The 57,671-nt window shown below is 45.7% G+C and carries 58 protein-coding genes; 14 read left to right on the plus strand and 44 right to left on the minus strand.

Annotated features, from left to right (window positions below; all coding sequences use genetic code 11):
* Positions 1-128: 128 nt before the first annotated feature.
* Together zapE and FTU55_RS04070 are read right to left on the minus strand one after the other, a co-directional pair.
* A complete protein-coding gene (gene zapE, locus FTU55_RS04065; protein ID WP_005177549.1) occupies positions 129-1,283 on the minus strand; it encodes a cell division protein ZapE in 1,155 nt (384 codons plus the stop codon).
* Positions 1,284-1,366: 83 nt separating this feature from the next.
* Positions 1,367-2,374: an AraC family transcriptional regulator gene (locus tag FTU55_RS04070; protein ID WP_075166796.1), complete on the minus strand. Its 1,008-nt coding sequence runs from the start codon at positions 2,372-2,374 to the stop codon at positions 1,367-1,369.
* 157 nt (positions 2,375-2,531) lie between these two features.
* On the opposite strand from FTU55_RS04070, the gene FTU55_RS04075 reads away from it, so the two are divergent.
* Positions 2,532-4,061 (plus strand): NAD(P)/FAD-dependent oxidoreductase, encoded by a 1,530-nt coding sequence (locus tag FTU55_RS04075; protein ID WP_160241354.1) that lies wholly within the window; start codon positions 2,532-2,534, stop codon positions 4,059-4,061.
* Positions 4,062-4,102: 41 nt separating this feature from the next.
* Positions 4,103-5,011, plus strand: a complete 909-nt coding sequence (locus FTU55_RS04080; RefSeq protein ID WP_168398083.1) for a lysine exporter LysO family protein — start codon at positions 4,103-4,105, stop codon at positions 5,009-5,011.
* Positions 5,012-5,080: 69 nt separating this feature from the next.
* Here the strand turns inward: FTU55_RS04080 and pyrF are convergent, their stop codons facing one another.
* The 28 genes from pyrF to FTU55_RS04220 form a co-directional block, all read right to left on the minus strand.
* Complete coding sequence (gene pyrF, locus FTU55_RS04085) at positions 5,081-5,761, minus strand: orotidine-5'-phosphate decarboxylase (protein WP_168398082.1); 681 nt, start codon at positions 5,759-5,761, stop codon at positions 5,081-5,083.
* 245 nt (positions 5,762-6,006) lie between these two features.
* The gene (locus FTU55_RS04090) at positions 6,007-6,372 is read right to left on the minus strand and encodes a lipopolysaccharide assembly protein LapA domain-containing protein (RefSeq protein ID WP_005177535.1); all 366 of its coding nucleotides are present in this window, start codon (positions 6,370-6,372) and stop codon (positions 6,007-6,009) included.
* 25 nt (positions 6,373-6,397) lie between these two features.
* The gene (locus tag FTU55_RS04095) at positions 6,398-6,703 is read right to left on the minus strand and encodes an integration host factor subunit beta (protein WP_180046256.1); all 306 of its coding nucleotides are present in this window, start codon (positions 6,701-6,703) and stop codon (positions 6,398-6,400) included.
* 160 nt (positions 6,704-6,863) lie between these two features.
* Positions 6,864-8,540, minus strand: a complete 1,677-nt coding sequence (rpsA, locus tag FTU55_RS04100) for a 30S ribosomal protein S1 (RefSeq protein ID WP_005177527.1) — start codon at positions 8,538-8,540, stop codon at positions 6,864-6,866.
* 106 nt (positions 8,541-8,646) lie between these two features.
* Positions 8,647-9,330, minus strand: coding sequence for a (d)CMP kinase (gene cmk, locus FTU55_RS04105; RefSeq protein WP_180046258.1), 684 nt, complete (start codon positions 9,328-9,330; stop codon positions 8,647-8,649).
* A 27-nt stretch (positions 9,331-9,357) separates the two neighbouring features.
* A complete protein-coding gene (locus FTU55_RS04110) occupies positions 9,358-9,789 on the minus strand; it encodes an SRPBCC family protein (RefSeq protein WP_104473640.1) in 432 nt (143 codons plus the stop codon).
* Between the two features lie 57 nt (positions 9,790-9,846).
* A complete protein-coding gene (gene tadA, locus FTU55_RS04115; RefSeq protein ID WP_127799402.1) occupies positions 9,847-10,368 on the minus strand; it encodes a tRNA adenosine(34) deaminase TadA in 522 nt (173 codons plus the stop codon).
* Positions 10,369-10,371: 3 nt separating this feature from the next.
* On the minus strand, positions 10,372-11,496 hold the full coding sequence (locus tag FTU55_RS04120) for an enoyl-CoA hydratase/isomerase family protein (protein WP_005177517.1): 1,125 nt from the start codon (positions 11,494-11,496) through the stop codon (positions 10,372-10,374).
* On the minus strand, positions 11,493-12,206 hold the full coding sequence (gene ung, locus FTU55_RS04125; RefSeq protein WP_005177514.1) for a uracil-DNA glycosylase: 714 nt from the start codon (positions 12,204-12,206) through the stop codon (positions 11,493-11,495). The genes FTU55_RS04120 and ung overlap by 4 nt, the downstream gene beginning before the upstream one ends.
* A 41-nt stretch (positions 12,207-12,247) precedes the next feature.
* Positions 12,248-12,844, minus strand: coding sequence for a 6-carboxytetrahydropterin synthase (locus FTU55_RS04130; RefSeq protein WP_005177512.1), 597 nt, complete (start codon positions 12,842-12,844; stop codon positions 12,248-12,250).
* 147 nt (positions 12,845-12,991) lie between these two features.
* Positions 12,992-13,951 carry a type II secretion system minor pseudopilin GspK gene (gspK, locus tag FTU55_RS04135; RefSeq protein ID WP_171526201.1) on the minus strand — a complete coding sequence of 320 codons (960 nt, stop codon included), beginning with the start codon at positions 13,949-13,951 and terminating at the stop codon, positions 12,992-12,994.
* Positions 13,952-13,984: 33 nt separating this feature from the next.
* Entirely contained in the window at positions 13,985-14,620 is a 636-nt protein-coding gene (gene gspJ, locus FTU55_RS04140) for a type II secretion system minor pseudopilin GspJ (protein ID WP_152342358.1), read from the minus strand.
* Positions 14,617-14,988, minus strand: coding sequence for a type II secretion system minor pseudopilin GspI (gene gspI / locus FTU55_RS04145; protein WP_228288776.1), 372 nt, complete (start codon positions 14,986-14,988; stop codon positions 14,617-14,619). The genes gspJ and gspI overlap by 4 nt, the downstream gene beginning before the upstream one ends.
* A 115-nt stretch (positions 14,989-15,103) precedes the next feature.
* Entirely contained in the window at positions 15,104-15,676 is a 573-nt protein-coding gene (locus FTU55_RS04150) for a prepilin-type N-terminal cleavage/methylation domain-containing protein (protein ID WP_160241360.1), read from the minus strand.
* A 5-nt stretch (positions 15,677-15,681) separates the two neighbouring features.
* Positions 15,682-16,296, minus strand: coding sequence for a TetR/AcrR family transcriptional regulator (locus tag FTU55_RS04155; RefSeq protein WP_016658223.1), 615 nt, complete (start codon positions 16,294-16,296; stop codon positions 15,682-15,684).
* 60 nt (positions 16,297-16,356) lie between these two features.
* Entirely contained in the window at positions 16,357-17,130 is a 774-nt protein-coding gene (locus tag FTU55_RS04160; protein WP_168381360.1) for a TatD family hydrolase, read from the minus strand.
* A gap of 29 nt (positions 17,131-17,159) precedes the next feature.
* A complete protein-coding gene (locus FTU55_RS04165) occupies positions 17,160-17,501 on the minus strand; it encodes a PilZ domain-containing protein (RefSeq protein ID WP_005177501.1) in 342 nt (113 codons plus the stop codon).
* 11 nt (positions 17,502-17,512) lie between these two features.
* Positions 17,513-18,496: a DNA polymerase III, delta' subunit gene (locus FTU55_RS04170; protein WP_005177500.1), complete on the minus strand. Its 984-nt coding sequence runs from the start codon at positions 18,494-18,496 to the stop codon at positions 17,513-17,515.
* An 8-nt stretch (positions 18,497-18,504) separates the two neighbouring features.
* A complete protein-coding gene (gene kdsB / locus FTU55_RS04175) occupies positions 18,505-19,269 on the minus strand; it encodes a 3-deoxy-manno-octulosonate cytidylyltransferase (RefSeq protein ID WP_104488987.1) in 765 nt (254 codons plus the stop codon).
* Complete coding sequence (gene lpxK, locus FTU55_RS04180) at positions 19,266-20,282, minus strand: tetraacyldisaccharide 4'-kinase (protein ID WP_075174512.1); 1,017 nt, start codon at positions 20,280-20,282, stop codon at positions 19,266-19,268. Before lpxK ends, kdsB begins: the two co-directional genes overlap by 4 nt.
* Positions 20,283-20,288: 6 nt before the next feature.
* Entirely contained in the window at positions 20,289-22,013 is a 1,725-nt protein-coding gene (gene msbA / locus FTU55_RS04185; RefSeq protein ID WP_180046260.1) for a lipid A export permease/ATP-binding protein MsbA, read from the minus strand.
* Complete coding sequence (locus FTU55_RS04190) at positions 22,013-22,435, minus strand: biopolymer transporter ExbD (RefSeq protein WP_005177483.1); 423 nt, start codon at positions 22,433-22,435, stop codon at positions 22,013-22,015. The genes msbA and FTU55_RS04190 overlap by 1 nt, the downstream gene beginning before the upstream one ends.
* An 8-nt stretch (positions 22,436-22,443) precedes the next feature.
* Complete coding sequence (locus FTU55_RS04195; RefSeq protein ID WP_005177480.1) at positions 22,444-23,076, minus strand: MotA/TolQ/ExbB proton channel family protein; 633 nt, start codon at positions 23,074-23,076, stop codon at positions 22,444-22,446.
* Between the two features lie 31 nt (positions 23,077-23,107).
* A complete protein-coding gene (locus FTU55_RS04200; protein WP_180046262.1) occupies positions 23,108-23,995 on the minus strand; it encodes a ParB/RepB/Spo0J family partition protein in 888 nt (295 codons plus the stop codon).
* Complete coding sequence (locus FTU55_RS04205; RefSeq protein ID WP_005177476.1) at positions 23,992-24,774, minus strand: ParA family protein; 783 nt, start codon at positions 24,772-24,774, stop codon at positions 23,992-23,994. The genes FTU55_RS04200 and FTU55_RS04205 overlap by 4 nt, the downstream gene beginning before the upstream one ends.
* Positions 24,775-24,798: 24 nt before the next feature.
* Complete coding sequence (gene rsmG, locus FTU55_RS04210) at positions 24,799-25,431, minus strand: 16S rRNA (guanine(527)-N(7))-methyltransferase RsmG (RefSeq protein WP_016658229.1); 633 nt, start codon at positions 25,429-25,431, stop codon at positions 24,799-24,801.
* An 86-nt stretch (positions 25,432-25,517) separates the two neighbouring features.
* Positions 25,518-26,207, minus strand: a complete 690-nt coding sequence (murU, locus tag FTU55_RS04215; protein ID WP_168381355.1) for an N-acetylmuramate alpha-1-phosphate uridylyltransferase MurU — start codon at positions 26,205-26,207, stop codon at positions 25,518-25,520.
* Positions 26,207-27,220, minus strand: coding sequence for an aminoglycoside phosphotransferase family protein (locus FTU55_RS04220; RefSeq protein WP_005177470.1), 1,014 nt, complete (start codon positions 27,218-27,220; stop codon positions 26,207-26,209). The genes murU and FTU55_RS04220 overlap by 1 nt, the downstream gene beginning before the upstream one ends.
* A gap of 120 nt (positions 27,221-27,340) precedes the next feature.
* On the opposite strand from FTU55_RS04220, the gene FTU55_RS04225 reads away from it, so the two are divergent.
* Together FTU55_RS04225 and FTU55_RS04230 are read left to right on the plus strand one after the other, a co-directional pair.
* Positions 27,341-29,821 (plus strand): LPS-assembly protein LptD, encoded by a 2,481-nt coding sequence (locus FTU55_RS04225; protein ID WP_180046264.1) that lies wholly within the window; start codon positions 27,341-27,343, stop codon positions 29,819-29,821.
* Entirely contained in the window at positions 29,821-31,119 is a 1,299-nt protein-coding gene (locus tag FTU55_RS04230; protein WP_180046266.1) for a peptidylprolyl isomerase, read from the plus strand. Before FTU55_RS04225 ends, FTU55_RS04230 begins: the two co-directional genes overlap by 1 nt.
* A gap of 132 nt (positions 31,120-31,251) precedes the next feature.
* Here FTU55_RS04230 and hfq read toward each other — a convergent pair whose 3' ends face one another.
* From hfq to tsaE, 4 genes are all read right to left on the minus strand, one after another.
* Entirely contained in the window at positions 31,252-31,770 is a 519-nt protein-coding gene (gene hfq / locus FTU55_RS04235) for an RNA chaperone Hfq (RefSeq protein ID WP_180046268.1), read from the minus strand.
* A 92-nt stretch (positions 31,771-31,862) separates the two neighbouring features.
* Entirely contained in the window at positions 31,863-32,807 is a 945-nt protein-coding gene (miaA, locus tag FTU55_RS04240; RefSeq protein WP_163145865.1) for a tRNA (adenosine(37)-N6)-dimethylallyltransferase MiaA, read from the minus strand.
* A 6-nt stretch (positions 32,808-32,813) separates the two neighbouring features.
* A complete protein-coding gene (gene mutL / locus FTU55_RS04245) occupies positions 32,814-34,796 on the minus strand; it encodes a DNA mismatch repair endonuclease MutL (RefSeq protein ID WP_180046270.1) in 1,983 nt (660 codons plus the stop codon).
* Positions 34,786-35,265 carry a tRNA (adenosine(37)-N6)-threonylcarbamoyltransferase complex ATPase subunit type 1 TsaE gene (tsaE, locus tag FTU55_RS04250; RefSeq protein ID WP_075166770.1) on the minus strand — a complete coding sequence of 160 codons (480 nt, stop codon included), beginning with the start codon at positions 35,263-35,265 and terminating at the stop codon, positions 34,786-34,788. The genes mutL and tsaE overlap by 11 nt, the downstream gene beginning before the upstream one ends.
* 128 nt (positions 35,266-35,393) lie before the next feature.
* Between tsaE and FTU55_RS04255 the strand changes: the two genes are divergently transcribed.
* From FTU55_RS04255 to FTU55_RS04265, 3 genes are all read left to right on the plus strand, one after another.
* Positions 35,394-36,296, plus strand: a complete 903-nt coding sequence (locus FTU55_RS04255) for an RluA family pseudouridine synthase (protein WP_180046272.1) — start codon at positions 35,394-35,396, stop codon at positions 36,294-36,296.
* A gap of 112 nt (positions 36,297-36,408) precedes the next feature.
* On the plus strand, positions 36,409-36,744 hold the full coding sequence (locus FTU55_RS04260) for a type II toxin-antitoxin system RelB/DinJ family antitoxin (RefSeq protein ID WP_005177448.1): 336 nt from the start codon (positions 36,409-36,411) through the stop codon (positions 36,742-36,744).
* 92 nt (positions 36,745-36,836) lie between these two features.
* On the plus strand, positions 36,837-37,280 hold the full coding sequence (locus FTU55_RS04265; protein WP_163145868.1) for a GNAT family N-acetyltransferase: 444 nt from the start codon (positions 36,837-36,839) through the stop codon (positions 37,278-37,280).
* A 20-nt stretch (positions 37,281-37,300) separates the two neighbouring features.
* Here the strand turns inward: FTU55_RS04265 and FTU55_RS04270 are convergent, their stop codons facing one another.
* Positions 37,301-38,011, minus strand: a complete 711-nt coding sequence (locus FTU55_RS04270) for a pseudouridine synthase (RefSeq protein ID WP_005177444.1) — start codon at positions 38,009-38,011, stop codon at positions 37,301-37,303.
* Positions 38,012-38,162: 151 nt separating this feature from the next.
* On the opposite strand from FTU55_RS04270, the gene FTU55_RS04275 reads away from it, so the two are divergent.
* Positions 38,163-38,615: a DUF441 domain-containing protein gene (locus FTU55_RS04275; protein ID WP_034597660.1), complete on the plus strand. Its 453-nt coding sequence runs from the start codon at positions 38,163-38,165 to the stop codon at positions 38,613-38,615.
* Between the two features lie 43 nt (positions 38,616-38,658).
* Here the strand turns inward: FTU55_RS04275 and FTU55_RS04280 are convergent, their stop codons facing one another.
* From FTU55_RS04280 to FTU55_RS04295, 4 genes are all read right to left on the minus strand, one after another.
* Positions 38,659-39,840: a CynX/NimT family MFS transporter gene (locus FTU55_RS04280; protein ID WP_257222799.1), complete on the minus strand. Its 1,182-nt coding sequence runs from the start codon at positions 39,838-39,840 to the stop codon at positions 38,659-38,661.
* A gap of 173 nt (positions 39,841-40,013) precedes the next feature.
* A complete protein-coding gene (locus FTU55_RS04285) occupies positions 40,014-40,934 on the minus strand; it encodes a LysR family transcriptional regulator (RefSeq protein WP_104470102.1) in 921 nt (306 codons plus the stop codon).
* 253 nt (positions 40,935-41,187) lie between these two features.
* Entirely contained in the window at positions 41,188-42,903 is a 1,716-nt protein-coding gene (locus tag FTU55_RS04290) for an AAA family ATPase (RefSeq protein ID WP_127801731.1), read from the minus strand.
* 87 nt (positions 42,904-42,990) lie between these two features.
* Positions 42,991-45,009, minus strand: coding sequence for a hypothetical protein (locus FTU55_RS04295; RefSeq protein WP_180046274.1), 2,019 nt, complete (start codon positions 45,007-45,009; stop codon positions 42,991-42,993).
* Positions 45,010-45,463: 454 nt separating this feature from the next.
* Here FTU55_RS04295 and FTU55_RS04300 point away from each other — a divergent pair, with 454 nt between their 5' ends.
* Positions 45,464-46,636: an iron-containing alcohol dehydrogenase gene (locus FTU55_RS04300; protein WP_163142043.1), complete on the plus strand. Its 1,173-nt coding sequence runs from the start codon at positions 45,464-45,466 to the stop codon at positions 46,634-46,636.
* 247 nt (positions 46,637-46,883) lie between these two features.
* On the plus strand, positions 46,884-47,879 hold the full coding sequence (locus FTU55_RS04305; RefSeq protein ID WP_168391384.1) for an alpha/beta hydrolase: 996 nt from the start codon (positions 46,884-46,886) through the stop codon (positions 47,877-47,879).
* A gap of 57 nt (positions 47,880-47,936) precedes the next feature.
* On the opposite strand, the gene FTU55_RS04310 is transcribed toward FTU55_RS04305, so the two are convergent.
* Positions 47,937-49,118, minus strand: coding sequence for a transcriptional regulator (locus FTU55_RS04310; protein WP_180046276.1), 1,182 nt, complete (start codon positions 49,116-49,118; stop codon positions 47,937-47,939).
* A 243-nt stretch (positions 49,119-49,361) separates the two neighbouring features.
* Here FTU55_RS04310 and FTU55_RS04315 point away from each other — a divergent pair, with 243 nt between their 5' ends.
* Positions 49,362-50,873: an aldehyde dehydrogenase family protein gene (locus FTU55_RS04315; protein ID WP_180046278.1), complete on the plus strand. Its 1,512-nt coding sequence runs from the start codon at positions 49,362-49,364 to the stop codon at positions 50,871-50,873.
* 237 nt (positions 50,874-51,110) lie between these two features.
* Positions 51,111-51,821 carry a glutamine amidotransferase gene (locus tag FTU55_RS04320; RefSeq protein WP_180046279.1) on the plus strand — a complete coding sequence of 237 codons (711 nt, stop codon included), beginning with the start codon at positions 51,111-51,113 and terminating at the stop codon, positions 51,819-51,821.
* A gap of 85 nt (positions 51,822-51,906) precedes the next feature.
* On the opposite strand, the gene FTU55_RS04325 is transcribed toward FTU55_RS04320, so the two are convergent.
* From FTU55_RS04325 to tkt, 3 genes are all read right to left on the minus strand, one after another.
* On the minus strand, positions 51,907-52,491 hold the full coding sequence (locus FTU55_RS04325; RefSeq protein ID WP_005177424.1) for a YceI family protein: 585 nt from the start codon (positions 52,489-52,491) through the stop codon (positions 51,907-51,909).
* 112 nt (positions 52,492-52,603) lie between these two features.
* A complete protein-coding gene (locus FTU55_RS04330; RefSeq protein ID WP_180046281.1) occupies positions 52,604-53,053 on the minus strand; it encodes an N-acetyltransferase in 450 nt (149 codons plus the stop codon).
* Between the two features lie 86 nt (positions 53,054-53,139).
* A complete protein-coding gene (tkt, locus tag FTU55_RS04335; protein WP_180046283.1) occupies positions 53,140-55,128 on the minus strand; it encodes a transketolase in 1,989 nt (662 codons plus the stop codon).
* A gap of 642 nt (positions 55,129-55,770) precedes the next feature.
* Here tkt and metK point away from each other — a divergent pair.
* Positions 55,771-56,937 (plus strand): methionine adenosyltransferase, encoded by a 1,167-nt coding sequence (gene metK, locus FTU55_RS04340; protein ID WP_180046285.1) that lies wholly within the window; start codon positions 55,771-55,773, stop codon positions 56,935-56,937.
* 139 nt (positions 56,938-57,076) lie between these two features.
* Positions 57,077-57,394 (plus strand): monooxygenase, encoded by a 318-nt coding sequence (locus tag FTU55_RS04345; RefSeq protein WP_127799371.1) that lies wholly within the window; start codon positions 57,077-57,079, stop codon positions 57,392-57,394.
* A gap of 40 nt (positions 57,395-57,434) precedes the next feature.
* Here FTU55_RS04345 and FTU55_RS04350 read toward each other — a convergent pair whose 3' ends face one another.
* Positions 57,435-57,671 carry a hypothetical protein gene (locus FTU55_RS04350; protein ID WP_370459256.1) on the minus strand — a complete coding sequence of 79 codons (237 nt, stop codon included), beginning with the start codon at positions 57,669-57,671 and terminating at the stop codon, positions 57,435-57,437.

Consider the following 57,671-nt stretch of genomic DNA (forward strand, 5'->3'; position numbering starts at 1 on the left):
GTGAAGAAACCCCTTTCTCTGATGAGGTCCAGAAGCAATACAACCCATCCAATGAACGGATTCAACACGCCAATTACAAGATGGATTTAGAGATCGCTAAATTGAAACGATCTCTATGAATCACACAATTAAGACGCTTCAGTCGATGCACCCGCAGCTGAAATCTGACGATGCGCTGCATGTAAATAATCATCTGACTGCATTTCCAGCAAACGTGAACGCGTCCGTTCAATTTCAAAGGCCAGTTTTTCACCTTGGTAAAGTTCAATAATCGAATCTTCTGAGGTTAATAGCAGCTTTACGCCACGATCATAAAACTCATCGACCAGATAAATAAAACGGCGTGTACCATCGGCCAGATAATCGGTTAAATGCGGCACATTACTGACCAGCACGGTATTGTACAGGTTGGCAATTTCAATATAGTCAGCTGGGCTACGCGGTTTCAGGCACATTTCCGAGAATTCACACCACAACACATCTTCAGTATGCGCCACCGTTTCAATTAAACGGTTGTTGATGGTAATGGGCTCATCCGAATGGGTTTGGGTATGAGTCAGCGCATCAAAACGCTGCGCCATCCAGACATTATGATCATGTGTCAGCGGTGATTTAAACAGTTGCGCCTGTTTTAACACGCGTAAACGGTAATCCACTCCTGCATCGACATTTAAAATGGCACAGTTCTTTTTCACCATTTCAATGGTTGGAATAAAGCGGTCACGGTGAATACCATTTTTATACAAGCCATCTGGCGCGATGTTTGAGGTGGCCACCAAAGTAATACCGCGATTAAACAGCTTCTGGAACAGGTCGCTGAGAATCATGGCATCGGTCACGTTAGATACAAAGAATTCATCAAAACAGATGATCACCGCATCTTTATAAATCTGGTCAGCCACTGTATCGAGCGGGTTACGCTGCCCTGACAGTTTGTTCAGTTCACGATGCACATGCTGCATAAAGTGATGGAAGTGCATACGGATTTTGCGGCGAAACGGAATTGATTCATAGAACTGGTCCATCAGCCAGGTTTTACCGCGTCCAACCCCACCCCACATATACACACCGCGCGGAGATGTCTGACGACGAAAACGGCGAAAGGCCTTTTTCGAGGCTTTATAACGCTGAATTAACTCTTGCCACACCCGATCCAGCTCGTGTACCGCTTCGGCCTGTGCTTCATCTGGCATGAACTGCCCCGACGCCAACGCCTGTGCATAGCGTTCTGCCGGAGACAATGGAGTATATGCTGTGTTGTGGGATGAGTTGAAGTCAGACATATTATTCAGTACTTTTGGGGTTAATAAATGATAACGAAGATAACCGCCGCACAATATACCACTTTGGGTTTAAAATGCTTAGGCTATTTCCCATACTGGCGCGGACTTTGTCCAAACCAGCGTTTAAAGGCATGATTAAAAGCTGCAGGTTCTGAATAACCCAGTAACTCTGCAATCATTTCAATTGAATAAGCTTGATATTCAATTAATCTCAATGCCTTGTCTTTAATTAAATCTTCACGAATCTGTTTATAACTGGTGTTCAACTGCTGCAACTGATGCCGCAAGGTACGTTCTGGAATCTGTAAGGCCTGCGCGGTTTCTGCCATAGTCGGCATCACGCCCTGCTGCAATTCCAGATAATCTTTGACCCGCTGCACCAAGGTCGGTGCCTGATCTTCCAGTTTTAAGCGCTGCAGCTCTTCAATACACTTTTCTTCAAAGGTCTTGAAGGTAATTGAATCAGCGGATGGAATTTTCACTTCCAGCACCGACTGCTCGAACCAGAACGCTGCATGGTCATGGCCAAAACACAAGTCATGACCATAATAGTCATGATAAGCCGCCAGGGCCTGTGCCTGATCTGGCCGTGCAAATGGCAGTTCAATACGGATTTGCGGCACATTCAGGCTCATCATCTTGTAAAGATCCTGAATAAACTTGAAAGTCCCGGAAATTTCACATTGCGCCCGCAGCATACCCAAATCGCTATCCAGATCATTCGGCAGATATTGCAGCGCCACCCGATCTGCTTCATGTTTCAGCTTTAGCTGCCCCGTCAGATGAGTCAACCCCTGATACTGAATGCCTTTTTCAATCGCGGTCGCAATGGTGTCAGAGGTTACCAGTAACATCAGCAAGGGACCATAACCGGCCAGTGCATAATGCTGACCAATAAAAATACCCTGCTCAGGTCGCACCCCGGCGCCAATAATCTTCAGAATATCCAGTTCCAGTCGCGGATGAATCACCGAACTGGCATCTAACGCATCTGCATGCAGCCCGATACTTTGCAAACGCTCATCCACATCAATTCCGGCATTTCGCATACCTTGAATTAAGTACATGAGACCGAGAATGGATCGTTTCATAGGGGCGCTTGAGTCACGTCTGTGTATCTGTTTTACTATATCATTCACTATTTTTAAATTGCCGAAAATATCAATTTTTTTGTCAGTGCTATCATGGCATCTGCACTGACCCGCTTATATGCTAATCATAGAAATAAAAAGAAAAGGATATACAACTATGCATGATGCATTGTCAAATCATGATTTTTCTACAAATCATGCCGTTCAAAAAACTAAAATTGCCATTATTGGTGCCGGTTTTGGTGGCTTGGCGATGGCCATTCGCCTGCTGCAGCAACAGATCACCGATTTTATTATTCTGGAAAAAGCCAATGAGGTTGGTGGTACCTGGCGGGAAAACCAGTATCCGGGTGCGGCCTGTGATGTGCAATCGCATATGTATTCCCTGTCATTTGCGCCCAAAACCGACTGGTCAAAACGCTATGCCGAAGCGCCAGAGATTTTTGCCTATATTCAGGGCCTGACCGATCAGTTCCAGCTCAGAGATTATTGCCAGTTTCAGACTGAAGTCCTGTCTGCGCATTATCAGGAACAGGACTGCGAATGGCATTTACAGCTCAATCAGCAGCGCAAGCTAATTGCCCAATACGTGGTATTTGCCTCCGGACCCTTGCATGTGCCGCAAATTCCACATATTCCGGGGATCGAAAAATTTAAAGGCAAGGTCTTTCATTCATCGCAGTGGGATCATCAATACGACTTAAACGGTAAAAATGTCGCCTCAATTGGTACTGGCGGCAGTGCCATTCAATATATTCCGGAAATTGCCCCACAAACCAGACAGCTGTATGTATTTCAGCGTACCGCCGCCTGGGTGATTCCACGCGATGAACGACTCTATAGCCAGCTTGAAAAAAAGCTGTTTAAAAAGTTTGACTGGTTTAGAAAACTGCACCGCGCCCGCCTGTACTGGTCCAATGAATCCCGCGTGGTGCCGATTGTAAAACCAGGGGTAATGAAATATACCCAGAAACTGGCCGAAGCCTTTTTAAAATATCAGGTCAAGGACAAACGCATCGCCGCCAAGCTGATTCCTGACTATATTATGGGTTGTAAACGTATTCTGGTCTCCAATAAATATTATCCGACCTTTAATCGCACCAATGTCGAACTGGTGACTGATGCCATTCAGGAGCTGACTGAACACAGCATCATCACCAAAGATGGCAAAGAACGCCCAATTGATTGTCTGATTTATGGCACCGGTTTTATTACCGATCCGCGCATTTATCTGAAATCGTTTGATTGTGTCGGTGAACATGGCGTGGAGCTGAAACAGGCCTGGAAAGATGGCGCCGAAAGTTATTATGGCATTTGCACCAAAGGCTTTCCCAACCTGTTCCAGCTGCTAGGCCCCAATACCGTGCTGGCGCATAATTCCGTAGTGTTTATGATTGAGGCACAGGTTGACTATATTTTGCAGATGATCAAGCTGGTCGAACGTACCCAGACCGATGCCATAGTCATTAAAGATCAGGTTCATGATGACTATAACCGTTATGTTCAGGAGATGCTGGCCGGGACCATCTGGCAATCCGGTTGTGTCAGCTGGTATCAGCAAGATGGCGGTAAAAACTTTGCCCTCTGGCCGACCTATACCTGGAAATACTGGTTAAAAACCCAGAAAGTGAATCCGGCTGATTATCGCTTACTGAATAAACGTGCAAAACAACAGCTGGCCAGCTAATTCAGGCATAATAAGCAGGAATTGATTTTAGGCGAGTATAGATGCAATCCTTTTGGCTTATTTTCCAGCTACTATTTTGTCTCTATCTCGGCTATGCCTTTGCAGCCCGGTTTCCCCGCTGGCTGCAACAGCTTATGCTGAAACTGTTACCTTATTTCAGCTATATTCTACTGATCGCCATTTCACTTGAATTTGCCCAGACTTTAAACCAAATCCCTCAACCGGAACGTATTTTAACCAGCGCAATGCTGATTTCATTTAGCACCAGTCTCGGTGCTTTCGCCTGCTGTTATGGCCTGTTTAAATGGGCCGGCTTTCAGCCCAGCCAAGGACGCGTATCCTTTAGTCTGGTACTACAATCCTTACTCAATATCAGTTATGCCTTCATTGCTTTAGCCGCTGGTTATCTGCTTTATCTGGGCAGTGAATATTGGCAGCTCAATTTACATATTAGTACCTGGCATTTATTGCTGGTCTTTATGCTGATGATTGGCTTTGATCTCGCACGCGCACCGCTTGACCGTTCCTGGTTAAACTGGAACATCCTGCTGGTGCCAGTAGGCTGTATTGTTGGCTCGATATTAGGGGCGCTGTTCTGCTTATTCTGGCTATCACATATTTCCCTAAAAGATCTGATCATGCTATCGCAAGGCTATGGCTTTTATTCCATGAGCGGCATTGTAATTAGTGAACTGCGCACACCGGAACTGGGCAGTATTGCCCTGATGAATGATTTATTCCGGGAAATCTTTGCGATTGTGCTGATGTATCTGATTGGTTGGCGTTATCCGCGTGCGGCCATTTCTTCTGCCGGCGCTACAGCGATGGATGTGACCTTACCAATGGTGAAACAGGCCTGTGGCAATGACTTTATTCCTCATGCCATGGTCAGTGGTTTTGTGTTGTCAGTATTGGCACCTATCGTGGTCAGTATTCTGGCAGTGATTTAGATTTAACCCCTTCCAACCTCCCTTTACAAAGGGAGGAGTCCCCCTTTGGAAAAGGGGGATTTAGGGAGATTACAACGTCGCTAGAATATCTTTAAGCATTTGACGAGGATGTTCCACCTTGGTAATTGGGCGACCAATCACCAGATGCGTTGAACCATCCAGCATCGCCTGTTTAGGCGTGACGATACGCTTCTGGTCATCTGCAGCAGAACCTTCAGGGCGAATCCCCGGCGTTACCAGAGCAAACTCCTGACCCAAGCTTTCACGCAGCATCTTGGCTTCTTGCGCTGAACAGACCACACCATCCAAACCGCTGTCTTTGGTTAAGGCTGCCAAACGCTTCACCTGTTCAAATGGCTCAATGTCTAAACCGATATCACGTAAATCTTCACGCCCCATTGAGGTCAAAACAGTCACAGCAATAAGCTGGGTATTGTAATTCCCTGCTTTTAAGCGCTCTACACAGGTTTCCATCATTTTTCGGCCGCCAGAGGCATGCACATTCACCATCCATACGCCCAAGTCTGCTGCCGCACATACCGCCTGAGCTGTGGTATTAGGAATATCGTGGAATTTTAAATCCAGAAAAACTTCAAAGCCTTTATCTTGCAGTGCTTTGACCACTGCTGGCCCTTCATGGGTAAACAGCTCTTTACCGACCTTAACCCGACATAAGGCTGGGTCTAGCTGCTCGGCAATTGTCATTGCGTCGTAATGACTTTTTGCATCTAAAGCAACGATAATACTCATGAGAAGACCCTTAAAACTGACAAAATTAAAGCATTATACGAATTTCAAATCTGGCAACCAAGTGAATTTTATTGAATATAAGCAAAGCAGTTAAATTAAACTGCTTATTTATAAAACCTTATGGATTAAACTAAGCGTTTCAAAACATGGCTGCATAAAAAAACGCTTAGGAGATCAGCTCTTAAGCGTTAAATATTTCAAGTTGCAGACCTCAAAAAAGCCATTCAACTTTATTCAAGCGTCCACTATAAAGGTGTAGATGAACGATCATTCGGATGAATATCGACTACCGTTTTTTCATGGCGTGTATTTGCAGCCGCCTCAGCCGCTGCCAACTGTGCCGTATGAATTTGCTCTTTGCGCAGATGGTCAATATCTTTACGCAGTCGCTTGATTTCCCAGCTGGTCTGGAATACGCGGAAAATCTGCACACCCAGTAAAAGTCCAACAACAACACCCAGTGCCAGGGTCAGTAATAACAATAACCCCAAACGCATGGCTGGAACTTGAGTGAACAAAAGGTCAACTGACAGCTCGGTCCCGTTTTGTAAAACCAGAGCCAATGAATAGCCAAACAGTACAATCAATAATGCGACTAAGACGTAACGCATAAACACACCTCAGGATATAAATTAATTATTTCTCTGCAGATGCGTTCACTGCATCGCGCAATGCTTTACCTGGTTTAAAATGAGGTACCGCTTTTGCCGCCACTTTAACTGACTTGCCCGTTTTCGGGTTACGACCTACACGTGGCTCACGATGATGTAATGCAAAGCTACCAAATCCACGAATTTCAATTCGGTTATCTGCAGACAGTAATTCAATCATTTGATCAATCATAATCTTAACAGCTTCTTCAACTAAAGGTTCCGCTAAATGTGGATTTTTTAGGGAAATTCGCTCTATTAAGTCAGACTTATTAAGTGCTTCAGTAGTCATCTGCGACCTCTTTAATTATCAAGCTACTTTAACTTAAAACCGATAATAACCTGTTTAAATACAAAACGGTAGCGCAATAAGTTAATACTACGCTACCGTTTACAGTATTTGTGTAAAAAGTAAGAGTTAAATTACATTAATCATACTTTTCCACAGCTACTTAGTGGTTCATCTGAGCTTTGATCAGATCACCAATAGTCTTAGGACCATTGTCTTGAGAAGCTGTTGCTTGACGTAAGTTAGCTACTGCTTCTTTCTCTTCAGCTTCGTCTTTCGCTTTGATAGACAAGTTGATAGAGCGAGACTTACGGTCAACGTTGATGATTTTCGCTTCAACTTCTTGACCAACTTCTAAGAACTTAGTTGCATCTTCAACGCGATCACGGTTGATTTCAGATGCTTTCAGAGTTGCTTCAACTTCGTCAGCTAACTTAACAGTCGCGCCTTTCGCGTCAACTGCAGTTACAGTACCTTTAACCAGCGCACCGCGTTCGTTAGCAGCTAAGAAATCGTTGAATGGATCGCTGTTCAATTGCTTGATACCAAGGCTGATACGGTTGCCTTCAGCATCTACAGACAGGATAACCGCTTCAACAGTGTCACCTTTCTTGTAACGACGAATCGCTTCTTCGCCTTGTTCGTTCCAAGAGATGTCAGACAAGTGAACTAGACCATCGATACCGCCTGGTAAACCGATGAAGATACCGAAGTCAGTGATTGACTTGATTGTACCTGAAACTTTTTCACCTTTGTCGTGGTTCTTAGCAAACTCTTCCCATGGGTTAGCACGAGTTTGTTTGATACCAAGAGAAATACGACGACGCTCTTCATCAACTTCAAGAACCATAACGTCAACTTCGTCACCGATCTGAACAACTTTAGATGGGTGGATGTTTTTGTTTGTGTGGTCCATTTCTGAAACGTGTACTAAGCCTTCAACGCCTTCAGCGATTTCAGCGAAGCAACCGTAGTCAGTTAAGTTAGTTACGCGAGCTTTAACGATAGAACCTTTAGGATAACGGCTCATGATCGCTAACCATGGATCTTCGCCTAATTGTTTCAGGCCTAAAGATACGCGGTTACGTTCTTTGTCAAACTTAAGTACTTTAACAGTAACTTCTTGACCAACTTCAACAACTTCTGATGGGTGCTTGATACGTTTCCAAGCCATGTCAGTGATGTGAAGAAGACCGTCGATACCGCCAAGGTCAACGAACGCGCCGTAATCAGTAAGGTTCTTGATCGTACCTGTAACTGTTTGACCTTCTTCAAGCTGAGCAAGAAGCGCTTCACGGTCAGCTGAAGATTCAGCTTCCATAACAGCACGACGAGAAACAACAACGTTGTTACGTTTAGCGTCAAGCTTGATAACTTTGAATTCTAACTCTTTACCTTCAAGGTGAGTTGTGTCACGGATAGGACGAGTGTCTACCAAAGAACCTGGTAAGAACGCACGAACTGGACCGATGTCAACAGTGAAACCGCCTTTAACTTTACCAGAGATAACACCAGTAACGATTTCGCCGTCTTCAAAGATTTTTTCAAGTTTAGTCCAAGTTTCAGCACGTTTCGCTTTTTCACGTGATAAAACTGTTTGACCCATACCGTTGTCGAGAGCTTCAACAACAACATCAACAGTATCACCAACTTGAACTTCAAGTTCACGTTGTTCATTTAAGAATTCAGCACGGTCAACAATACCTTCAGATTTAAGGCCAGTGTCAACTGTTACCCAATCAGAGTCGATGCTTACTACAACGCCTTGGATGACAGCACCCTTTTCAACGTTGAGGTTTAATTCGCTTTCTTCAAAGAGGGCTGCAAAAGATTCGGTCATGATATTTCCGATAAAGTCAGCGGTCTTGGATCAGACAAGGCCGGTTTAGTTAAGCGTTTACATAGTCCGTATAAAACTGATCAAGCTATGCATTCGCTGAATAAATTTAGTTTGCTAACTGCTGATCGACATAACGTGTCATCAGTTGAAAGACTTCATCGATGTTCAAATCTGAACTGTCAATGATGTAAGCATCAACCGCTGGCTTGAGTGGAGCAACTTCGCGCTCCATATCTCGTTTGTCGCGAGCTTCGATATTAGCTAAAATGTCGTTTATTTTAGCATCCAGCCCCATACCCTGCAACTGTTTTACACGTCTTTGCGCGCGCGACTCTGCCGATGCAGTCAGATAAATTTTGGCTTGTGCCTCAGGAAAAATGGAGGTGGCCATGTCACGACCATCGGCTACCAGCCCCGGCACTTGGGCAAAAGCACGCTGACGGGCCAACAATGCCGTTCTAAGTTCCGGAATTGCTGCTACTTTTGAAGCATATTCTCCGACACGTTCGGTACGGATGGTCTGGCTGACATCTTCGCCATCCAGCATGACCTGAGTGCCGGTTGCTGTGCTCTGAAATTTGATGTCTAAATTTGTTGCAATTTCGATGCATTTGCCCAGTTCGCTACCCAGACTTTCCAGCAAATCTGCCTTATGCAATGACAGCCCGAGCAGACGATACAACGCGCCTGAGTCCAGCAAGTGAAATTGATAATGTGCAGCCAGTTTGGCGGCAAGCGTACCTTTACCCGAGCCACTTGGCCCATCAATGGTAATAATTTGAACTGTCATTGCGTTTCCAGACATATTTACAGATTTTTATACAGATTTAGCCAGTTTACTTAAACCGATTTTAATTGCAGTTTTCAACTGAGCAAGAATGAGTTTACTGACAAAAGGCGCGCGTGCCTGCAGCTCAATCCGGTAGGTCACCAGGGTTTTATCTTCTGCCACAGGCTCAAATTCAATCACGCCCAAATGATGTTTCACCAACGGATTTTTAATAATTTTATATTCAATCCTTTGATTTGGCTCAAGCACCGTAATCTGCTCCTGCAAAGGCTTAACCGGGCCAAAACCCATCCGGCGCACTGAACCCACACCATCCGGGCGTTCAGGATCAGCGGAATCCTTGACACGCTTAACCTGCAAAGGTGCAAAAGCGGTGTTATAGGTGGCATGTTTCGACATTAATTCAAATACCTGTGCTACAGGCGCATTAAATTCTTTTTTAATTTGAATAGCGTTCATTTTATTGTTCCTAAAGGGATTCAATCACGTACACGGCTTAGTGTAGAGGAAAATGCTTTAAAGATTCTGATCATTTAAGGACTTTTGTTGTAATTTTTGCTGTCTTTTCTGCTCACGACGCAGCTTGAAAAAATCTCTCAACTGGGCTGCACACTGGGTTTGCAAACAGCCCGATTCAAACTCAAACAGATGATTATAATAGCCACTGTCCAGCAATTGGCGTGCACTAACCAGAGAACCGGCTTTCGGCTCGGTGGTACCAAATACTACCCGTTTTACCCGGGCATGAATCAGCGCACCCACACACATGGTACACGGCTCTAGCGTGACATAGAGCGTGGTATCTTCCGGCAAACGGTAATTTGCAATGTGGCTACAGGCCTGACGAATCGCCAGAATTTCAGCATGCGCAGTAGGATCATTCAGGGAAATGGGCGCATTATAGCCTGACCCAATAATCTGGTTCCGACTGACTAAAATTGCCCCGACAGGAATTTCTCCCTGCGAGGCCGCTAATGCAGCCTGCTCAAAAGCATGCTGCATCCAGTATTCATCAGAATAAACTTCTACATCAGACATAAATCAGCTGATAACACCATGACGTTTCAGCAGGTCATTCCAGCTTTGAATTGACGTCACCGGTGGATCATCAGCCAGAATACCTTTCAGGCTGCGATCAGCGCCCTGCTTCCACTCTGGAGATAAATCCTTATCGACCAGACGGGCACGCACACCCTCGACAAAGTCAGGATGATTGATTTTCCAGGCCGAAATCTGGGTTTCCAGTTCAAACACTTCATTCCATGAATGCACCTGTTTGCCCCATTGCCATAATAACCAGCTGAGGGCTGCAGTTGTCAGTGAACCTTTTTGCAGGTTTTCACTGGCCTGACGCAACCAGTCACTACGCGCATCACTTAGACCGACAATTGCTTCATAGTCATGTTCAAAGTTGACACCACGACACACGCTATGAATCACATCTAACGAGTTCTGCAATGGCCCTGGTCCAACCGGACGGTGCATACTGTTTAAGGTGTCATCAATAGCACGGAAATCACCGGCCGGATAATGATCCCAGTCAATATTAATCATCCGGTCCAACACCACATCACGTGCGACATCACAGATATGTGTGGCCCAGCCAATTCCGTAAGCGCCGGCGGCAGTCATAATCGAACCGGTTAAACCAGTGAACAGACCAATAGCACCCCGATCTGCCAGAAAGCGCGATGCACCTACATCTGGATAAAGACCGATATTAATTTCCGGCATTGCCAGACGTGAATGCGGGGTTACCAGACGGAACGGCGCTGCCATAAACAGACCCAAACCACCGCCCATCACATAACCTTCACCCCAGACCAGCACCGGCTTGGCATAGTTATGCAGCAACAAATCCAGCGCATATTCCTGTTCAAAGAATTTATTGGCTGCCTCAACTTCGTCATTAATCACCAGTTGACGCAGTTTGCGCACATCGCCACCGGCACAGAAAGCTTTTGGTGTAGTGGAATCGAGCCAAATGGCTTTCACCTGCTCATCCGTATGAAAGTCCTGAAAGACTTCCAGTAAAGCAGTCACGATAGATTCATCCAGTGCATGCAACGACTTTGGACGGTTCAAACGAACAATACGCCAGCCATTTTGTGCTTCTTCAACAATTAAATCGGGATGATACTGTTTCAATACGGGAGTTTGTGTCATGCGTCCAGCTGCCAGTCTATAGGCTCAATGCCATGTTGTTTCAGGTAATTATTTGTTTTTGAAAACACTTTACATCCAAAAAAACCACCACGGTTTGCCGCCAGCGGCGACGGATGTGCGGCTTTCAAGATTAAGTGTTTATTCGGATCAATGCGTTGTCCCTTACGCTGTGCATAGGCACCCCATAAAATGAACACAATATGCTCACGCTGTTCATTTAGGACATCAATCACATGATCTGTAAATTCTTCCCAGCCCCGCTTCTGATGCGATGTTGGCTGTGCAGCCTCAACAGTCAGGACACTGTTTAACAGCAGCACACCCTGTTCCGCCCAACGGGTTAAATCGCCATGCTTGGGAATATCTAGCCCCAAGTCGGTATGTAACTCATGGAAAATATTACGTAAAGATGGCGGTAATGCAACCCCTCTCTGCACAGAAAAGCTCAGGCCATGTGCCTGATTCGGACCATGATAAGGATCTTGGCCCAGAATAACGACTTTGACCTGCTCTAGCGGCGTGGTATTTAGTGCATTAAAAATTAAGCCACTTGGTGGATAAATCACTTTATTGGCTTGTTTTTCTTCGAGTAGGAATGCTTTTAAGGCATCCATTTTCTCACCCAGCAAAAAATCGCTCAGGGCATATTTCCAGCTCGCATCTAACTGAACCTTCTCCAGTTTCGCGTGTTGCTGTTCAGTTAAAGACATACCTGTATTAAATCCTTTATATCCATGTCAGGATGTGTGTATTAGAGTTTAACCTGTAAATCTACGCTTGGGTTTTGGAATTTAATACCCTGTTTCAATTTTTCATACATCTCGGGATCTGACCATTCCGCGCGCACCTGCGCTGAAAACTCGATCTGATCCAGGGCAAGCCGTCCCATTTGTTCGTTTTCAATATCTTCTAAAAAGCTTTGCGCATAACCGGTATCGGTTTCATGCACAATTACCGAATAGACTTCAACATCACCTTCACCATTCTGGGTGATGGTTGAGGCCAGCACCTGCTGCGCCAGAAAGAAGAAAATACGGGAAAACTGCTCGGCAGATGGCGATACTGGTAAAGAGACCCAGCGTGCACTGAAGTTTTGGCAGGCCTGAATATAATCCGGATTGTCCTGTTGCCAGAAACAGATCGCATGATCGAAAGAATCAAAAATTTCTTTAATCACACCTTTTAGCAAGCCAAAATCATAGACCATTTGACCATGATCTAATTTCGTTGCCTTAAGTAACAGCTCAACTTTATAGCTATGGCCGTGTATTGAACGTTTACAGCGGTCTGAAGTGCAGTTACGCACAATATGAGCATTTTCAAACTTAAATAACTTACGAATTAACATGTGTCCCGATCAGGCCAGATTATTTGTGAATCGACTATTAATTATAAAGCAAAATTAAAGGAATAAGCATTAAATTTGCTGTTTAACTTGATAGCTAAAACCTATCTCGCTTTATGCACAGTGAAAATTGCGCTGAAAGGCTGTGTTTTAAAATGGTGCCATGCTGCGATAGGCCACATAAACCGTTTTTTTATCGCGCACCAGATCACTACTAAACTGGCGTTTGCGTTCACTCAGCATCACTTCAATTTTTGCCTTAAAGTAATTGGACTGTACCCCCAGTAAAGCACCGACCTGAGCTTTCAGGGCGGCATCCACCTGTTTAAAGGCATCCAGCTCCCACAGTTCCTGCGTATTGGCAAAATGCTCCAGATTGGCCTGACGCTGTTCCAGCACCTGCTGAATCTGGTTCACATCCAGCTTGTCATCAATACTGGCCAGCACCAAAGCCGGTGCCGTATTGATGTTGATACTGGTACTGCGGTTCGGCAAAGCACTGACATAAGGCAGTAACAGCTGATATTGACCTTCTTCAAAGCCGCGTACCTGTTTCAGTTCTTCGACACTATAAAACAAGGAATTTGAAGGTAAATAACCATTAGGTAGGCCCTGATAATAGCTACTCTCGGCACCCATCGGCCCGATGGGTAAATCATCGGCATCTTGCCAGTCAATTACCGCTTCACTGATTTGGGCAGGCAAGCCAACACGCACCAGCAGCCGTTCAAAATACAGTTTGGCATTTTCATTAACATTGCCATTGTCATTCAGCAAGGCATTTAAATTGAACTTCCCCGATTCATCACTCAACACACCCGCCACAAAACCATCTTCGACAGGAAAGGCTGGCATCGGCTGGGCCCAGTTTTCTTGCAGATGATCGACCTCGGCAGCATTTTCAGCATCATCTTTGAGCAATTCAGCGAAGAAGGCTTCGGCACTTTTGGCATAGAGCAAGGACTGGTTCTGCCGCATTAAATAAGCAGTACTTTCTGCTGTATAGGCCTGACGTTTGGCAATGGTCGCCGCCAAAATGGTGGCCAATGCCACCATCATTAAAATGGTGATTAGCGCAATACCCTGTTGCTGTTTTATGTTCTGTCTCATTGCCCCATTCACTGCCTGTCTTTAGTGCCTGTTTTATGATGTGGTTTTATTGTCTGATTTCAGGAAGTCAGTATTTAACAGGCTAAAAATCCATTCATATTGTACATCTTGTACGGTTAAATTTATTTTAATGCCTTTTGGCAGTTTGCGTTTTTGTTGATTATCATTTAAGTCAATACTGCTGTCTGGCCAGTTACTCAGCTCCTGCGGATTCAGCACACTGACCTGAAACTGGCTAACATTGTCCAATAATACGCTGGAAACCGGCTGATCCTGCCCGGATTGATGCAAATTGGCATATTTCAGACGATACAGTTTTTGTTCGTCGGCCCGGTACTGATATTCAATCCGTTCAGTGGGGGCAATGCCCTGCTGCAAAGGATCGGTCACACCGGTCTTGCTAAAATTAAAACGGCCGTTTTGTAATACCAAAGCTGGCTGAATATCATTATTGATGTTGGCCGTCAGCGGTACAATCTGAATGCTGTCACGCAAGATTTGCTGATAGGCACCCTGCAATCCTTCTAACTGCTGTTCATGCCACTGGTTACGGTCTTTGACCTTGACCAGATAATCAAATACTTTCCAACCCAAGGCAGACAGCACCGCAAAGATGGCAATGGCCACCAGCAGCTCGACCAGAGTAAATCCGCGTTTAGCCTTAATCATTGCGCCACCCGATGATTAAAAAACACCAAATGGGTGATGCCGGCTTCAACCTGACCGGTATCGGGGTTAAATAAGCTGACCTGCACTTCTACCCGCTGCACATTCGGGCTAATGGTCGGCTGTGCGCTTTTATCAATTTGCCAGCTTTCACCTTGCAGGGTGACCTGTTTTGATTGCGTACCCGTCAGCCAGTCCTGCTGGATTTCCATTAGAGCCTGTTCGTTTAAGGCCACAAACTGCGCTTTGGTTCTTAAAATGGCATGAGAGGTCGACTGGGTATATTGCATGGCCACTTGAGTCAGCGCCATGGCAGCTGTAGCGAAAATCGCCAGTGCCACCATCACTTCTAATAAGGTAAAACCGGCAATACGCTTGAATCGGGTCTGATGCGGATATGCTCGTAATCGGTACGCGGATGTTGAACAGCTGGAAAAAAGCCGGCTCAGTTTTTGCAGATCAGGCGATAAGAAGGCTGAAAATAATCTATTCTTCATTCACGATCTTACCCAGATGATCAATTTCGATTTCAGCCCCAACCGGACGCTGCTCGAAATAAAACTGAATCCGTACCGGTTTAATTTCGCCATTACCGAGCCAGATCAGTTTCGGCGCATCGCCTTGCAGCAAGGCGGCATTCTGCGCATTCTCAAAGCCGTGTTGTAAAGGCTGGATCTGAAAGCTCACTCCATCGGGCAAACTTTGCATCTCAAATTCGGCATATTTTTGCCAGCGGGTCGCGGTTTGACTGAGCATGACGCTTGAACTGTCGGTAGCGGTGGTTGCTGGCAAATATTCCAGAACTTCATAACGAAATGGTGACACATCGGTGGCATTTTGAACATTTAGAGCCAGCACACGCGATTGATCGTCCGCTTCGCGTTGCAGCTTCTTCACATCCATCAAAAACACTTCACGTGCCTGCATGGCGCTGCGCTGGTCCACCCCGCCAATATTCATCAGCACCAGTGAGGCGGCAATGGCCATGACCACAATCACCACCATCAATTCAATGAGTGTAAAACCACGAACAGATGAGAAGTGATGCGATCTAGTCATGAGATTTAGACGATCTGTTCGAGATGTTGAACTTGTTTCGGCAAGGCCAGTGCCTGATCGATATAGGCCACGCGCAAGGTGTCACGTGAACCCAGATAACGCTGGTAAAAACTGGAATTTAGAATGGCCGCCGCACCGTGCGTCAATGACCAGATCGAGGCCAGATAATCACGCACTGACATTTTGCTCTGAATTGATTCCAGATAATGCTCGGTCATGCGAATAATCAGACGCAGGCGCTGTTTACGCACCTGATACAGTTCGTTAAACAGATGGTTGATGCCCATACCGGTAGTCGACAGGCGCTCTTCAATCTGATGGAACAGTACCGTGCGCTCTGGATGATGCAAGTGATGCAGCATAAAGAAGGCCAAATGTTCAGGAAACTTTTTCTCAGCATCCTTGATCATTTCGAGCAGCATGTTCTCATTACGAATAATCAGCAACATGTACAGCTCGTCTTTACTCTGGAAATGTTTATAAAGCGTGCCTTTGGCCAGGTCTAATTCTGCGGCCAAGGCATCAAGCGTCATCCCTGCTTCGCCATTTTCTAATAGCAACTGCTCTGCCACTTGAAAAATTAAGGTTTCTCTTGCTCGAAATTGAGCCTGACGATCCATCTTCACCCTATAAACTCTCTCTTATGCACTTATCGGTCAGTTTTAAAAATTTCTAGATTTTTACTTTTGGTTCAAGAGGTTTTCAAAATTCTGCATGGTTATGAAAGCCATCTCTTCCAGTGACTTATCATATACATCACTCAGGGCTTTGGCTACATATGGGACATATTTTGGTTCATTTGATTTACCACGATATGGCATTGGTGCCAGATACGGTGAATCGGTTTCAATCAGAACGCGATCTAGTGGCACCTGCTTGGCCACATCCCGTAAATCCTGGGCATTTTTAAAAGACACAATACCCGAGAAAGAGACATAGTAACCGCAGTCCAGTACCGCTTTGGCGGTTTCCCAATCTTCGGTAAAACAGTGCAAAATCCCATGGGTTGATTTTTCTGCGCGGATAATATCAACCGTATCCTGCTTGGCTGAACGGGTATGCACCACCACCGGTTTTTTTACGATTTGCGAGGCATGGATATGGCGGGCAAAACAGTCTTTCTGCTCGGCAATAAAATCGGTACTGTGATAATAATCCAGCCCGGTTTCCCCCAGCGCCCAGACTTTTTCCGGTTGTGCCAGCTCGACCAGATAGTCAGTGGTGGCACGCGCCATGGTGGCCGCATCTTCACAAGGATGCACACCCACGGTATAACCGACATCTGCATGACGTGCGGCAATTTTTGCCAGTTCGATATGGTCATCCAGATCGACCGAAATACTCATAAATTTAGATACGCCGGCTTCTCGCGCCTGCGCCAATGCCAGATCCAGATTTCCATCATACGGAGTTAAATCGAGCATGGTTAAATGACAATGCGTATCTACAAACACAGGCGTTTCCTACAACAACTTAGAACAGACTACATAGTGTAACTGTTTCGATTTGAAGACTTAAGTCCTGCCAGTAGTCTTTCTGCTTCTGCTTTGTAATACAGACCCTTTTCACCACTGAGTTGAATACCAAAGCCCTGTAATTTCACCCCATTCTGTTTTTGTGAAATCCAGATTACTTTACCGGTCAGTGGAATTTTTTGTGATTGTTCCGGCAAGGTCGCCAGTACAAAGATTTCTTCGCCCATCTGCACCGGTTGCTTGGAAGGAATAAACAGTCCGCCATCGACCACATAGGGCATATAACTTAAATAGAGCGTTTCTAGATCTGGAATATTGGCCTGGATAATTCCGCCCATACGTGGCTGCATACTGTTTCCCCTTAAAGATTCATCAATTTTATACACAGCTGATCAAGAATCAGATTGCTTTGAACATTCTGCTCTGTCATCTGTTTTGATTGTTGTATATCACTATAAATATCAAATAATGCTTCCAGCGAATACTGCTCGGCCAGCGCGCTTAGTGTCAGGTCGATGTTTTTCACCGGTTGATTTAGCTTGACACAAATCAAATCTGACAACAAGTATTCAAACATCTGACCAAATTCACTAAAACTCAGCTCTTTATTCCACTTGGTCGCAATTGCCATCGGCATATTTTTTTGACTGACCAATTTTTGCCAGTCTTGCACAAAGTCAGCGCGCTTAAAGAACCAGTCCTGCTCGGCCACCTGAATGGCTTGCAGCGGCATCTGATTGGACAGGTTCATCAGCAGCTGTTTTTGCTGCTCGCTGCTTTCCGGCAAGTGCTGGCTTAAAAAATCATGGGCCAGTTCCGGAGCAATCCGGTCAAGGGCAAAATGCTGTAAACGACTGCGAATAGTCGCGGGCAGCTTTAGGTAATGATCGGCCAGCAGGATAATCACCACCCGCTCGCCCGGCTCTTCCAGTGTTTTTAGCAAGGCATTGGCAGAAGCAATATTCAAGGCTTCTGCCGGCTCAATCACAATAACCCGCCAGCCATCTACGGTTTGTTGCACAAATGGTAATAAATCACGGATCTTCTCGATCTTAATTTTCGCGTTTTGTTTTTTATTCTCTTCATCGATCGTGACATAAACATAATTCGGATGCGTATCTGATTTTAACCATTGACAACTGCCGCACTCGCCACAGGGCAGATTGCGCTCATGACGATGCTGGCACAAAATCCAGGCCAGAAACTGCTGCGCAAAAGCTTCTTTGCCACAGCCTTTTTTACCATAAAACAGCAGTCCATGGCCCAACTGGGGAAATCTGCCCGTTAGTGTATCCCAAACTGTTTGCTGCCAGGGATAAATCTGCGCAGTCACTTCATTCTGCATGGCCAGCTCTACGATTCAAAATGTGCAAGATCAAGCGCATTCAAACGATCCAGATCTTCCTGGGTATCGACACCCGGCGGTAAATTGGCTTCAGCCACGGCAATCGCAATCCGATGTCCATTTTCCAGCACCCGCAGCTGCTCCAGACTTTCCAGACGCTCCAGCAGACCCATCTCCCAAGTCACATATTCCTGTAACAGTTTTACCCGATAGGCATACAGGCCCAAATGACGATAAGCCTGATCATGCAATTGCGGCACGGCATTTTTCGCCCCGTCACGATCATAAGGAATGGTCGCACGGCTAAAATACAAAGCCTGATTGTGCTTGGACATCACCACTTTGACAATGCTATCACGCTGAAACTCATCCAGCGCATGAATCGGTTCACACAGTGTCGACATCGAACAGCCAGGCTGATCGACCAAGAGCTGCGCCACCTGTTTCACCAGCTGCGCGGGCAACAAAGGTTCATCACCTTGCACATTGACAATAATGTCATCACTGGCCCAGCCTTTAATCCGCGCTACTTCACTTAAACGGTCAGTCCCAGAAGGATGATCCGCTGAAGTCAAGACCACATCCACCCCTTCAGCGCGGCAGACATCGGCAATACGCACATCATCTGTCGCCACACATAAGTCATCAAAACCTTCAACTTTTTTGGCCTGATCCACCACCCGTAAAATCATGGGACGGCCATGAATTTCAAGTAAGGGCTTACCCGGTAAGCGTGAACTGGCAAAACGTGCAGGAATAACGATGTGTTTCATAACTGTCCTTCATTCAGGGTCAAACCCAGCTGCGCTAACTGTTGATGCAAAACCTGATAACAGGCGGGTGACAATACCGCTTCAACCGGCACCACCCAGATTTCCCGGTTAAAATCAGGATACTGTTTCAGCAAGGGCAAAATTTTCACCGCATCTTTTTCGGTGGTAATAATCGGTTGATGATCTTCAAACTGCAAGTCATCAATTTCATAATCATGATGATCTGGAAATTCGTGGCACTGGAATTGCTGGATGCCCATCGACTCTAAGGTGCGATAAAAACGCTGCGGAAAACCAATCCCAACCACGGCATAAAAAGCATCTTGCGGATTAAACACCTTACCCTCTATGGCATTAAGTAAATAAGGCTCAGCCACTTCCAGATGCATATTCAGCGCTGAACTTGGCTGTGCCGCATGTTCAATCACGGTTGCTGTATTCAGGCGGCTTTTCGGCTCTCGCAAATAACCTTCAGGCAGAATTTTTTCATTGCCCAGACCGCGATTATTATCCAGCACAATCCATTCCAATTGGCGATTGAGCGCCAGATGTTGCAAACCATCATCACTGATAATCAGGTCCAGTTCATGTCTGGACAGCAGCAATTCAATACTCTGCTGACGATTGGCACCGACCGCCATTGGCGCACCGGTAGATTGTACAATCAGACAGGGTTCATCGCCGACCATATCTGGCGTCGATTCAAAATCAACATAGGCCGGGAATGGGCCTTTGCCGCCATAGCCGCGGCTAATTACGCCAACACGCACATTCAGGCTATGCAGATAATTAACCAGATGAATCAGCAGCGGCGTTTTGCCGCTACCGCCTACGGTAATGTTGCCAATCACCATCACCGGCACTGGTGCGGTATAGGCTGCTTTCATCCCCGAAGCATACAGCTTCTGATTCAGCACACTGCCACCACGATATAACAGCGCCAACGGCCGTAGCACAACCAACCATTTGGCTTGCTTGTTCCAAGCGTCCTGAATGAATTGTGCAAATGACATGGCTGATTATTCCTCGAAATTGCGCTGATGCAACTGATAATAAGCACCCTGCTGGTTTAACAGTTCCTGATGGGTACCCTGCTCAATAATACGCCCCTGATCCATCACCACAATACGGTCGGCATTTTCAATGGTAGATAAACGGTGTGCAATGACAATGGTGGTACGATTCTGCATCGCTGCATCAAAGGCACGTTGAATAAAGTATTCAGATTCATTGTCTAATGCACTGGTCGCCTCATCCAAAATCAGGATCGGCGCATTTTTCAAAATGGCACGGGCAATCGCGATACGCTGACGCTGACCACCGGACAGGTTTAAACCCTGCGCACCGAGTGGTGTGTCATAACCTTGTGGTAAGGCCATAATAAAATCATGCGCATACGCCGCTTTGGCCGCCGCGATGATCTCTTCATCCGACGCACCTTCCAGCTGACCATACGCAATATTTTCACGCACGGTACGGTTAAACAGCACCACCTGCTGATTGACCATGGCAATTTGGGTACGCAGGCTATTCAGTTCAATCTGATGAATATCCAGCCCATCCAGCTTGATCTGGCCTGAAGATAATTCCTGAAAACGCACCAGCAAATTAACCAGTGAGCTTTTGCCCGCCCCTGAACGTCCGACCAGTGCCACGGTTTCACCGGCTTTAACATTCAGGCTAAAGTCATGAATGGCATGATGGCCATCGGCATAGACCAGATTGGCCTGATCAAATTCAATATTGCCTTTTAAGGCTGGAGTTAAGGTACCAGTATTTTTTTCTTCCGGCATATCCAGCAGTTCAAATACTGAATGCGCCGCCGCCATACCGCGTTGCAGTTTTTCGTTGATATCGGTTAGCGCTTTAATTGGTTTGCTCAGCATCCCGGCAGCAGTAATATAAGCCACAAATTCACCAGCTGAGGTATCGCGTAAAATTTCCGGGCGCAGTGCAATCCAGATCACAATGGAAAGTGCAATCGACATGATCAGCTGTACCACCGGACTGTTGAGCTGCTGCACAGCTACCATTTTCAGGCCGCGGCGCAAGTTTTCCAGTGAGTTCTGTTTAAAGCGTTCCTGCTCGTATTGATGACCGGCAAAACCTTTCACCACCAGATTGCCGTTTACAGTTTCCTGCACCACGTGGTTCACATCACCCATGGTATCCTGCACCTGAATTGACAGCTTACGCATACGCTTGGCGGCTTTCCGGATTAACAGGCCAATCAGCGGCGCGAAAATCAGAATACAAATGGTCAAACGCCAGTTGCTATAAAACAGGTAACCAAGTAAGGCGATAGTAATTAAACCCTGTTGCAGCAAGGTACGCAAAGATTCGGTGGAAGCCGCTGTCAGCTGCTCCACGTTATACATGATTTTGGCAGTAATGTGGCCACTGGTATTGTCCAGATAATACTGCGACGGTAAGCGCAGCAATTTGGCAAATACTTCCTGGCGCACATTAAACACCAGATTACGTGAAATGACCGCGGTATAGTAGCCGCCCAGAAACAGGCCGACACCACGGAAAAACATCAGCAACACCACCAGAAAAGGAAACAGGTGGGTGAAGGTGTAGTCTTTTTCCTGAATTGCCGTAATAATTTTTTCCAGCAACTTGGCCACTGAAACTTCAGTCGCCGCATTGATGGCAAAACCCAACACAACCAGAATTGCGATTCCCCAGAAAGGTTTTAAATAACCGAGTAGACGCAGGTAGACTTTATAATCCGGATTCACTAATAGCCTCGAGTTGGTACTTTCGTACTGATGTTAATGTTGACGAAACCCAGTTGTCCCGCAACATCCATGACACGAATCACATCCTGATGAGAAGCTTTCGCGTCTGCCGCAATGATAAACATTAAATCACGTCGATCATTGGAAATTTGTTTAATTGCTGTATTTAAATCAGCAACTTCCTTGCTGGAAAGCGCCTGCCCGTTGACCGAATAATGCCCGGAGGCATCGACCACCACCTCGACTTTCTGGTCATAGGCTTTCGGTGGCACCCCTTGCGCTTCCGGCAAGGTCAGGTTCATCCGGCTAAACTGGTTAAAACTGGTAGACAGCAACAGGAACACCAGAATAAATAGCAAACAGTCAATCATTGGCGTCAGGTTAATATGAATATCTTCCACTTGCGAGCGTTTGAATTTCATAGGTCACCTTAGCCTGCTTTTTTAATGTCTTCATCAACAATCTGGGTTTGATGAAACAGCGCAGCATGAAACAATGTCGCCTGCTGTTCCAGCTCGGCCACATATTCCTGTACCAGACGCTGGAAATAACGGTAAGCAAATAAGGCCGGCACCGCAATCAGCATACCCGCTGCGGTGGTAATCAGCGCCTTGGAAATCCCCGGAATCATTAAAGTCGGGTTGCTTGAACTGATATCAATCATCAGGAAAGATTCAATAATCCCCAGAACGGTCCCCAATAAGCCGAGCAGCGGTGCTACAGCACTTAAAGTCCCGAGGAAATTAATATTTTTTTCCAGATACCCAATTTCCTGAGAGGCTGTCGCTTCCATCTGCGCACGCGCAAACTGTTCAGACTGGTGTTTATTTTGCGCACCAGCCATAAAGATTCGGCCCAAAGTACTGTGCTGTAAATTTTCCGATTGCTGCAACTGCTGTAACACGCCTTGCACCGGCTGTCCGGTTTGTAATTGCAAGGCTTTCGGCACCACACCGGCACGCTTAAGACGTAAAAAACGCTCAATACTGATGGCCAGCGTAAACACAGAGCACAACAGTAACGGCAGCATCAGCCAGCCGCCTGCTTTTACCAATTCCCACATTCGATTTTCCCCAATAAATCTACAATAAAAATTAATCAGCCAAGCAGATATTTAAAATACCATCTAGTTCTTCTAAGGAGTGATAGCTGATCACCAGCTTCCCCTTACCCTGCTTGTTATGATCAATTTTGACATTGGCACTGAAACGCTCTGACAGACGTTGTGTCAGTTGCTGAATATCCGGTGCCGGTTCTGCTTTTGGTTTTTCTGTTTTTGGTGCGCTCCAGTCACGCACCAGCTGTTCGGTCTGACGGACCGACAAACTCTTTTCAATCACCAGTTCAGCCACTTTCAGCTGATCTTTGGCTTTTAAGGTCAAAATGGCGCGCGCATGGCCCATATCCAGCAGCCCTTGCTGCATCAGGTCTTTAACTTCTTCAGTTAAAGTCAACAAACGCAACAGGTTACTGACCGTAGTTCGTGCCTTACCGACGGTGTCGGCAATTTCCTGATGGCTCAGACCAAACTCGTCATGGAAGCGCTGCAAGGCCATGGCCTGATCAATCGGATTCAGATCCTGACGCTGAATATTTTCAATTAAAGCCAGTGCAATCGCCACCTGATCGGTCAGGTCACGGACAATTGCCGGAACTTCGGTGAGTCCCGCCAGCTGTGCGGCACGCCAGCGACGTTCACCAGCAATAATTTCATACGGATGCTGTTCGTCATCAATCGGACGAATCACAATAGGTTGCATGACCCCGTGTTTTTCAATCGAGGCGGCAAGCTCCTGTAAGTCCTGTTCATGGATAAAACGGCGTGGCTGATATTCACCCCGTTTTAATAAATGCACATCAATCTGTTTTAGCTGACCATGATCCAAAGACTGGGCTTCAAGTTGTAATTTTTCTTTCTGGATCGACCCAAGTAAGGCATCCAAACCACGACCTTTGGCGAGTCCGCGTTTTTTTGTGGTCATGCTTTACTTCCTTTTTTCACTTTGCTTTTCTTTAACATTTCAGCTGCCAGATTCAGGTAAGCAACTGCACCCTTTGAACTTTTCTCAAAATAAATTACAGGCAAACCATGCGCCGGTGCTTCGGCCAGACGCACATTACGTGGAATCACGGTGTCATACAGTTTTTTGCCAAAATACTGCTGCAGCTCTTCAGACACATCACGGGTTAATGCATTACGCGCATCGTACATGGTCCGCAGCACGCCAATAATTTCCAGCTCTGGGTTCAACGCCTGCTGAATCCGGTCGATGGTCTGGGTTAAATCGGCCAGACCTTCCAGCGCATAGTATTCACATTGCATTGGAATCATCACGCCCTGTACCGCAGCCAGCGCATTCACGGTAATTAAGCTTAAGCTTGGCGCACAATCGACAATAATGTAGTCAAAACTTTTTTCAATTTCGCCCAGTGCATCACGCAGAATAAACTCGCGCCCTTCCTGCTCGGCAATAGCCAGTTCCACACCGGACAAATCACGGTTTGCACCTAAAACCTTATAACCCACTTCCGATTTGGTAATGGCCGTTTCAATTGGCACTTCGCCCAGCAACACATCGGTAATGGAATATAGAAGGTCGTTTTTTTGGATACCAGAACCCATCGTGGCATTTCCCTGTGAATCCATATCCACAAGTAAAACGCGCTTTTTCAAAACAGCTAACGATGCTGCCAAATTTACTGCGGTTGTAGTTTTACCGACACCACCTTTCTGGTTCGCAATCGCAATAATTTGTGCCATGGTAACCCCAATCCTTAGAATGAATTAAATATGTTTTAATAAAAGTAGATGACGCTGTTCGTCCAGACGTGGAACTTTTAGCTCGATAATTTCACAGCTGAACTCATCTTTCAATGCTTCAACCTCATCGGCCGGAATCAGACCTTTCATGGAAGCAATAATACTCTGTCCATGCATAAACGGTTTTGATGCCGCCACAAAATCGGTCAGAGATGCAAAGGCACGGCTGGTGATGACATCAAACTGGCCTAACTCACGGATACTGTCTTCATTTTCGACTCGGGTTTGGACCGCCACCACGTTTTGCAGTTTCAGATCGGCAATAAACTGCTTCAAGAAACGGATTTTTTTGCCATTCGAGTCCAGCAACACGCACTGACGTTCCGGCTGACATAAGGCAATGATCATGCCCGGCATACCGCCACCGGTACCAATGTCCAGCAAACGGCCGGCAGGTAAATCGTTGAGAATACTCAGGCTGTCGAGCAAATGCTTGACCAGCATTTCTTTCGGATCACGAATTGCGGTCAAGTTATACGCTTTGTTCCATAGCACCAAAGCATCTTGATATTGGAGTAATAAATTTAAAGTCTCATCGCTGAGCTCTAAACCCAAGGCCTGACTACCCTGCTTGAGTTCCTGAAAAAACGTATGCATAAACAATGAACGTCTCGAAAAAGTTAGCTGAAAGTATACCGATTTATCTGCCAAGTCACAGCAGCGAGTGCTTAGTGAATATGCACTTAAGCGTACACACCTTGCTGAATTTGTTGATCCAGTGCATTTAATCGCTCAGGAGTGCCAACATCTACCCAGACACCCTGCAATTTGCTGGCGGCAATTTTTTCATCCTGCATGGCCTGTTTCAATAACGGTGCCAGTGGACGCTTGCCACCTTCCAGGCCCTGGAACATCTGCGGATCAATCACGGCAATACCGCTATAGGTCAGATTTTCACCCGATTTACCCTGATCAAAGGTATAGGCTTTTTGTTCCGATAAGGTGAAATCGCCTTGCGGATGCTGTGCCGGATTCTCTACCAGCACCAGATGCGCCAGCTGACTCTCTAGCTGTACCGACAATAATGGCGCAAAATCCATGGTGGTCCAGACATCGCCATTGACCAGAATAAAGGGCTCATTGCCGAGCAGCGGCAGCGCGTTAATAATCCCGCCTGCGGTTTCCAGACCTTCGCCTTCATGCGACCAGAGAATATTAACGTCAAACTGGCTACCATCCCCCAAAGCCTGAGCCAGTTTTTCACCCAGCCAGGCGGTATTGATCACAATTTCGGTTACGCCAATGCGCTGCAGTTTTTCGATATGCCAAACAATCAGCGGCTTACCGCCCACTTCCAGCAAGGGTTTAGGCGTATGCAAGGTTAAAGGACGCATCCGGTTACCTAAACCGGCAGCAAGAATCATGGCTTTCATCAGGCAGCTACCTCATAACGGCCATATTTGGCTTCAAATGCCGGCATAACTTTTTCACGAATAAACTGCATAAAAGGCTGCAATTCGGCATAAGGCTGCGATTCTTCCAGTAGATACCACATCACGCGCGGCAAATCTTTTAAGTAACCCGATTTGCCATCACGCTCGAACAGGCGCACAAAAATACCCAGAATCTTGATATGACGCTGAATCGCCATCAGGTCGGCGTCTTTCTTGAACTGCTCAAAATCACGCTCCTGCTTGGCGCTTTCTGGCAACAAATCATAAAAGGTTTTAAACCAGCGATAGACACGATCTGCATTCCACTGCACATAGGCATCGCGGGTAATTGAAATCAGATCATAGGTATCGGCGCCAATTACCGCATCCTGAAAATCAATCACCCCAAGTTCGGTTTCACCTGCAATTTTCATCAGGTTCCGGCTGTGAAAATCACGATGTACAATCACTTGTGGCTGGGCCAAAGCCGCATTGGCCAGAATAGCAAAGGTACGCTTGATTAACGCGCTCTCTTCTGCGGTTGGCTGAATCTGTAATGAGGGCAACATCCAGTCGGTGAGCAGCTCCATTTCACTGATCAGTTTTTCATAGGAATAGTCCGGGAAATGGCCTTCGCCAGCAATGGACTGCAATTGGATCAGCTGCTTAAAGCTTTGTGCATAGTAGTCATCGACAGTCTGTTCATTTAACAGGGTCGAGAGCAATACATCACCAAAATCTTCCAGTAGCAAAAAGCCCTGCTGCAGATCTTTGGCGATGATATGCGGCACGCGTACACCATGCGCATCAAAAAATTCATCAATCGTCACAAAAGGACCACAATCTTCTTTTTCTGGTGGTGCATCCATCAGCATAAATGTTTTATTATTCAATTTGATTCGTGCATAACGACGGAAGCTTGCATCGCCTGCTAAAAAATGAGTTTCAAATTGATCTGAACCGAGTACAGATGTAATCCATGTTTGTATCAATTGTTCACGTTGTGTATTCATTTGCAATAAATTCTAATACAGGCTGAGTTTTTAAAGTGCTAAGTGTAGCTACTTCTGCGCTTTTTCTCTATGATGCGACAATAATTAATTGCGATTAAGCACTCTTGGTTAATGAGACAAATGAAGCATCAGTTTAAATTTAATCCTTTAGCGACTGCGATCTTGACCCTGTTATGTGGACACGCGATGAGCAGTCATGCAGAGACCACAGAGCCCGCTTCATCCATCACCAATCAACAACTCAAACAGAGCATTCAGGATGCTTATCCGGGCCAGTCGTTTTTTGAACAGTATTATGTCGATAAAACCGCGCCGGAAGCCCAGCAGCGTTTTGGACAAGAGCTGAGTTCAGCCTATTGTCAAGGCGCCTGGGTCACGCCAATTAGCCCGGACACCGTGGCCGTTGCTGCTGAAGAAGCCACCTCGACCGTTACCGCTGATTATGGTCACTATAATCCTAATGGGGATTCGGTTTTAGAAGGCAATGTGGTAATTGACCAGCAAGGCCGCCAGATTCGTGCCGATAAAATTACCATTGACCAGACCCAGACCTATGCCAGTGCCGAAGGCCGGGTACAAATGGCGCAAGCCGGTTTACTGGCGCAAAGCGACCAGATCAATTACAACCTGAAAACCCAGCAAGGCGATTTACACAACAGCTTCTATATTGCAGAAGAACAGCACGCACATGGCATGGCGGAAAAGATTGCCCGCACTTCAACCAATACCTTGGTATTGAACAATGCCACCTATAGCACCTGCCCGCCTGAACAGGCACCGACTTGGAAAATTCAGGCCGATGAAATCAAGCTAAATCAGGAAACCGGTCGCGGTGAAACCCGTAGCACCAAGCTGTATGTAAAAGATGTACCGGTGCTGGCGGTGCCATATTTTAACTTTCCGATTGATGACCGTCGTACTACCGGTATTTTGACCCCAAGCTTTGGCTTTACCAATGATGGTGGGGTTGAACTGGCGGTACCGGTCTACCTGAACCTGGCTCCAAACTATGATGCCACCGTGACACCACGCTATATTGGTGACCGCGGCCCGATGCTGGAAGGTGAATTCCGCTATCTGACCGAGAATTTTGGTCAGGGTCAGATCTGGGGCGGCTACCTGGCCTCTGACAATAAATACAATGATGAAGATCGTAAGGATTTTCACTTTCTGCATAACTGGCAGATTAACGAGCAGTTCAATACCAATCTGGAATATAACTACGCTTCAGATAAAGACTATTTTGCTGACTTAAACAACAACCCGAACTCCAGAACCGACCTGAACTTACGCCGCGCCTGGGAACTAAATTATCGCAATGGCATTCCGGGTTTAAGAGCGCAGCTAAAAGTTGAAGATTTCCAGACGCTGGACCCAACTATTCCAGATGAAGACCGTCCGTATGCGCGTTTACCACAGTTCTTATTGAACTATAAAACCGGGAATCCTCAAGGTTTCCAGCTTGAATTCAATCACGATACTGCTTATTTCAAAAAAGATATCAACCATCTTGAAGGTCATACCAATGATCTAAATACGTATGAGCCAAGCGGTACCCGTATCTATAACGATTTTAAAGTACGTTATAATTACCGCAACCCGTGGTCTTTTGTAATTCCAGAAGTGTCACTTCGCAACGTCAATACTTTCTTTGATAAAGACACCATCGCGTTTTATGACAATAACAGCGGTACTCTGACCAATAGCTCAAGTGAAAATAAATCGGTAACAGTACCGCAGTTTACCCTGGACGCCGGCCTGACCTTTGAAAAAGAAGGCCGCTTCCTGCAAACCATTACCCCGCGTGCCTTCTATGCCTATGCACCGTATCAGAATCAGGATGGCCATCCAAACTTTGATTCAGCCACCGCTTCCATTAACTATGACCAGCTGTTTAGTCCGTACCGTTTCTATGGTCATGACCGCCTGGAAGACAACAACTTCCTGTCACTCGGTTTAAGCTACAGCCTGTTTGATGAAGTAGGTTTAGAGCGGATTCGTGCCAGCCTGGGTCAAAGCTTCTTCTTTGAAGATCGCCGTGTGACCTTGGAAAATACTGCAGACAGCTTTGATACCGAAAGCCGCACCGGCCCGGTAGTGAGTCTGGCCAGCCAGTTAACCGAAAACCTGAATATTGGTGCCAATGCCGCCTGGATGTCAAACGGTGACAATGCCCAGCGCGATCTGCACCTGTTCTATACCGGTGAACAAGGCAATTTATACAATGTCGGCTATATTAACCGTCGTCATATTCCAAACCGTCAGGATCATTATGATCAGGTGGTGGCCTCGTTCATTCAACCGGTCTACAACAACTGGCGTATTCTGGGTCATGCCCAATACGATTTGGACAATAGCGTCGCCCGTGAATATTTACTCGGTGTGAACTATGAATCCTGCTGCTGGGGCATCTCGGTCTACGGCCGCTCTTATTATAATGATCTGGATGATGTCTCCGATCACAACGTCAAGCCGAAACGCGCCATCATGGCCGAATTAAACCTGAAAGGCCTCGGCAGTTTCAACAATAAACTTGCATCTTTACTTGAAAACCGTATTTTAGGGTTTAATAGAACTAATCAAACTTGGACACAACGTTAATGAAGACACCACAGTTAAAACAATTTTTTAAAGCCACTGCCTTAGCTTTATGTATTTCTTCAGCTGCACCTGCTTTTGCACAAACTGTAGATCAGGTCGTGGCCGTGGTGGATAACAGTGTCATCCTACAAAGTGATTTAGCGCAAACCGCTGCCGAAATGCAGCAACAATTACAGGCACAAAACAAAACCGTGCCACCGGCCCAATATTTACAACAACAAGCCTTAGAACAACTGATCGTGCGTCAGGCACAGCTGGAACAGGTCAAACGTTACAACATCAAACCTGATGAAAAAGCATTAAATGAAGCGGTGATGCGTGTGGCCCAGCAAAATGGCAGCAAAAGTCTGGAAGATTTCCAGCAGAAAGTCGACCGTATTGCACCGGGGACCTATGCCTCTTTACGCAACCGTATTGCTGAAGATTTGGCAATTAACCGTCTGCGTCAGCAAGTCGTGATGTCGCGAATTAAAATTAGCGATCAGGATGTCGATAACTTCCTGAAAACCCCGCAAGGTCAGGCCGCTTTAGGCAGTCAGGCGCATGTGTTGCATGTGCGCGTATCCGGTGAAAATGCACAGGCCACCGCGGAACAGGTTAAAACTGCACTGAATAACAGCAATGACCTCAATGCCATTAACAAGCAGTTCAGCACAGCTGCCACCAAAGTTGAATCGGCTGATATGGGTTTCCGCAGCCTTTCTGAAATTCCGGCTGAACTGGCTGCACGTGTAAGTGCACTTGACGTCGGTCAGACCACTGAGCTGATTGCAGTCAATGATGGTATTCATGTGCTGAAACTGGTCGATCGTAAAGCCGGTGAACAGCGCGCGCTGGTCCCACAATATCAAACCCGTCATATTCTGATTCAGCCAACAGAAGTGGTGAGCCCAGAAAATGCCAAGCACATGATTGACAGTTTGCATAACCGCCTCAAAGCCGGTGAAGATTTTGCAGTGTTGGCCGGTACTTTCTCAACCGATACTGGCTCTGCCCGTGATGGCGGTAGCTTGGGCTGGGTTAGCCCAGGGGTGATGGTGCCTGAATTTGAACAGCAAATGAAAAGCACCCCGGTAGGTGAAATCAGCCAGCCGTTTCAAACCCAGTTTGGCTGGCATATTCTACAGGTGACAGATACACGTCAGCAGGATATGACCCGCGAATATCAGGAACGTATGGCACGCCAGATTTTAGGTGAACGTCAGTTTGATACCGAACTGGACAGCTGGTTACGTGAAATTCGCAGCAATGCCTTTGTCGATATTAAAGATCCAAACCTGGACCGTAAAAACAACTAGGTCTTAAAAATGAAAAACCAGTGCCTGCACTGGTTTTTTTAATTCTGGCTTTTCATCTTGCCATCAATAGCAATAAAAAAACCGCTGAATTCAGCGGTTTTTTTATAAGAGAACTTAAGCCCTTAATATTGATTAACGGTTGTTGTCATCTTCTTGAGAATCTTCAAATTTAGAGTCGTTGTCAAAACCAGCAGCTTGACTACCGAAGCCAGCGCCTTGACCGCCAAAGCCGCCTTGACCACCGAAGCCAGCACCTTGACCACCGAAACCACCTTGACCGCCGAAGCCGCCTTGACCACCGAAGCCACCTTGACCACCGAAGCCGCCGCCTTGACCACCGAAGCCGCCTTGACCGCCAAAGCCACCACCTTGACCGCCGCCGAAGCCACCGCCTTGACCACCGAAGCCACCAGCGCCTTGAGCACCAGCAGGTGCACCAGCAGGACGTGGATTACGTGCAGGTACAACTGTAGAAATCGCGTGTTTGTAAACCATTTGGCTTACTGTATTTTTTAATAGCACCACATACTGGTCAAAAGATTCGATATGACCCTGTAATTTAATACCGTTTACAAGGAAAATAGAAACTGGAATACGTTCTTTACGGAGAGAATTCAAGAACGGATCTTGTAAAGTTTGACCTTTAGACATGTTATAACTCCAAAAATAATTAAAAATCAGCGCAAAAACTATCTTTATTTTTCAATTAAAATTTATAAAAAAGACAGTTCATAAATTTTGCTTTATCCGTAACAGTTTCGCAAGTCTTCTTGAGCCTGCTTTATCGTAAAATATGTTTGAATTTTATGCGACTCCTGCAACGATCTGAGCCAAGTATATTGACGTTTTGCAAGTTGTCGTGTTGCAAATAGGGCCTTATCCTCCATTTCGTGCTTTTTATTGAGACTTTTATCACTTTTCTTTAGAAATTCTAAAACTTGTCGGTATCCAACAGAGCGCATAGAGGGTAAATTTTCATCCAAATCGTATTTTTCAATAAGTTTTTCTACTTCATTCAAAAAACCCATTGACCACATTATTTCTAATCGTTTTTCTATACGTTGATGTAATTCTACCCGATCTGGCAGCAAGGCGTGATTATGAAAAGTGTAACGATATGGTACATTTTTGGGTTGTTCTGCTTGTAGTTTGGTAATGGGCTGGCCGGTTAACTTGAACACTTCCAAGGCCCGGATAATCCGCTGCTTATCGCTGACTTTAAATTTCTGTCCGGCTAAAGCATCTACTGCGCACAATTCGGCATACACGGCTTCCCAGCCCTCACGTGCTGCCTTATCTTCAATTTCAGCACGCACCGCATAATCTGCACTTGGCAAATTACTGGACAACCCTTCCAGCAAGGCCTTGAAATACAGCATAGTTCCGCCCACCAGAATCGGGGTTTTGCCACGCGCATGCATATCATCAATTAAAGCACAGGCATCTTCTACAAACTGCGCAGCAGAATACACCTCTAAAGGGGTAATAATATCAATCAGATGATGCGGATAACGCGCCTGCTCGGCTTTGCTTGGTTTGGCGGTGCCAATATCCATATCCTGATACACCAAAGCGGAATCGACTGAAATCAGCTCAAAATGCCCCAGTTCATAGAGTTCACACGCCAAAGCAGTTTTACCGCTTGCAGTAGGTCCCATTAAATTGATGACCGGCAATTGATTTGACATGTACCACTACTCTCCTCGAGCAAAAAGTTTATCTAATTGAGCCAATGGAAAGGCACGCCAGGTCGGGCGGCCATGATTACATTGGCTGGCAAATTCGGTTTGTTCCATCTGGCGCAGCAAGGCGTTCATTTCAGACAGGCTGAGCATACGATGCGCACGCACGGCACCATGACAGGCCATGCCGGCCAGAATCTGATCACGTTTTTGTAGCAGCGCTTGTGCTTCATCGGCCGGGTCCAGATCATTCAACAATTCAGGAATCAGCGCATCAAAATTGGCCTTATGCAAAATCGCCGGCACCCCACGCACAATCACCTGCTCATCACCATATTGATCCAGATCCAGCCCTAAACGTGCCAGCTGCGGTTTTAGCTCTTCAATCCGCATCGCCTGCATCCGGCTAATGCTAATCACTTTAGGAATTAGCAGCTGCTGTGAGGTCCAGAATTCCGGCTTATCCCAAGCCGATTTCATTTGCTGTAATAAAATCCGCTCATGCGCCGCGTGCATATCGACAATAATCAAGCCTTCGGTATTTTGCGCCAGAATATAAATTCCGTGTAACTGGGCAATGGCAATCCCAAGCGGATGTTCATCTACCGGAGCTGGCTGCGTATCACCTGCGGCCGACTGTGGGCTGGACAATGCAGATTCATCCAGCTCACGTAACGGTGCCAGATAGCTTTTTAGCGCATTGTTCAGCTGCTGTGAGCCGGTATAGCCATTGCTATAACCGGTATTCTGACCACTGGCCATTTTCTGGCCTTGTGGCAATGCATAATCCACACTTTGCGGGCGGGCATCGCTAAAATCTGTCAGTAATTCTGGTGCCGCCTGATTAGATCCTGGCACGATGGCTTCGGCTGCTTTATGCAGCTGGAACTGTTCCTGATAACGTGGCTGCGCCGCAAACACCGGCTCCGAGGTTTCAGTTTTCATGGCCGTGGCCAAGTCGGCACTGGCGGTTTGGAACTGTGCCAGGGTTTCTTTGCCATAATGACGCACAAACTCATGCACTTCACGCTGGTTTAAAAAGCGGATTTCATGCTTGGTTGGATGCACATTGACATCAATATTTTCAGGTTCAACTTCCAGAAACAGCAAATACGCCGCATGCTGATGACCATGCAAAATACCATCATAGGCCATGCGCAGCGCATGTGAGATGGTCTTGTCTTTAACAATCCGGCCATTTACATAGACATATTGTAAATCGGCCTGTGCCCGCGCATCGGAAGGATGGCCCAACCAGCCCGACAGACGCATGCTGATACTATCGGCATCAATCCAGTAAGCATTTTCGGTAAACTGTCGTCCCAGCAATTGCTGTACACGCTGAAAACGCAGCTCGCCGCTGTCAGCAACCGGCAGGTTCAGCTTGATGCTGTTATTATGTTCCAGCACAAAACGGATATCAAAATGCGTCAGTGCCAGACGGCGCACAATTTCTTCAATATGGCCAAATTCGGTACCCGGCTTTTTTAAAAATTTACGGCGTGCCGGCACATTAAAAAACAGATCCTGCACCCGAATATGGGTTCCTTTCGACGCAGCCACCGGCACAATCTCCTGATGATCAAAAGCCGTGCCATTCACTTCAACCTGATAGCCCACCCCTTCATCTGTCTGGCTGCTGATCAGGCTTAAACGCGATACTGCGGCAATGGACGCCAGCGCTTCACCGCGAAAACCGAGGCTGACAATGGCATGCAAGTCATCGGCAGTTTGAATTTTACTGGTGGCATGACGCATCACTGCCAAGGGCAGATCTTCAGGATGAATGCCGCGCCCATTGTCAATAATTTCAATCAGGGTACTGCCGCCCTGTTCCACCCGGATAATCAGTTCGGTCGCACCGGCATCAATCGCATTTTCTAATAATTCTTTGACCACAGAAGCCGGACGCTCAATAACTTCTCCGGCGGCAATCTGGTTGGCCAGTGCCGGATCAAGCGCGCGGATACGACGTGTACTTAAATCAGCCGACATGGGTAAAATTCTGCTCCAGAGCGTGTTGCAAAGCGGCAGAAGACGAGTTGAGAGTTGCGGTGCGGCTCAGTTCATCTTCAGACTTTAGAATATTAATAATCAGGTCCGGTGCTGGAATTTCATCCCCACCTTTTGATGGCCATTCAAATAAAAATAAGGCGTTTGCTGTATCCAGATAATCGCGGATGCCCATCAGCTCCAGTTCATACGGGTCATTCAGGCGATACAGGTCAAAGTGGAAAATATCCTGACCATTGACCTGATACGGCTCCACCAGGGTATAGGTGGGACTTTTTACCGATCCCTGATGACCTAAGCTTTGTAACAGATAACGGGTCAGCGTGGTTTTCCCTGCGCCCAAATCCCCAATCAGATAAATCACCCCACGCGGGAAATGCGCCGCCAAAACCTGAGCCAGATTTTGGGTCTCTTGTTCATTGTTCAGGTTCAGACAAAATGAATACTGCATAATACTCGCGACATGATTCAAAACAGCAATTATGATAGCATCGCAGCCGTTTAAAAGCCTATTCGACTGCGTCAGAATCTGTATTTTTTCACAGCATTTGTTACCTAATTTGAGATGTGCACCCGTTCATGAGCTCCACTGCCGATTTTATTCCCCCGATGATTAATGGCGTTAGCGCCAGCAAAGTTTACTTGCAGCCATCATCGGCACGTACAGTGTATGCCTACCTGTGCCAGCAGTTTCCGCATATTTCTGCAGCTGAATGGCTGTCGCGCTTTCAGGATGGGCTGGTCTATGATGCGCACGGTCAGCGTCTACACATCGACAGTCCTTTTCAGGCGCATACGCACTGTTTTTACTATCGTTTTTTGGCCCATGAAGTAACGGTGCCGTTTCAGCATCAGATTTTATTTGAAAATGAAGATTTGCTGGTGGTAGATAAACCACATTTTCTGACCATGAGCCCAACCGGACAATATGTGCAGCAAACCTTACTGGTGCGTTTGAAACAGCAAACTGGCAATGAACAGCTGACCCCGATTCACCGTTTAGACCGGGAAACTGCCGGCGTGGTGCTATTTTCCAAACAGCCGGCCAGTCGTGGTCTTTATCAGCAAATGTTTGCCGAACGTCAGGTCCGCAAGACCTATCATGCGATTGCACCTTTTCGTGCCGATTTAAGTTTTCCTTGCACCACCCGTTACCGCATGGAAAAAGGTCAGCCGTTTTATACCATGCAGGTGGTGGATGGAGTACCCAACAGCGAAACCGATATTGAGCTGTTAGCGCATAACGGTCATTTGGCAAAGTATTTGCTTAAACCTGTCACCGGTAAGCAGCATCAATTGCGGGTGCATTTAAATCAGCTTGGAATTGCTATTTTAAACGATCCATTTTATCCGCAGGTGCAGCATAAAACGGAAGATGATTTTTCTGCGCCTTTACAGCTTCTGGCCAAAGATATTTGCTTTCAGGACCCAATCAGCAAAGCAGCAATGGCGTTTAGCTCCCAATTTGACCTGACACTGTAATCTAATTGTCATTACATTTATTTCAATTTTTCCTGTGTATGAATATTGAAATTACAAATGGTTAGATTAAAATGTGTCTACACAGTTAAGTGCACTTAAATTAATTAAAATCATGAGAAAAACTGAAGTTTATCAAATTCGCCTGGATTCTCAGGAAAAGAAACAGGCTTTTGCCGTGTTTAAACAGTTAGGGATTACACCGGCACAAGCGGTTCGTCTGTTCTTTAAACAGGTCGTTCTGACCAAATCTATTCCTTTTTCTATCGAAAATCAGAACATTAATCTGGAGCAGCTGATCAAGTTAAGAAAGCTCAAGCAGGAACAGCAAAATACTCAGGCCACACCAACACCTGCGCCCGTCAGCACCGACACTTCCCCACTGGACGATGAAGATCTGGACCTGTTTGCCGAATTAAATGCCCTGCTGGGTGAAACTGACAAAAGTTAACAGTGTTGTATTTATAAACAATATTTTAATTTAATCTGCTGAAAACTTGGTTATGCTGCATAGACAACAATAAGATATGCAGGGAGTCATGGATGATTGTCAGACGCGCAACCATAGCAGATCTCGAGCAGCTGGCCGTATTATTTGATGAATATCGTCAATTTTATGGTGCATCTTCTAACCTGAAGCTTTCACACCAGTTTTTACAACAGCGTTTTGAAAATCATGAAAGCGTGATTTTTATTCATGTGAAAGATGAGGTGATTACCGGTTTTATCCTGCTGTATTTAGGCTTTTCTTCGGTGGCCTGTACCACCTATTATATTCTGGATGATGTCTATGTGACGCCGGTCTATCGTCGTCAAGGCTCGGCCAAACAGCTGATTGATACCGCAATTCATTTTGCCCGTCATAACAATGCACTACGGATTAGTCTGCAAACCCAGAACAACAACTATCAATCGCATCAACTGTATGAACAGATGGGCTTTATTAAAGACAATGAGTTTCAGACCTACCACTGTTTCTTAAAATAGCCCAATCTATTAAATCCGGTTTAATCCTGCATCCGGGTACGCGCCTGCTGTACCTGGGCGTCATCTAAATAGATCCACTGCCCCAACTCGAGTTCTGGCAGGTTTAAAGCGCCAATTTGCTGACGATGCAGCTTTTCCACCTTATTGCCAACTGCTGCTAGCATCCGCTTTACCTGATGATAGACACCCTGATGAATGGTCATTTCCAGCTCGTGCTCGGCCAGACGGCAAATATCGGTGGCAGCAAAAATGCCGCTTTCATTGCGCAGTTCGACTCCATCTGCCAGTTGCTGGATTTGCGCATCTGTGACCGGATCTGCGGTGTACATGCGATAGACTTTGGCCACATGCTTTTTCGGATGGGTCAGCGCCTGTAAAAACTGGCCATCATCAGTTAGCAATAACAAACCGGTGGTGTCCTGATCTAAACGTCCCACACATTGCAGGCCACGATTCAGCAAAATATCGTCAAACAGATCAAACACACTAAAATGATGGGTGGCCTGATGTGAACACTCATAACCTTGCGGTTTGTTTAACGCGATATAGACCTTCTCCCGATAGGTATAGTCCTGCCCATAGACCGAAAATTTTAAACCCTGCAACTGCAGTTTCTGTTTGGGTTGGGTGATGACTTCACCCTCAATGGCAATCGCACCATTTTGAATCAGCTGCTGGCAGTGTTTGCGTGAACCAAAGCCTTGCGATTGCAACATTTTTTCTAAAGTCATCGAATTACCTGTGGAGTGAAAGCTGTATCAATATGGAAGATGGCGTATTTTATACTGAAACCGCGCTGGAGTTGGAATCTATCAGCAGGCCCCGCTGAAAAAGGCTACAATAATGGCCTCTTTTTCTCCCATGCCACCGTGTTCAGCCTGTATGTCACACCTCGATTTAAACCTGATTGTTCTGCTTATTTTATTGGCCTGCGGTATTTTTAGTCACAATACTGCCGTCACCATTGCCGCCGCGGTGTTAATCGTGTTTCGCATCACACCACTGGAAGTATATTTTCCGCTCTTGCAACAGCATGGTTTAAATATTGGCATTATCATTTTGACCATTGGCGTACTAACGCCCATTGCCAGCGGTAAAATCCCCGGTGATGAAATCCTGAAATCATTTATGCACTGGAAATCCATACTCGCGATTGGCATAGGCCTGTTTGTGGCCTGGCTCGGTGCACGTGGGGTACAGCTGATGAGCCATCAACCGAATATTGTCGCTGGCCTGCTGATTGGTACGGTTGCCGGTGTGGCCTTGCTGCGCGGTGTGCCGGTCGGACCATTAATTGCCGCCGGCATTTTATCGTTATTGATTGGTTCTAAATAGCCGCTTCATACAGACACGGCTTTAAAGAGATACGGATACACGATTAGGCACGTACATCGGCCTGAAACAGCTTTTGGCATAATAGCCAGCCCATTGCCGAGAACGCAGCCATCACAATACCGACCCAGAACCAGTCTCCGGTGGCAGAAACAATCGCAGCAATTGCTGGTGGCAACAGAAACTGCGATGTCGCTGAGCACTGTAAAATCATGCCAATGGTCGCACTAATGGCCACCGGACTAGGCGCAAAACGCAAGGCTTGAGCAAAGACCACCGCGGCGACCAGACCACCAAATAACGAAAAGCTAAACACGCAGGCAAACTGCAGTAAAAATGGTAACTGGGCCTGAAAGATATAGAAACTTAAGGCACACAGCATCAAGATGATAAAACCGGTTTGGACTAAAGTTTTAGGCAACAAACCGCGCTGCAACATGATGCCGCAGGCAAAGGTCCCGACTGCATTGGCAATCGCCACCGACGCAGTTAATGCACCTGCCAGCGTCAAGGAAATCTCGTTTTGCTGATAGATGGTTGGCAAGAAACCGACCAGACTAAACCATTGTCCGGCATAGGTGCCGAACATCAATGCCAGCATCCACGCTGGTGGATGTTTGAGCGTGGTTTTGATCAGCTGATACACTTCAATTTTCTGGGTTGATTGTTGCGGTTTCGGCACTCGGGTGGCGACCAGCGCAAACAGGCTTAAGGTCAGTAGTGTTAGCATCAGCCATACCCCTTGCCAGCCCATCATGGTGATTAGCCACGGCGTCAGTAATAAGGAAATCCCCATGCCGCCGCCCATATAGGCACTCCACAAGCCCATTTTGGCGGAAATTTCTTCTGCCGGCACCAGCTGGCGAATATAGGCCGGACCACTTAAGGTCACCAGTAAAAAGCCAAATCCTTCCACTACCCGCAGCAGCAGCAAACTGCTGACGCTTTGGCTAAACCCACCGAGCAAACTGGCTGCGCTTAGTAAGCCCAGTCCAAGCAAGACACAGCGTTTCAGTCCAATTTTTTCAACATAACTGCCCAAGGTCAGTGCAAACAGCATACCAGCCCCTTGCACCAGCGACAGCAACAAACCAGCTTTTACCAGCCCGATCCCCAGTTCCTGCTGTAATACCGGCACCGCTGGCGGTAATTTACCGACATGCATCGCCGCGACAAAACCTGCACAAATAATCCAAATATCCCTGCTGAACCATTGTACTTTGGACATACCCTTACTCACTTCAATCTTGTGACTTGAGCTTATCAAGTTCAGTAACTGCCATTTATTGAAAAAACATCTCAGCTTATGTTTTTCCTGAGTAAATAGCGTAGCTGGCTGATGCTTCAGCGACCTGAAGCATCACCATTATTTACTCAAAAATTATGCTATTTGTGCGGATGTTATTGTGCATAGTAATGACTACGCTTTTGCGAAAATTTTTCCAGCTGTTTCAGGAAGCCTTCAAAATAGCTTTTTTCTTTTTCTTCACTGCGATAACCGGCATACAGCGTACGGCGTAACCCTTCTGCCGAAACACAATGCAGACGGCGTGAAGTGACCCAACCTTTTTGTTCATATTCATTTACCACCCAGTCCGGTAAGGCCGCCACCCCCCGACCGCTGGCCACCAGCTGGATTAACATCTGGGTTAAATCTGTGGTGCGAATGGCTTTCGGATAGATATTGGCCGGAATAAACAGCTTGGCCATAATATCCAGGCGGTGTTTATCCACCGGATAGGTAATTAAGGTTTCTTCGGCCAGGTCCTGCACCGAAATGTCCGCAACACGTACCAGTGGATGGGTATTGGACAGTACCAGACGCGACTCATATTCAAAAATTGGGAAATATTCGATGCCTTTTAAGGCAATCGGGTCAGCAGTAATCAGCAGATCAAATTCGGCATGTTGTAATAATTCATGCGGATTGGCTTCAAAACCGGAAGCAAAGTCCAAATCGACATCGGGATATTGCTGACGGTACTGATTTAACAGCGGCATCAGCCAGTCAAAACAGCTATGACATTCCGAAGAAAAAATAATCCGGCCGGTTTGCCCATGCACAATCCGGGTAATATCGGTTTGGGCAATCTGGATCTGCGGCAAAATGTCATCTGCCAGTTTCAGTAAACGCTGCCCCACATTGGAAAACGTCACCGGACGCGAGCGACGATTAACCACTTCCACCCCATACCAGTGATCCAGCTCTTTCAACTGATGGGAAATGGCAGATGGAGTCAGACATAAATCATTGGCCGCGGCCACCAGTGAACCATGTTCGCGTAAGGCCAATAAGGTTTTTAAATGACGAATTTCAAGCATGGGAAATGAAGTATCTCAAAATCAGGAGATGCACTGCGCGGAACACAATGTCGCCTTAAAAAATAAAAATATGAATTAAATTCATCTTAGCATAAATTCCATGAGTTGGTTTCATTATTCTAAATAAGGCAGCTTTTAAGAGATGGCGCTGTTTTTAAGCAAGATGAAGATGAGTTAAAATACGTCTAAATACCGAATAAGCATAAAAAAGAGCATCTTTAAGATGCTCTTTGATGATGGAAAGATGAAAAGTTTATTCTACATATAACAAAGCCAGACGCACCTGATCATAGCCCATGCGCGGGCTGGTCAGCTCGACAATCGGGCGCAGCTTGATCGTGCCATCATCATTAAAATGATCACTTTGCTGACGTTTTTGCAGGCGTTTATAAATTTTGCGGATTTGCTCCACCACTTCCTCACCCGGATGCGCCACCGAAATATCTAGTCCCTGTTCCTTATGCAAACGCGCCAGATGGTTAATAATCGTCGCTGGAGTCAGGCCGCGTTCATGGGCAATATCATCAATCTCATAACCTTCCTCAAACAAGGCCCGGGTTTCATCCAGCGTTGCCGAGGCATAATTCTGCTTGCCGCCACTGCGTGCGATTTTCCGTTCATTGCGTTCAATTTCAACCTCATTCAAGGTACCGCCACAATGCCGAATAAAGGCTTTATGCTGTGCGGTCAGGTCAATCTCGGCAAAATTCTGTTCTGCTTCCTCTGACAGTTCCTGAAAACGGCGATCAGCTTTAATTGCCAGACTGTCCAGCTCCAGCGCCTGCTCGTTAAAGCCCAATAAACGCAGACCATCTAAGGTTTTTAAACGTGACAGTGCCACATAGCCCTGACCTTTTTCAAAGGTATGGCTCAGGTTAATTTCTGCCGCTTCCAAGGTCATGCCTTGTGATTTATGAATGGTAATTGCCCAGGCCAGACGCAATGGAATTTGCTGGAAACTGGCAATAGTTTTACCCGCTTCATTATCAATCGACCAGGTTTCCGGTTCGACCAGCAGCACCGTGCCATCGGTTAATTTGACTTTCGGCAGGCAGCCATATTCATCATCTTCTTCAAAGCCAATCACCTCGCCCAGACTGCCGTTGATATAGCCCATATCAAAGTTGTTTTTAACAAACATCACTTTGGCATGTTTTTTCAGGGTCAAGGTTTCAGGCGCACGCACCGAAGATTTTAAGGTTTCAATCAGTTTGTCATTCCCATCACAGCTGGCATCGAACTGGCGACTTTCAGCATCAATTTCATTTAAATGCTTAAAGTTGATGGTATCGACATCCATATTGTGGGTATACAAACGGGTAAAGGTCTCGCCAATATCCTGCTGACGGGTATTTTGCAGCGCCTGCAGATGCTGCGGGCCAATATCCTGACGACGAATCGCATTGAGAATATCATTTAAAAAGTCATTGCCCTGACGATGCTGCTCGGTCAAATAGCAGACCCGGAATTTAGCCTCGACCCAGGCCTCTGACATAAAGCAGAATTTATCACGATTACGTTCATCATTTCTGCCCACTGGCGGTAACTGGAAGAAATCACCGGCGACAATCACCTGAATACCACCAAAGGCTTCATCGCTTTCCTTAAAATATTTCAGCACCTGATTGACCAGATTCAACTGCTTGGCATGCAGCATCGAAATTTCGTCAATAATCAAGACCTGCGCATTTTCCAGATGTTCTTTCAGGTATTTGCGCTCTTTCATATTTTTCAGGTCGGCATCAGACAAGACATCTTTAATACCAATGCCGGCCCAGGTGTGAATGGTCATACCATTCATATGTGTGGCGGCAATTCCGGTCGAGGCCGTAATCGCCACCGGCACTTTACGTGCTTTTAAATAGTTGATGTACTGATTGAGCGTATAGGTTTTCCCTGCACCGGCCGAGCCTGTTAAAAATACATTTTCGCCCGCTTTTAAGAGTTTGAGTGCAGTTTCCTGTTTCATAAGACCTATACCGTAGATGAACGGCTATAGCCTACCCATTTTTCAGCAAAAAGTTAAGGCAAAAACCACATCTGGCGACATCACTTGTCATAAAGTTCCGGCAGATGGGTCCGGTTTTAAGCGGCTGTTCAGCCATTGAATAAACTGTTCCGCAATATTGACCAGCAACTGCTCCGCTTTATGATTGTTCGGATATTCCAGCTGATCAAAGCGCAGCTGTCCATCGAGCAGATGACAACCCAGCGTTAAGGACTGGCGATAACACGGCGATGACATATGAAAAGCCACATATTCGCCTTCAATAATTTTCTGGCTATAACTCACTGCCAGACAATGATGAAAACTGCGCGACTCCTGAATAATCCGGTCCAGACTGTTCAGTTCCTCAAAGCACCAGCCCAGATACTGGGTTCTGCCTTGTAGCGATACGGGCGGCCAGTGGCGGACGTTTAACTGTTTTTTCAGCTTAGCCAGAATTTCGGCTTTATGCACCTCATGATGCCAGCGCACCGCACGCTGAAAAATACTGCTCCAGCTGACATTTTTCGGGGTGTAATTTTTTTCATTAAAATAATCGACCAGATAATCGCGCACATAGGCATCAAATACCGATTCACGCACCGGCCCGGCCTTTAAATAAAACAGCTGCCGGAATTGCTCCAGCGTCAACTGATGACGGCGTAAACAGTGCATAAAGTCACGCGATTGCTGACTCTCCGGATGAATAAACTGCATTAATTCAGCCGGCAGTTCTGCCGTGACCTTATGCAGATGCAGCATATAGGCCTGCATCACCCGGCTTAAACGTGCATAAACCTGTTTCACCTGCAGTTCATCCTGTGCCGAGACAATCGCCAGCAAATTCATCCATTCATCTAAATACAAAATAGACGGGCTGATGCTAATGCGCGGGTCTTCCAGCGACTGGCGCTGGCCTTTTTGCACCACCCGGGAATTATGCTGATGTTCAAACCATTGATGTTGCAGCGCGAAATGATCACAGCTCTGAATAAACAGCCGCGCCGAGGCATATTGGAAATACTGCAAGGTGGCCAGAATAATCCGTGGATGAATCTGGCTGCAATCGACAAAACTTAGCGCCACCACCGCGACACGGACACTGGAATGATGAATATTGTCACTGAGCCAGTCCAGCACCAGTTTCGATTGCCGAAACAGCCAGTTGACTGCGCGTGGATAATCAAACAATGGCAAGCGCGCAACTTTGGTCTGCCAGATGCGGGTATTTTTTTCCAGAAAATGCCGTTTGGCCAGAATATTATCTTCGGCCCAGACCGCGCGGTTCATAATCCGGACAAAGCCTAATAAATGACTCTGCTCTACCGCGTGTCTATACAACAGCCGAATATCGTCCTGATGATCGATTAAATCCTGTAAATTAAATCGCTCTGGAAATGAGATACTTAAAATACGATACATGGCTTTAGGCAGAAATTCTGCTGCACTAAAACAAAAATCATCATAACTTTGCATCAGTGCTTGCACTGGCAAAAAGGTTTCACCCTCTACAAATTCCAAAGCGCATAGTGTCGATAAAGCAGTTAAAACATCTTCAGGAATTGGCTGCCCTTGCTGCACAAATTTGGTCAATACTGGTTGATACTGATCGTCTACCTGCATTAATGCCTGATCTAAAATTTGTGCCTGCATAGCATCTAAATGCAACAACAATTGCTTAACCCGTGCTGCACCATCTACCCAAAGATAAACTTGCTGCAGAATCAATTGCCGCAATTGCTGCGCCTGCTTACGCAAAAATAAGGAATGCTGCGGTTTTAAATCCCCTGTCAAAAAATGCAGATCATGTAAGAAAAAATCTTCAAACGCTTCTTGCTGTTGCCCCGCAAATTCAAAGTGGGTTTCTATTAAATGTGTATGCGATTTTGGCGGATAAAATTCAAGACTAAACAGACCATTCAGCAATTCGACCCGATGCTGTAAAGGATCAATCCGAAACAAATTTTGTGCTGTAAAATGTCCGACCAAATCCATTTGATCTTGATAGATTTCTGCGGCCACACTGGAAATACGAACCAATTGCTGTGCAACGGCATGCAACTGGCTATGCTGGCGACTTGGCTGCATATACACTCCTCATGCTTAAGTGCGGTCTATCTAAGTGTCATCTTATTTTTATTTGATTGCACCGACTAGACCCATCACGTGATACATCCCTATTTTTTGTTTTTTATTTCACATCTGCAAAAAGTGGACAATTCTTCAATCTAGCTTAAGCCACTTATTAATTGAATTACACTTTAAATATGTGTGTGCTGTATTCACACCTTAAAATTAGAGATACAAAAAATACTATAAACAAGATTTGTGCTCTTGCCTATAGACTGCGCACTACTTCAGATAATAAAACAAATTAAAAATCCATAATTTTCAAGTGATTGCTTTACACTCTTTGATCAGCAACTAGGGTTGGTATTTGGTAGGTAGGATTTCACAACAAAGCATTGGATACTCAAATTACGGTTCAACACCGCGATAACAACACATTATTCCAATACCCAATGCAAGAAGGAATCTGAGCATGGCTTTTAAAAATATTGCAGATCAAACCAACGGTTTTTATATTCCTTGTGTGTCTCTCTTCGGCCCTGGTTGTGCCAAAGAAATTGGCGTAAGAGCACAAAATTTAGGCGCTAAAAAAGCCCTGATTGTGACAGATGAAGGACTGTTTAAATTTGGCGTTGCCGACACCATTGCAGGCTATCTCACCGAAGCAGGCGTTGCCAGTCATATCTTTGCAGGTGCAGAGCCAAATCCAACCGACATTAACGTACATAACGGTGTCGATGCCTACAATACCAATCAATGCGACTTTATTGTGTCTTTAGGTGGTGGTTCTTCACATGACTGCGCCAAAGGCATTGGCTTAGTTACCGCAGGTGGTGGGCATATTCGTGATTATGAAGGCATTGATAAAAGTACCGTGCCAATGACTCCACTAATTGCCATTAACACCACAGCAGGTACAGCATCGGAAATGACCCGTTTCTGTATCATTACCAACACTGACACGCACGTTAAAATGGCAATTGTCGATTGGCGCTGCACACCACTCATCGCCATTGATGATCCAAAACTCATGATTGCCAAACCTGCAGGTTTAACCGCAGCAACAGGCATGGATGCTTTAACTCACGCTGTAGAAGCCTACGTTTCAACTGCAGCCAATCCTATTACCGATGCCTGTGCGGAAAAAGCTATTCGTATGATTAGCCAGTGGCTCAGCCCTGCTGTGGCAAATGGTGAAAATATTGAAGCACGTGATGCCATGAGCTATGCGCAATACTTAGCAGGTATGGCATTTAACAATGCCTCGCTAGGTTATGTTCATGCCATGGCGCATCAACTCGGTGGTTTCTACAACTTGCCGCACGGCGTCTGTAATGCAATTTTATTGCCGCATGTTTGCGAATTTAACCTGATTGCCTGCCCTGAGCGTTATGCAGATATTGCAGAATTGATGGGAGTCAATACTGACGGATTAACCACCACAGAAGCCGCCTATGCCGCGATTGATGCAATTCGTGAACTATCTAGCTCAATTGGTATTCCAACAGGTTTAGCAGAGTTAGGCGTGAAAGAAAATGACTTGGCTATTATGGCTGAAAATGCACAAAAAGATGCCTGCATGCTCACCAACCCACGTAAAGCCAATCATGCACAAGTGGTCGAAATTTTTAAAGCCGCGATGTAATTTGAATCTCCTGCTGAGTGAATCACGATTTGCTCAGCATCTCCCATCCTTTTTTCAATTTTCCTCTGTTGCTGTTTTATTTTTATCCTTCCCTTTGGCAGAACCATCTCAGATGCGTTCTGCTTTTTTTTGCTGTTTAGAACAAAATGAACTCGCAGCATAAAACTAAACCGTTATAGATGCAGAGGGTTTGCATAATTCAATTTGACAAATTCGCACAGCTCATCAAGGATATAGTCAAAATAAAATGGATGACGAACACCTTATGCTGTTAAGCAAAAAACAAAAAACAACACCAAGCTATCAACCTGATATTTTGGGTGCAGATTACCAACAAATGACGCTGGATTTTCCATCTGATTATGAAGGCAAAGTGATTGCTACCTTGGTACGCAAAAAAGCCGAACAGGAAACCCGTAAAGCCGTACTTTATATTCATGGTTTTATTGACTATTTTTTTCAAACAGAAATGGCAGACCAGTTTAATCAGCACGGCTACGACTTTTATGCCTTAGATTTGCGCAAATATGGGCGTTCGCATTTGTCACATCAACATTGGTACAATGTGCGCAGCTTGTCTGAATATGATGCAGAAATTTCCGCTGCACTTGAGCAAATTGCCACAGAAGAACATGACTCGGTAATTTTGGCGGGACATTCAACAGGTGGATTAATCACCACGTTATATGTGGCACATCATCCCAATCATCCACTGATTCGTGGTTTATGGTGCAACAGCCCTTTTTATGATTTCAATATGAGCGAGATTGAGAAAAAATTCGGCATTCCTCGTTTGAGCCAATTGGGCAAATTGCTGCCAGAAATGAAATTTCCAAGCCGCCTTAATCCATTTTATGTACCAAGTCTACACAAACAATATCATGGTGAATGGTTATTTAATTTGGAATGGAAGAAACCGCGTTATCCAAAAGTGCGATTAAGTTTTGTACGTGCAATCCATGAAGCGCAAAAAGAAATTCATGCCAGTGTGCATTTAGGTGTACCCACCTTAATTATGCATGCGAGTCAAAGTAGTTACCCACGCCAATGGAATGAGATTGCGCAACGCACTGACGTAATTTTAAATGTTGCAGATATGCAAAAATATGGACATCACATGCATGGCGATATTCAGCTTTGCCAAATTGAAAATGGCGTGCATGATTTAGTACTTTCTGCGCCCGAAGTCCGTGCGGACGTGTATCAGTCCTTGTTTGACTGGTTAAACCGCAAAGAGCTATAAAACTAAAAACAAGAACTAAAGGAAGTGAATTAACGGCTAAATGACTTGATGCATCCCTTAGGCTGTGTATTTTAATAAAATTTGATGTGCAGGATGCCCCTTTGGCATCAATTCAATTAAACGCTCCACTGCGTCAATCGCTTCAGGGCTGCGTGCCAAATGTTTTAGCAATACATCGGTATCTTGTGCATTAAAAATGGCATCACTCAGGCGAGATTCTAAGCAATCTCGCCATGCACATAAAAATGGACTTTCAGTTTTCGCCAAAAACACCCCTGCACACGTTTGTAAGGCAGACTGCACATAACCAGCATCTAAAGCCTGCTCGGCTTGTAAAAAATCGGCTTCTATATGCGCCAAAATTCGGTAAGGACGCGAACCAAGCATCCCGCCTAGAATATCACGTAATTGAGACATCTCAGCTTTAAGCGTGCCCATACTGACTTTACGCTCACCATATAGAGCTTGGTGTAAAGTATCTAAACTCATGCCTTGTGGACAAAGTGCTAAAATCACCAATATTTCAATTTGACGCGGTGTCATCACCACCACTTTGCCATTAAATAACACTTGTGGCACGCGAAACGCGCGAATATAAAGCTGCTGTTTTTGCTGATCAAGCAGTGCATTTTGAATCAAAGAAGCACAGCGTTCTGCTGCCAACACCCCCAAACTGTTATGGTTTTTCCAAGTAGTCGATAAATCAATTACGCCCAATACTTGTTTGGAATAAGGGTCTAAAATAGGCGCTGCATAACAAACCCAGTCATGTAATGATGACATAAAGTGTTCACTGGAAAACACACAACTTGCTTGCTGAGTTTTAAGTGACAAAGCCAAAGCATTGGTACCTACCAACTCCTCACGCCACTGCCCGCCCTCTACAAAATGCACCTGTTCCGCCACATTACGCATTTGCGCGCTCGCTGCCGTCCAAATAATTGTACTGCCCACATCGCCCACGGCTGCCACCATGTCGGACTGCTGTGCTATATGTCTTAAATCTTCTGCACAGTTTTGCACAGCACGTTGTAAGGCCGAACCACTATGTGTATGCGTTAGACTATAATTTAACGGGGCTGCCAACCGATCAACAGGAATTTCAGCAATTTGAGAGCGTTGCCAAGATTTTAAAATACTCTGCTGAATTTGCTGAGCATGCAGCGGCGATAAACTGCTACTTTGTCTAAACTGTTCAATATGCACCCTTTTTTCCAATAGGTCTTGTTTTTTCATCATTATTGACTCTCACAATCCTGTGGGCATTACATCCATTGTACTGCTTACTTTTGTAAGGATTTGTTCGCTGCTTGTAAACCTGCAACTTTCCAACCTTTTTCCAACCTTATATTGGTATGCTAAACAAATAACGTACTAAAGTACCTTATACCTTAGCCGTAAATTTAACCTGATTTAAACACAGGATTATTGTAAACGGTAAATAGACCGCAGATTATAAAAAACCATCAAAGGAAGAGAATTATGCGTTATGTAGATCCCAATCAACCCGGTTCAAAAGTTCAATTTAAAGCACAATACGAAAACTTTATTGGTGGCGAGTGGGTCGCCCCTGTAAAAGGCGAATACTTTGAAAATATCTCTCCTGTAGATGGCAAAGTATTTACCAAAGTCCCACGCTCATCGGCAGAAGACATTGAACTGGCTTTAGATGCAGCCCATAAAGCCAAGGCCAGCTGGAATACTGCTTCACCGACTACCCGCTCCAACCTGCTGCTCAAAATTGCCGACCGTCTGGAAGAAAATCTGGAAGTTCTGGCTGTGGCTGAAACCTGGGACAATGGTAAGCCTGTTCGGGAAACATTGGCTGCCGACATTCCATTGGCGATTGACCATTTCCGTTATTTTGCAGGCTGTATTCGTGCCCAAGAAGGCGGAATTTCTGAAATTGATGAAGATACCATTGCCTATCACTTTCATGAGCCGTTGGGCGTTGTGGGGCAAATTATTCCATGGAACTTCCCAATTTTAATGGCAACATGGAAACTTGCACCTGCTTTGGCTGCGGGTAACTGTATCGTACTTAAACCTGCAGAACAAACCCCTGCCAGCATTTTAGTTTTGGTTGAACTGATTCAAGATTTATTGCCAGCAGGCGTATTAAACGTAGTCAATGGTTACGGTGTAGAAGTGGGTCGCCCATTGGCAACCAATCCACGTATTGCCAAAATTGCATTCACAGGTTCGACCCAGGTCGGTCAATTGATCATGCAATACGCCACTGAAAACATCATTCCAGTGACTTTGGAGCTTGGTGGTAAATCTCCAAATATTTTCTTTGAAGATATTATGGCGCAAGATGACGACTACTTAGACAAAGCACTCGAAGGCTTTGCTATGTTTGCGCTGAATCAGGGTGAAATTTGTACTTGTCCATCACGTGCGCTCGTACAGGAAAGTATTGCTGACCGTTTCCTTGAAAAAGCCATCGAACGTGTTAAACGTATTAAAACAGGTCACCCGCTTGATACTGAAACTATGATTGGTGCGCAGGCTTCCCAGGAACAGCAGGATAAAATTCTGGGCTGCATTGCCACCGGCCGTGCCGAAGGTGCCGAAGTCCTCACAGGTGGTGAAGCACGTCATGAAGTTGGTCAAGGTTTTTATATCGAGCCGACCATCTTTAAAGGCCGCAATGACATGAAGATTTTCCAGGAAGAAATTTTCGGCCCAGTGCTTTCTGTGACTACATTTAAAGACTTTGATGAAGCCATTAAAATTGCCAATGACACCATTTACGGTTTAGGTGCAGGTGTTTGGTCACGTTCTGCGCACACTTCTTACCGTGCAGGCCGTGCTATTCAGGCGGGTCGCGTTTGGACGAACTGTTACCACATCTACCCTGCGCATGCCGCTTTCGGTGGTTATAAAAAATCAGGTATTGGCCGTGAAAACCACAAGATGATGTTAGAACATTATCAACAAACCAAAAACTTGTTGGTGAGCTACTCAACTAAACCTGCTGGCTTCTTCTAAAGACTCGTCTTTAGGATTCCAACAGCGTTGAAGTTACCGTTTCAACCTGCGCCCGATGTATTTGCATCGGGCGTTTTTATTGCAATATGGAATGCTATGACTTTCGCAGCACGCTCTTTCAGCGTTGTATAAACCGGGAGATCAAGTTAAAAATCTATCCTTTATTCATACGCTACGCTTTAGTTCGAGTGTATTTCACGTTACATTAAATCTCCCTTTCAGCCTGAAGTATCTGCCATGTTCGATTTACCCGACACTGTCTATGCCATTCAACATCTTGCGTTTGAAGACCTCGGCGCGTGGGAAGATGTCCTGTATGAACAAGGTTTACGAGTACGGTATTTTGAAGCTGGTGTGGAAAATCTAGAAAAGGCGTTTGCGCATGAAGGATTAGTGATTATTTTGGGTGGCCCAATTGGCATTTATGAAACCACAGACTACCCTTTCTTACAACAAGAAATAGACTTACTAAAAGTACGTTTAGAGAGGAATTTACCCACTATTGGTATTTGTTTGGGTGCACAGCTCATTGCTCATGCCTTGGGTGCCAAAGTCTATGCTGGCCATGCCAAAGAAATTGGCTGGAGCCGCCTCAGTCTGGCAGATGCAGCGCATAACCCACTGGCGGCATTAGCCAACACACCGGTCTTGCATTGGCACGGCGATACTTTTGATTTACCAGCACAGGCTGAATTACTGGCCAGCTCCGACTTGTATCCGAATCAGGCATTCCGGGTCGGACCACATATTCTGGCACTACAGTTTCATGCTGAAGTTGCAGCAGACAGTTTAGAAAAATGGCTGATTGGCCATACCTGTGAATTACGTCAGGCCCAGATTGATATTCCCACCTTACGCGCCGCTCATCAGCAATACGCGCCGCAACTGCAACAGGTTAGCGCGACGGTTCTTGGTCAGTTTCTAGCCGGCTTAAAATCTCAAAGCTGACCGGAAAGCTTTAAATTGTCCTTACATTTATCATCGTCATAAAAAAAGCACCCTGAAGCGGGTGCTTTTTGTGCTGTTCTTGCGATTATTTTTTCGCAGCAACAGAAGCTTCAGTGGTGATGTTTACAGTAATTTTATCACCTACATTTGGTACAAAACCGGCGATACCAAATGCTGAACGGTCAAATGACGTGGTGGCATTAAAACCAACAGTTGCCGCTTTGGTCATTGGATGTGGACCTTGTTTGTTCAGTACCGCATCCAGAACTACAGGTTTCGTTACACCTTTCACAGTTAAATCACCTGTGATTTTAAAGTTCTTTTTGTCCTGAGTTTCAACTTTGGTACTTTTGAAAGTAATAGTTGGATATTTTGCTGCATCAAACCAGTCTGCTGCCATTAAGTGCTCATCCAGCGCTTTGACGTTGGTGTTCAGGCTGTTTAATGGAATAGTCACGTTGACAGATGATTTTTCTGGCTGTTTCTCATCAACATTAATGGTGCCTTGAATGTTTGAGAAGTTACCTGATGGCGTAGAGAAACCGAAGTGATCCCAGCTAAATACAGTTGCAGTATGGGTCGGGTCAATTTGATACGCCACTGGTTTTGCCAACGCAGCTGTTGCTACTGAAGTAACCGCCAAACCAAGTACAAGTGCTTTAAAGTTCATGCTTTTATCTCGCTTTTTGAATGCTTATTAGTGTATAGATTTCTTGTTAGAGTTCATTGCTACAGATAAAACGTTCTGTTGCAGCAATGAAACGATTAACGCATGGATGCCGTTACAGACTTTGTTTATATTGAATAAATCCGGTCTTGTGGGCCACTTTATCATACAATATTTGTGCAGTTTGATTGGCTTCTTGTGTCAGCCAGTAAACCCGGTCGCACTGGCGTTTTTTGGCTTCCATATAGACCTGTTCAATCAGTAATCTGGCCACACCCTGCCCGCGATAATCGGGGTGGGTAAATAAATCCTGCAAATAGGCATAAGGCTTGAACGTCCAGCAGCTGTCATGTTCAATCACATGTACAAAGCCCACCATCTGCTGTTCAAGCAGTGCCGCAAAACCATACATATGCGCAGACTCAGCTGATGTCAGACGCTGCCAGGTATGGACACTCAATTCATCTGATAACTTGGTTTGATAAAAGGCCTGATAACCGACCCAAAGTGCTTGCCATTGCGGCTGACTGGTCTGTGCCAAAGGCACAATACTAATTGCTGTCATGTGGGTCTTCTTTTATATCATTCAGCCTTTTAAACTAGCATAAAAAAACGCCCCATTCGGAGCGTCTTTTTGAAATGTCTGAGCGATTAAGCCGTCAGTTCTTTCACTGCAGCAACCACTGCTTCCGTGGTAATACCAAAGTGCTGGAACAAATCTTTGGCTGGTGCAGATTCGCCGTAAGTGGTCATACCAATCACGCGGCCGTCCAGACCCACAAATTTCCACCAGTAATCGACATGCGCTGCTTCAACCGCAACACGGGCACGGATATTCGATGGCAGAACTGCTTCACGATACGCCGCATCTTGCTGCATGAATTCTTCAGCACATGGCATAGATACCACACGTACACCTTCAAGCTGTGCATGTGCTTCCATCGCCAAGGTCACTTCAGAACCAGTCGCAATGATGATTGCTTTCAATTCACCTTTTTCTTCAGCCAGCACATAACCACCTTTGGCCGCGTTTTCAATTTGTGCTTGAGTACGCGCCTGGAATGGCAGGTTTTGACGAGAGAAGATTAACGCAGATGGACCTTCCGCACGGCTTAAAGCAGATTTCCAGGAAATCGCAGCTTCAACCGTGTCACATGGACGCCATGTGTTCAGGTTTGGCGTACCACGTAACGATGCAATCTGCTCAATTGGCTGGTGCGTAGGACCATCTTCACCCAGACCGATCGAATCATGGGTATAAACATGAATTACGCGTTGCTTCATTAACGCAGACATACGCACGGCATTACGCGCATATTCCATGAACATTAAGAATGTTGCTACATAAGGAATGAAACCGCCGTGCAGCGCCACACCGTTGGCAATCGCGGTCATACCAAATTCACGTACGCCGTAGTGTACATAGTTACCTGCGGCATTGTCTTGTACGCCCTGGCAACCTTTCCAAAGCGTCAGGTTTGAACCAGCCAGGTCCGCAGAACCACCCAATAATTCAGGTAATAATGGACCAAAAGCCTGTAGCGTATTCTGGCTGGCTTTACGGGTCGCAATGGTTTCTGCTTTCGCGTTCACTTCAGCAATATAGGCATCGGCCTGTGCCAGGAATTCTGCTGGTAATTCACCGCTTAAACGGCGTTTTAATTCAGCCGCTTCTGCAGGATATTTTGCTGCATAGGCAGCAAAAGTAGCATTCCAGGCAGCTTCAGTTTCAGCACCTTTGGTTTTCGCATCCCAAGCAGCATACACATCTTCAGGAATTACAAACGCTTCATCGGTCCAGCCCAGCGCTTCGCGGGTTAACACGATTTCATCATTACCCAGCGGTGCACCGTGGCAATCTTCTTTACCCTGTTTGTTTGGTGAACCTAAACCGATAATGGTTTTACAGATGATAATGGTTGGTTTAGCGGTTTCAGCTTTGGCAGCCACAGTTGCTTCACGAATAGCATCTGCATCATGACCATCAACTTTCAGTACTTGCCAGCCATAAGACAGGAAGCGCTGTTCAGTGTCATCAGAGAACCAGCCTTCAACTTCACCATCAATTGAAATACCGTTGTCATCATAGTAAACCACCAGTTTACCCAGACCTAAAGTACCGGCCAGTGAACATACTTCGTGAGAAATACCTTCCATCAGGCAGCCATCACCCAGGAAACAGTAGGTGTAATGGTCAACCACTTGCATATCATCTTTATTGAACTGCGCTGCCAGTGTCTTTTCAGCCAGAGCAAAACCAACCGCATTGGCAATACCCTGACCAAGTGGACCAGTGGTGGTTTCAACCCCTGGTGCATAGCCGTATTCCGGGTGACCTGGTGTTTTAGAGTGTAGTTGACGGAATGCTTTTAAATCTTCAATTGAAAGATCATAACCGGTTAAATGTAACAGCGCATAATGCAGCATAGAACCATGACCATTGGATAAAACAAAACGGTCGCGGTTAGCCCATTGCGGGTTCGTCGGGTTATGATTTAAAAATTCACGCCACACCACGTCAGCGATGTCTGCCATCCCCATCGGCGCACCTGGATGTCCGGAATTTGCTTTTTGCACGGCATCCATAGCCAATACACGAATTGCGTTTGCAATACGACGTTCATTAAGCGGGGTCGTCATAGGTCAGAGTCCAAATAAATCGTTTAATAAAGGAAGATGAATAGGAATTCAAAACACGTCTATTGTCTTAAAAAAAGCGTATGGGGTAAAGCCTCAGTGGTAATTTTTCGGTATTTATTCGTTTGCCTGCGCATTTTCGTACAATTCCTGGCTAGAGGCATGAGAAAATTGAAGTTCTGGCGAATAACCGGGTGGCTTATCCAGATTTTCATGTTACATAACTGACCTTTTTGGATGGTTTTTTATACAAAAAAGCGCTCATTGTGAAATTCATTCAATTTAATTCAAAACTGCACAATCCTGCTCAACAGCAACAGACTTCATTTTAGAGCATGATACCGACCAAAAGATGACAGACAGCATTTTCCCAAAACTCTAAAAACAAGATAATTGTTTGATTCCTAATATAAATTATAAGAATACAGCCGCTTTTAAAATAGTGATTTATTGAATTAAAACTCAAGTTTATCCGGATGATGAATCTATACCGTTTTGGATTTTATATCAGTTTTTTAAATGCCTATATCAGATAAAAAGTCATTGAATTGAAATAAATTCAGCCAATTTGGTCGTATTGAGCTAGTCCTAAAGTCTAACTCGATGTAACATATTGCGTCTTTTGAAATAACTGTGATAGGACTTATGCGCGAGTACGCTGTATTTACCTCGGAATCTGTAAGCGAAGGCCATCCAGATAAAATGGCTGACCAAATCAGTGATGCCATTTTGGATGCAATCTTAAAAGAAGACCCATATGCGCGGGTTGCTTGTGAAACGCTTGTAAAAACCGGTGCGGTCGTACTTGCGGGTGAAATCACTACCACAGCCAATGTGGATTTTGAAGCGATTGTACGTCAAACTGTCAATGGTATTGGCTATCATCATTCTGACCTCGGCTTCGATGGTTCAACCTGTGCCGTAATTAACATGATTGGTAAGCAGTCACCGGAAATTGCCCAAGGTGTAGACCGTCAAAAACCTGAAGATCAGGGTGCTGGCGACCAGGGCTTGATGTTTGGTTATGCCAGCCGTGAAACGGATGTGCTGATGCCTGCGCCAATTTCTTATGCGCATCGCTTAATGGAAAAACAGGCTGAACTGCGTCGTAGCGGTGCCCTGCCTTGGTTACGTCCAGATGCGAAAAGCCAGGTGACTTTTGCCTATGAAAATGGCAAACCAGTACGTTTAGATGCGGTGGTGCTGTCAACCCAGCATGATCCTGAAATTAGTCAAGCACAGCTGAAAGAAGCCGTGATTGAAGAAATCGTGAAAAAGATCATCCCAGCTGACATGTTCCATGCTGACACCAAATTCCACATCAACCCGACCGGGATGTTTGTGATTGGTGGCCCAGTGGGTGACTGTGGTCTGACTGGCCGTAAAATTATTGTAGATACCTACGGTGGTATGGCGCGTCATGGTGGTGGTGCCTTCTCTGGTAAAGACCCATCGAAAGTAGACCGCTCTGCTGCTTATGCGGGTCGTTATGTGGCGAAAAACATCGTGGCTGCTGGCCTTGCTGACAAATGTGAAATTCAGGTGTCTTATGCAATTGGTGTGGCTGAGCCAACCTCAATTTCAATTAACACCTTTAACACCGGTAAAGTGGCTGATGAACTGATTGTTCAGCTGGTTCGTGAACACTTTGACCTGCGTCCATACGGCATTACCCGTATGCTGGACCTGTTACAACCAATGTACAAGCAGACTGCTGCCTACGGTCACTTTGGCCGCGAAGGTTCAGACACTGCCTTTACCTGGGAAAAAACCGACAAAGTCGATTTCTTAAAAGCGGCTGCTGGCCTTTAAGCTTTAAAGATATTAAATGACCCATCCGAGTGATGGGTTTTTTATTGTCTGCTTTATCGCGATTCTGGGCAGAAATATCATTTTATAAAAACATAAACTGTTTACAATAAGATGGAACATTTAAAACAGGATGAACATGATGGCGGTAATTCTTCAGGTTGATTTCCCTTCAAATGGCCCTTTTGGTGCAGAAATGGCCACGGCCTATCGCGAGCTGGCAGCCAGTATTAATCAGGAACCGGGTCTCATCTGGAAAATCTGGACCGAAAATAGTGACACCCAGCAGGCTGGCGGAATTTACCTGTTTGATACAAAGCATCATGCAGAACAATATTTACAGATGCACACGGCGCGTCTGCAAAGTTTTGGCATCGACAAGATTTGCGGGAAAATTTTTGACATTAATACTGAACTGTCGGCACTGAATCAGGCCACTTTTCTGGCGTCATCCCGCTAAACAAAAGTTGAGTTAAGCTCATCAGATTCAAGGAATCCAGTTAGCTGGATTCCTGTTTTAAGACTTCCAATAAAGTCGGCTGTGTCGGGGTTTCCTGATGGTCCTGCAAATAGACATGCACGACTTTAAAAATAACCGCAAAGGCCAGACAACTTAAAATACAGAACATCCAGAAACCATAAGGACTACGAATATTGTGTGAACCGCAATTTGGACATTCTTTTTCTGTTGACGCCACCACTTGATTGCAACATGAGCAATGGTATTGATGGTACAG

Source organism: Acinetobacter sp. YH12117, from assembly GCF_013418865.1.
GTDB lineage: Bacteria > Pseudomonadota > Gammaproteobacteria > Pseudomonadales > Moraxellaceae > Acinetobacter > Acinetobacter indicus.

What these genes read in the sequence shown, in the direction of transcription:
- zapE (WP_005177549.1), bottom strand. Translation starts at nt 1,283, where the DNA reads ATGTCTGACTTCAACTCATCCCACAACACAGCATATACTCCATTGTCT.
- FTU55_RS04070 (WP_075166796.1), bottom strand. Translation starts at nt 2,374, where the DNA reads ATGAAACGATCCATTCTCGGTCTCATGTACTTAATTCAAGGTATGCGA.
- FTU55_RS04075 (WP_160241354.1), top strand. Translation starts at nt 2,532, where the DNA reads ATGCATGATGCATTGTCAAATCATGATTTTTCTACAAATCATGCCGTT.
- FTU55_RS04080 (WP_168398083.1), top strand. Translation starts at nt 4,103, where the DNA reads ATGCAATCCTTTTGGCTTATTTTCCAGCTACTATTTTGTCTCTATCTC.
- pyrF (WP_168398082.1), bottom strand. Translation starts at nt 5,761, where the DNA reads ATGAGTATTATCGTTGCTTTAGATGCAAAAAGTCATTACGACGCAATG.
- FTU55_RS04090 (WP_005177535.1), bottom strand. Translation starts at nt 6,372, where the DNA reads ATGCGTTACGTCTTAGTCGCATTATTGATTGTACTGTTTGGCTATTCA.
- FTU55_RS04095 (WP_180046256.1), bottom strand. Translation starts at nt 6,703, where the DNA reads ATGACTACTGAAGCACTTAATAAGTCTGACTTAATAGAGCGAATTTCC.
- rpsA (WP_005177527.1), bottom strand. Translation starts at nt 8,540, where the DNA reads ATGACCGAATCTTTTGCAGCCCTCTTTGAAGAAAGCGAATTAAACCTC.
- cmk (WP_180046258.1), bottom strand. Translation starts at nt 9,330, where the DNA reads ATGACAGTTCAAATTATTACCATTGATGGGCCAAGTGGCTCGGGTAAA.
- FTU55_RS04110 (WP_104473640.1), bottom strand. Translation starts at nt 9,789, where the DNA reads ATGAACGCTATTCAAATTAAAAAAGAATTTAATGCGCCTGTAGCACAG.
- tadA (WP_127799402.1), bottom strand. Translation starts at nt 10,368, where the DNA reads ATGTCTGATGTAGAAGTTTATTCTGATGAATACTGGATGCAGCATGCT.
- FTU55_RS04120 (WP_005177517.1), bottom strand. Translation starts at nt 11,496, where the DNA reads ATGACACAAACTCCCGTATTGAAACAGTATCATCCCGATTTAATTGTT.
- ung (WP_005177514.1), bottom strand. Translation starts at nt 12,206, where the DNA reads ATGTCTTTAACTGAACAGCAACACGCGAAACTGGAGAAGGTTCAGTTA.
- FTU55_RS04130 (WP_005177512.1), bottom strand. Translation starts at nt 12,844, where the DNA reads ATGTTAATTCGTAAGTTATTTAAGTTTGAAAATGCTCATATTGTGCGT.
- gspK (WP_171526201.1), bottom strand. Translation starts at nt 13,951, where the DNA reads ATGAGACAGAACATAAAACAGCAACAGGGTATTGCGCTAATCACCATT.
- gspJ (WP_152342358.1), bottom strand. Translation starts at nt 14,620, where the DNA reads ATGATTAAGGCTAAACGCGGATTTACTCTGGTCGAGCTGCTGGTGGCC.
- FTU55_RS04150 (WP_160241360.1), bottom strand. Translation starts at nt 15,676, where the DNA reads ATGACTAGATCGCATCACTTCTCATCTGTTCGTGGTTTTACACTCATT.
- FTU55_RS04155 (WP_016658223.1), bottom strand. Translation starts at nt 16,296, where the DNA reads ATGGATCGTCAGGCTCAATTTCGAGCAAGAGAAACCTTAATTTTTCAA.
- FTU55_RS04165 (WP_005177501.1), bottom strand. Translation starts at nt 17,501, where the DNA reads ATGCAGCCACGTATGGGCGGAATTATCCAGGCCAATATTCCAGATCTA.
- FTU55_RS04170 (WP_005177500.1), bottom strand. Translation starts at nt 18,496, where the DNA reads ATGCAGAATGAAGTGACTGCGCAGATTTATCCCTGGCAGCAAACAGTT.
- kdsB (WP_104488987.1), bottom strand. Translation starts at nt 19,269, where the DNA reads ATGAAACACATCGTTATTCCTGCACGTTTTGCCAGTTCACGCTTACCG.
- lpxK (WP_075174512.1), bottom strand. Translation starts at nt 20,282, where the DNA reads ATGTCATTTGCACAATTCATTCAGGACGCTTGGAACAAGCAAGCCAAA.
- FTU55_RS04190 (WP_005177483.1), bottom strand. Translation starts at nt 22,435, where the DNA reads ATGAAATTCAAACGCTCGCAAGTGGAAGATATTCATATTAACCTGACG.
- FTU55_RS04195 (WP_005177480.1), bottom strand. Translation starts at nt 23,076, where the DNA reads ATGTGGGAATTGGTAAAAGCAGGCGGCTGGCTGATGCTGCCGTTACTG.
- FTU55_RS04200 (WP_180046262.1), bottom strand. Translation starts at nt 23,995, where the DNA reads ATGACCACAAAAAAACGCGGACTCGCCAAAGGTCGTGGTTTGGATGCC.
- FTU55_RS04205 (WP_005177476.1), bottom strand. Translation starts at nt 24,774, where the DNA reads ATGGCACAAATTATTGCGATTGCGAACCAGAAAGGTGGTGTCGGTAAA.
- rsmG (WP_016658229.1), bottom strand. Translation starts at nt 25,431, where the DNA reads ATGCATACGTTTTTTCAGGAACTCAAGCAGGGTAGTCAGGCCTTGGGT.
- murU (WP_168381355.1), bottom strand. Translation starts at nt 26,207, where the DNA reads ATGAAAGCCATGATTCTTGCTGCCGGTTTAGGTAACCGGATGCGTCCT.
- FTU55_RS04220 (WP_005177470.1), bottom strand. Translation starts at nt 27,220, where the DNA reads ATGAATACACAACGTGAACAATTGATACAAACATGGATTACATCTGTA.
- FTU55_RS04225 (WP_180046264.1), top strand. Translation starts at nt 27,341, where the DNA reads ATGAAGCATCAGTTTAAATTTAATCCTTTAGCGACTGCGATCTTGACC.
- FTU55_RS04230 (WP_180046266.1), top strand. Translation starts at nt 29,821, where the DNA reads ATGAAGACACCACAGTTAAAACAATTTTTTAAAGCCACTGCCTTAGCT.
- hfq (WP_180046268.1), bottom strand. Translation starts at nt 31,770, where the DNA reads ATGTCTAAAGGTCAAACTTTACAAGATCCGTTCTTGAATTCTCTCCGT.
- miaA (WP_163145865.1), bottom strand. Translation starts at nt 32,807, where the DNA reads ATGTCAAATCAATTGCCGGTCATCAATTTAATGGGACCTACTGCAAGC.
- mutL (WP_180046270.1), bottom strand. Translation starts at nt 34,796, where the DNA reads ATGTCGGCTGATTTAAGTACACGTCGTATCCGCGCGCTTGATCCGGCA.
- tsaE (WP_075166770.1), bottom strand. Translation starts at nt 35,265, where the DNA reads ATGCAGTATTCATTTTGTCTGAACCTGAACAATGAACAAGAGACCCAA.
- FTU55_RS04255 (WP_180046272.1), top strand. Translation starts at nt 35,394, where the DNA reads ATGAGCTCCACTGCCGATTTTATTCCCCCGATGATTAATGGCGTTAGC.
- FTU55_RS04260 (WP_005177448.1), top strand. Translation starts at nt 36,409, where the DNA reads ATGAGAAAAACTGAAGTTTATCAAATTCGCCTGGATTCTCAGGAAAAG.
- FTU55_RS04265 (WP_163145868.1), top strand. Translation starts at nt 36,837, where the DNA reads ATGATTGTCAGACGCGCAACCATAGCAGATCTCGAGCAGCTGGCCGTA.
- FTU55_RS04270 (WP_005177444.1), bottom strand. Translation starts at nt 38,011, where the DNA reads ATGACTTTAGAAAAAATGTTGCAATCGCAAGGCTTTGGTTCACGCAAA.
- FTU55_RS04275 (WP_034597660.1), top strand. Translation starts at nt 38,163, where the DNA reads ATGTCACACCTCGATTTAAACCTGATTGTTCTGCTTATTTTATTGGCC.
- FTU55_RS04280 (WP_257222799.1), bottom strand. Translation starts at nt 39,840, where the DNA reads ATGTCCAAAGTACAATGGTTCAGCAGGGATATTTGGATTATTTGTGCA.
- FTU55_RS04285 (WP_104470102.1), bottom strand. Translation starts at nt 40,934, where the DNA reads ATGCTTGAAATTCGTCATTTAAAAACCTTATTGGCCTTACGCGAACAT.
- FTU55_RS04290 (WP_127801731.1), bottom strand. Translation starts at nt 42,903, where the DNA reads ATGAAACAGGAAACTGCACTCAAACTCTTAAAAGCGGGCGAAAATGTA.
- FTU55_RS04295 (WP_180046274.1), bottom strand. Translation starts at nt 45,009, where the DNA reads ATGCAGCCAAGTCGCCAGCATAGCCAGTTGCATGCCGTTGCACAGCAA.
- FTU55_RS04300 (WP_163142043.1), top strand. Translation starts at nt 45,464, where the DNA reads ATGGCTTTTAAAAATATTGCAGATCAAACCAACGGTTTTTATATTCCT.
- FTU55_RS04305 (WP_168391384.1), top strand. Translation starts at nt 46,884, where the DNA reads ATGGATGACGAACACCTTATGCTGTTAAGCAAAAAACAAAAAACAACA.
- FTU55_RS04310 (WP_180046276.1), bottom strand. Translation starts at nt 49,118, where the DNA reads ATGATGAAAAAACAAGACCTATTGGAAAAAAGGGTGCATATTGAACAG.
- FTU55_RS04315 (WP_180046278.1), top strand. Translation starts at nt 49,362, where the DNA reads ATGCGTTATGTAGATCCCAATCAACCCGGTTCAAAAGTTCAATTTAAA.
- FTU55_RS04320 (WP_180046279.1), top strand. Translation starts at nt 51,111, where the DNA reads ATGTTCGATTTACCCGACACTGTCTATGCCATTCAACATCTTGCGTTT.
- FTU55_RS04325 (WP_005177424.1), bottom strand. Translation starts at nt 52,491, where the DNA reads ATGAACTTTAAAGCACTTGTACTTGGTTTGGCGGTTACTTCAGTAGCA.
- FTU55_RS04330 (WP_180046281.1), bottom strand. Translation starts at nt 53,053, where the DNA reads ATGACAGCAATTAGTATTGTGCCTTTGGCACAGACCAGTCAGCCGCAA.
- tkt (WP_180046283.1), bottom strand. Translation starts at nt 55,128, where the DNA reads ATGACGACCCCGCTTAATGAACGTCGTATTGCAAACGCAATTCGTGTA.
- metK (WP_180046285.1), top strand. Translation starts at nt 55,771, where the DNA reads ATGCGCGAGTACGCTGTATTTACCTCGGAATCTGTAAGCGAAGGCCAT.
- FTU55_RS04345 (WP_127799371.1), top strand. Translation starts at nt 57,077, where the DNA reads ATGGCGGTAATTCTTCAGGTTGATTTCCCTTCAAATGGCCCTTTTGGT.